This window comes from Bradyrhizobium sp. MV1.5 (genome assembly GCF_055807615.1).
The window spans coordinates 1-40,976 of the sequence record NZ_JBVVPL010000036.1 but is presented as its reverse complement, the minus strand read 5'-3'; the positions used below and the strand labels follow the sequence as shown (position 1 = coordinate 40,976).

Genomic DNA, 40,976 nt, shown 5'->3' with positions numbered 1-40,976 from the left:
TCCCACGCTGCCGCGCCCCCGCGGTGTCCTGTCCCCCCGGCCGCCCCCCCTCCCCCCCCCCCCCCCCCCCCCCCCCCCCCCCCCCCCCCCCCCCCCCCCCCCCCCCCCGACACTGTGGGTGTTGATGCGATGGCGCTGCACTGACTACGATCACCCCACCGCCTTCGGCTTCCCCTCGTTCTTCCCCTCGGCCAGGTTCCTCACCACCACGTAGAAGATCGGCGTGAACAACAGCCCGAACAGGGTGACACCGATCATGCCGAAGAACACGGCGACGCCGACGGCTTGCCGCATCTCCGAGCCGGAGCCGGACGAGATCACCAGCGGCAGCACGCCGAGGATGAAGGCGAAGGACGTCATCAGGATCGGCCGCAGGCGCAGGCGGCAGGCGTCGATCACGGCCTCCAGCCGCGGCTTCCCTTCTTTCTCGATGTCGCGGGCAAACTCGACGATCAGGATCGCGTTCTTTGCCGCCAGCCCCACCAGCACGACGAAACCGATCTGGGTGAGGATGTTGACGTCCTGCCCCATGATGCGCACGCCGATCGTGGCGGCCAACAGGCACATCGGCACGATCAGGATCACCGCGAACGGCAAGGTCCAGCTGCCATATTGCGCGGCGAGCACGAGATAGACGAACAGCACGCAGATCGGGAACACGTAGAGACCCGCATTGCCGCCAGTGATCTGCTGGTAGGACAGATCGGTCCATTCGAAGCTGAAGCCGCTTGGCAGGGTGTCATCGGCGAGCTTCTTGATCGCGTTGAGCGCGGTGGTCGAGCTGGTGCCCGGCGCCGGCTCGCCCTGGAGCTCGGATGCCGCATAGAGATTGTAGCGAGCGACGCGGTCGGGGCCGGAGATGTCCTTGAAGTCGACCACGCTGCCGAGCATCACCATGTCGCCGGAGGCGTTGCGCGTCCGCAGCCGCGCAAGATCGCTCGGCTCTTTTCGGAACGGGAAGTCGGCCTGTGCGGTGACGTGGTAGGTGCGGCCGAACAGGTTGAAGTCGTTGACATAGGTCGATCCGAAATAGGTCTGGATCGTGTCGTTGATGTTGGCGATGGGAACGCCGAGCTTCTGCGCCTTGGTGCGGTCGATATCGACGAAGAGCTGCGGCGTATTGGCCGAGAATGGCGAGAACACCGTGGGAGCGAGCAGCGAGGGCGATTTGCGCGCCGCGGCGACGAGCTCGTCGGTGGCCGAGGCGAGCAGCTCAGGCCCGCGGCCCTGGCGGTCCTGGATTCGGATGGCGAAGCCGCCGCCGGTGCCGATGCCGGGCACGGCCGGTGGCGGAATGACAATGATGAACGCGCCCTGGATTGCAGCGAGCCGCTTGCGCAGCTCGCCCGTGATGGCGTTCGCAGTCAGCCCCTTCTTGATCCGCGCCTCGGGCTCGTCGAACACCGGGAAGAGCGCCGCCGCGTTGCCGGCCTGCGTCCGCGTCGCGCCGGAGAAGCCGGCGAAAGCGGCGACGCGGATGATACCCGGCGTATCCAGCGCGATCCGCTCGATCTCGCGCACGACCTCGGTGGTGCGTGCCAGCGAAGCGGCACCCGGCAATTGCACGGAGATGATGACGTAGCCGCGGTCCTGCGCCGGAATAAAGCCTTGCGACGTGGTCCCGATCAGCCAGCCGGCGCTGCCGATCAGCACGACGTAGATCAGGATCATCACCGCGGAATGGCGGATCACGAAATTGGCGAGGCCGGCATAGCCATGCGCGAGCCGGTCGAACACGCGGTTAAACACGCCCGTGAAAGCGTTCCAGCCGCGTGCAACAAGATTCCAGCGCGCCGGCGGCCGTTTCTCCTCATGCGGGACGAGGAGAAGCGAGGCCAGCGCCGGCGATAGCGTCAACGAGCAGAAACAGGAGATTGCGGTCGCGACCGCAATGGTGACGGCGAATTGCTGAAAGAACTGCCCTGAGATGCCGCCCAGAAACGCAGTCGGGACGAACACCGCGCACAGCACCAGCGCGATCGACACCAATGCGCCGCCCACCTCCTCCATCGTCTTCAGCGCGGCATCGCGCCGGCTCATGCCATGCTCGAGATGCCGCTCGACATTCTCGACCACCACGATGGCGTCGTCGACCACGATACCGACGGCGAGAACGAGCCCGAACAGCGTGAGATTGTTGATCGAGAAGCCGAGCGCCGCCATCACCGCGAAGGTGCCGACCAGTGAAACCGGGATCGCGATGATCGGGATGATCGCGGGCCGCCATCCCTGCAGGAACACTAGCACCACGACGACCACGAGCAACATGGCCTCGTAGATGGTCTTGATCAGCTCATGGACGGACTGCGCGATGAACTCGGTCGGGTTGTAGCCGATATTGAAGTCGAGGCCCTTCGGAAAGGTCTCCTTCAGCTTCGTCATCGTGTCCGAAATGTGCTTCGCTGTCGCGAGCGCGTTCGATCCCGGCCGCTGCGTCACCAGCATCGCGACCGCCGATTTGCGCAGCAGGAAGCTGTTGGTGGAGTAGGCGAGAGCACCGAGCTCGATACGGGCGACGTCGCGCAGGCGCACCGTGCGGCCGTCGGAGCCGGCCTTGATCAGGATGTCCTCGAACTGCTTCTGGTCTTTCAATCGCCCCGTGAAGGTGAGGTTCGGCTGGAAGGCGCGGTCGGCGATCGGCGGTTCGGCGATCTGGCCGCCCGCGATCTGCACGTTCTGCGCACGGATCGCGGCGAGCACTTCGGCCGACGTCAGGCCGAGATTGGCGATCCGGTCAGGATCGAGCCATAGCCGCATCGAATAATCGCGTGCACCGAAGATCTGGATGTCGCCGACGCCGTCGATCCGGAGCAGCTGGTCGCGGACCTGGAGCAGCGCGTAGTTGGAGATGTAGAGCTGGTCGAAGGTGTCGTCCGGCGACAGCATGAACACGACCATCAGGATGTCGGGCGAGTTCTTGCGCGTGGTGACGCCGTTGCGCTGAACCTCTTCAGGCAGGCGCGGCTGCGCGATCGCGACGCGGTTCTGCACCAGCACCTGAGCCTTGTCGAGATCGGTGCCGAGCTTGAAAGTGACGGTGATGGTGAGCTGGCCGTTCGAGGTCGCCTGGCTGTAGAGATACAGCATGTCCTCGACGCCGTTGATCTCCTGCTCGATGGGAGCTGCAACCGTGTCGGACACCGTCTGCGCGGAGGCGCCCGGATATTGCGTGGTGACGACGACGGTCGGCGGCACCACTTGCGGATATTCGGAGACAGGCAGCGTGGTGTAAGCGAGCGCGCCGACGATCAGCAGCACGATCGACAGCACCATCGCGAGAATGGGCTGGTTGATGGAGAGACGGCCGAGGTTCATGACTTGTCACCGGGCTTGCCGCCGGCTGGCGCAGTCTGCGGGGCGACCTTGGCGCCGACACGGGCGCGCTGGATGCCGTTGACGATGACACGGTCCTCCGCCTTCAGCCCTTCGCGGATCACGCGCAGGCCGTCGTCGAGCGGCCCTAGAATCACGGGACGCGCCTCGACAGTGTCGTCCGGCTTCACCACGAACACGATCTTGCGGGACTGGTCGGTCGCAACCGCGACGTCGGGAATCAGAAGCGCCTCATATGGCGCGCTGCCGATCAGGCGGACGCGACCGAACTGACCCGGCAGGATCGACAGATCGGTGTTCTTGATCACGGCGCGGCTGCGCAGCGTGCCGGTGGAGACATCGAGGCGGTTGTCGAGGAAATTGATGCTGCCTTCACGGGATGGTTTCGTCTCGCCCGCGAGCGTCACCTGCACAGGGTTCGCCGTATCGCGCGAACTCGGGCGGCGGCCTTCGAACCACAGCTTGCTGTATTTGATGAAGGTCGCCTCATCCATGTCGAAATAGATATAGATCGGGTCGAGCGTCACGATCGAGGTGAGCAGCGTCGACGTTCCGGTATCGCTGCCCTGCACGAGATTGCCAGGGCTGACAAGGTGGCGGCTGACGCGACCGGTCAGCGGCGCCGTCACATGCGTGAATTCGATGTTGAGCTTGGCGACTTTGAGCGCACCCTCGGCCTGTGTTTCGGCAGCGTGCGCGGCCTGCAAGGCCTGACGGCGCTGATCGACCACCTGCTCGGAGACGGCGCTGGTCTGCACCAGGCTCAAACCGCGATCGAGCTCACGCTTTGCAAGCTCTACCTTGGCACGCGCATCGGAAAGCTGCCCCTCGGCCTGCGTGGCCACCGCCTCGAATGGACGCGGGTCGATGACGTAGAGCAGATCGCCCTGATGCACGATGGCGCCATCCTGGAATTCGACAGAGTTGACGAACCCGCCGACGCGCGGGCGGACCTGCACCTCCTCCATCGCCTCGAAGCGGCCGGTGAACTCGTCCCAATCGGTGACGGTGCGCTTGACCGGCTGGGCGACGGTCACCGGCGCGGGCGGGGGAGCGCTTGCCTGCGAGGCCGGCTGGCCGCAACCGGTGAGCACGAACGCCGCGGCGAGAAGGCCGAAAATGGCGTAAGGCCGAGGCGAAACGAAATCGTGCGTTTTGACAAATTGCTCGCTTCCGTCCGGTCCAGTCATCCCAGGTCCTCGCATAAAAACCGCGGAAATAGCAGGGTACGCCTGTACCCGCGGGCGCCACAAGATGGGTTTCAATGATGAACTCTTCAAGACCACCGCACGCGCAATGCTCGGCGAGATGCCCTAGCCGGAAGGCGGGTTGACAGGGAGAGAAGCGACGCTCCTTCGCCTCTCCCCGCTTGCGGGGAGAGGCCGACGCGCGAAGCGCGGCGGGGGGGGGGGGGGGGACGCGCCGGGAAAAAAAAAGCCCCCCCCCGGGCGGGGGGGGGGGGGGGGGGGGGGTCCCCCCCCCCCCCCCCCCCCCCCCCCCCCCCCCCCCCCCGGGGCGGCCGCCCCCCCCCCCCCCCCCCGGGGGGGGGGGGGCGGCCCCCTCTCCGCGAGTCAAACTATCGGCTCCCTCGCGGAGAGCCCCCCTCACCCCAACCCTCTCCCCGCAAGCGGGGAGAGGGAGCCGATAGAGCTCAGCGTCTTCGCGCATGACGAATGCCGCCAGCGCGGTTAGACTACCCGGCAGAAAAACAAGACGAATTGTCCGGGGAGGACAGGCGTGCACCAGGGACGTGTCGTTTACGGTGCGATCGAGGAAGTCGTGTTCGGCCACCCCGCGGCCGAGGCCGTGGTCGCGCAGATGGATCGGCTGGGGACGCGCCACGCCTTCCTGATGGTGTCGGGCACGCTCAACCGGCAGACCGACGAAATCGCGAAGATCAAACAGGCCCTGGGCACACGCTGCGCGGGCGTCTTCGACGCCATGCCGGCGCACACCCCGCGCGAGGCGGTGATCGCCGCCACCAATGCGGCGCGCGAAGCGGGCGCCGACCTGATCGTCACCGTGGGCGGCGGCTCGATCACCGACGGCGCCAAGGCGGTGCAGCTGTGCCTCGCCAACGGCATCGACGATGTCGACGGCATCGAGCGCATCCGCGTGCACAAGGGCGTCGCGCCCGAGATGACGGCGCCGACCGTGCGTCAGATCAGCGTCCCGACCACGATCGCCGGCGGCGAGTTCAGCTCGATCGCAGGCGTCACCGACCGCACCGCCCATGTGAAACAGATGCTACGGCATCCGCTCGCAGTGCCGCGCGCGACCATCCTCGATCCCGCCATCACCGTGCACACACCGGAATGGCTGTTCCTCTCGACCGGCATCCGCGCCATCGATCATTGCGTCGAGGCGATCTGCTCGCGCGAGACGCATCCCTATGCCGACGCGCAGTCGGTCAAGGGCCTCGCCATGCTCGCCGACGCGCTGCCGCGGGTGAAGGCTGACCCTGCCGACCTCGACGCGCGGATGGACGCGCAGATCGGCACCTGGCTGTCGATGGGCGCGCTCGCCGCCGGCGTGCCGATGGGGGCAAGCCACGGTATCGGCTACGTGCTGGGCGCAGCCTTCGACGTGCCGCATGGCTACACCTCCTGCATCATGCTGCCGGCCGTGATGCGCTGGAATGCGCCCGACAATGCCGAGCGCCAGATGATCGTCGCGGCCGCGATGGGCTTTCCCGGCCACAAGGCGGCCGATGTGCTCGATGCCTTCATCCGTTCGCTCGGTATGCCGCGCAGCCTCGCCGAGGTGCGCGTCACGCCGGAGCATTTCGACGCCATCGCCGAGCAGGCGATGCGCACGAACTGGATCCCGCGCAACCCGCGCAAAATCGACGGCCCCGCGCAGGTGCGCGAAATCCTGCTTCTTGCCGCATGATCTAAAGCCGGAGGACCGATGTACCCAGGTCAGCATGCCCGCCTGCGCCCGCTCCAGCCCGCCTTCATCATGGCGGCGACCGGCGAGGCCGTCACCTATCGTGAGCTCGATGCGCGCAGCAATCGCCTTGCGCATCTGTTCCGCAAGCACGGCCTGAAGCGGCTCGACCACTTTTCGATCTTCATGGAGAACAACTCCCGCTATCTCGAAGCCTGCGGCGCGGGCGAGCGCTCCGGCCTCTACTACACCTGCATCAACTCGTTCCTGACGCCGGGCGAACTCGCTTATCTCCTCGTCAACAGCCAGTCGAAAATCCTGATCACGTCGGTGGCGAAGCTCGACATCGCGCGCGAGGCGATCAAGGTCTGCCCCGATATCAGGCTGTGCATCGTCGCCGACGGCCCGGGCGAGAGTGAGCGCATCGTCGGCCTCACCGAGGTGACCGCCGAGTTGCCGACGACGCCGATCCCGGATGAATGGCTTGGCACCGCCATGCTGTATTCATCGGGCACGACGGGACGGCCGAAGGGGATTATTCGCCCGCTGCCGGAGGAGCCGCCGAAGCACAATCTGCCGCTGTTCGAGTTCCTGACAAAGCTCTGGCAATACCGCGAGGGCATGATCTACCTCTCGCCCGCGCCGCTCTATCACTCCGCGCCGCAGGCCGCGGTCAATTTGACGATCCGGATGGGCGGCACCGCGATCATCATGGAGAATTTCGATCCCGAGCGTTACCTCCAGCTCGTCGAGCATTGGGGTATCACCCACACCCAGCTCGTACCGACGATGTTCTCGCGCATGCTCAAGCTGCCGGAGGAGGTGCGCACGCGCTACGACCTCTCCTCGCTCGAAATCGCGATCCATGCCGCCGCGCCCTGCCCGGCGCTGGTGAAGGACGACATGATCAAATGGTGGGGACCGATCATCCACGAATATTACGGCGCGACCGAAGGCCTTGGCTTCACCGCCTGCAACAGCGCGGAATCGCTCGCCCATCGCGGCACCGTCGGCAAGGTGCTGCTTGGCGACCTCCATATTCTCGACGAGAGCATGAAGCCATGCCCGACCGGCACGCCAGGACAGGTCTGGTTCAAGACGGCCTCGCCTTTCGAATATTTCAACGACCCGGAGAAGACCAAGGAAGCACGCTCGGCCGACGGCAGCATGAGCACGGTCGGTGATGTCGGCTATGTCGACGAGGACCGCTTCCTCTATCTAACGGACCGCGCGACCTTCATGATCATCTCCGGCGGCGTGAACATCTATCCGCAGGAGTGCGAGAATCTGCTGATCACCCATCCGAAGGTTGCGGACGCCGCGGTGTTCGGCGTGCCCAATCCCGACCTCGGCGAAGAGGTGAAGGCGGTGGTGCAGCCGATGCCCGGCATCGTGCCGGGCGAGGCGCTCGCCGAAGAGCTGATCGCGTTCTGCGGAGCGTCGCTGTCGCGGCAAAAGGTGCCGCGCTCGGTCGATTTCGAAAAGGAGTTGCCGCGGCTGCCGACGGGGAAGCTGTACAAGCGGCTGCTGCGGGACCGGTATTGGGGGAACAAGGCGTCGAGGATTGTGTGAAGACCGCCGTCGTCCTGGCGAACGCCAGGACCCATACCGCGTGATCTCACGAGTGAAGAAGGTAGCAATACCGAACGACCATCTTCGCCAAACACCTCCTTGAGGTGATGGGTCCTGGCGTTCGCCAGGACGACGCGGGAGGGACGTCTCTCAATTTGTGAGAGAACCCCCTGCGGCCTTGCGTCATCCGAATTGCCGAGAGAGTAGCAGACCTTGCCGGTTGCCTCACCGCGCACGCGTCGCTATCGTCCACTCAAACAGGCCGCAAAAGGCCGATGTCCAGGGAGGATGAGCATGTCGAGCGTGTGGTCGCTCGCCGCAATGGCGGCGCTAACTGTGCTGACGACCTCGAACACCACGCTGGCCGGCGAACCAAAGCAGGGCGGGATCCTGCGGATGTATCACCGCGACAGCCCGGCCAATGCGTCCATCCTGGAGGGCGCGACATATTCGATCAACGTGCCCTTCATGGGAGTGTTCAACAATCTCGTCGTTTACGACCAGCACATTGCGCAGAACAGCCCTGATACCCTGAGGCCAGAGCTGGCCGAGAGCTGGTCCTGGAGCGGCGACAACAAGAAGCTGACCTTCAAACTGCACCAAGGCGTCAAGTGGCATGACGGCAAGCCGTTCACGTCGGCCGACGTCAAATGCACCTTCGATCTCCTGATGGGCAAATCGCAACAAAAGCTGCGGCAGAATCCGCGCAAGGCCTGGTACAACGAGGTTAACGACGTCACACCGAATGGTGATTTCGAGGTCTCCTTCGATCTGAAGCGGCCGCAGCCCTCGCTGCTGGCGATGCTCGCATCCGGCTATACGCCGATCTATCCCTGTCACGTCTCGCCGGCGGAGATGCGCACCCATCCGGTCGGAACCGGCCCGTTCAGATTCGTCGAGTTCAAGGCCAATGAATCGATCAAGCTGACGCGAAACCCGGACTATTGGAAGAAGGGCCTGCCCTATCTCGACGGCATCGAGTACACGATCATCACGAACCGCTCCACCGCGATCCTCGCCTTCGTCGCCGGCAAGTTCGACATGACCTTCCCGACGCACATCACGATCCCGCTCCTCAAGGACATCAAGTCGCAGACGCCCAACGCCCTCTGCGTCGTCGAGCCGACCAACGTTTCGACCAACATCATCGTTAATTCGGCGGCCCCGCCGTTCGACAACATCGACATCCGCCGGGCCATGGCGATGGCACTCGACCGCAAGGCCTTCGTCGACATCCTGTTCGAAGGCCAGGCCGATATCGGCGGCACCATGCTGCCGCCGCCGCAGGGCATCTGGGGCATGCCCAAGGACAAGCTGGAGACCATTCCAGGCTATGGCTCGAACGTGAATGCGAGCCGGGATGAGGCCAGGAAGCTGATGCAGAAGGCGGGCTACGGCCCCGACAAGCACCTGGCGGTGAAGGTCTCGACGCGCAATCTCGCGGAATATCGCGATCCCGCGGTGATCCTGATCGACCAGCTCAAGAGCATCTATATCGACGGCGAGCTCGACGTGGTCGAAACCGCAAACTGGTTCCCGAAGGTTGCGCGCAAGGATTACATGCTCGGCCTCAATCTGACCGGCAATTCCGTCGACGATCCCGACCAGTCTTTCTACGAAAACTATTCCTGCGGCTCGGAGCGGAACTACACCAATTATTGCAACAAGGAGATCGAGAAGCTGTTCGACGTGCAATCGCAGGAGATCGACATTGGCAAGCGCAAGCAACTGGTCTGGGACATCGACAAGAAGCTGCAGGAGGATGTCGCCCGCCCGATCATCTTCCATGCGCGAGCCGGCACCTGCTGGCAGCCTTATGTCAAGGGCGTGACGGTCATGTCGAACAGTTCTTATAACGGCTTTCGCTACGAGGACGTCTGGCTCGACAAGTAGAGCGCAAGGCTGACGACTAGCGGCTCGACAGGAGGGCGCGGGATGTTTGCCTATCTGGTACGGCGTCTGTTCCTGATGTTCGTGACCCTGTTCGGGATCTCGATCGTCATCTTCTTCCTGCTGCGCGTCGTGCCCGGCAACATCGTCGACATCCTGTTTGCCGCCGCCGGCTATGTCGATCCCGCCGACAAGGCCAATCTGGAGAAGGAGCTCGGCATCGATCAGCCGCTGGTGGTGCAATATTGGCACTGGATCAGCGGCTTCCTGCGCGGCGATTTCGGCTACTCCTATGTCTCGGAGAAGCCGGCGCTTCAGGAAATCCTGCCACGGATTCCGATCACCGCACGGCTCGCCGGGCTGGCGTTGTTGTTCTCGGCGTCGATCGGCATTCCCCTGGGCGTCATCAGCGCGGTGAGGCAGGGAACGAGGCTCGATTACGCGTTGCGTGTGGTGAGCCTGAGCGGATTGTCGCTGCCGTCGTTCTGGCTCGGCCTGCTCATCCTCACCGCATCGGTGGCGATGTTCAACCAGATGCCGATCTTCAACCCGAATCCGGCGACCTGGCTGGAAGCCTTCGCGACCTACGCCGTGCCCGCGGCCGCCGTCGGCTTCCGTAGCGCGGCACTGACCATGCGGATCACGCGATCCTCGATGCTGGAGGTGCTGCGGCAGGACTATATCCGCACCGCGCGTGCCAAGGGCGCATCGGACGCCGCCGTGAACTATCAGCATGCGCTCAAGAACGCGATTTTGCCCGTCATCACCGTGATCGGCATCGAGGCGGCGTTCCTGATCGGCGGCCTCATCGTGACGGAGACGGTGTTCAACATCCCCGGTGTCGCGCGCTTCCTGGTCGAGGCGATTCGCTGGCGCGATTATCCGATCGTGCAGAACCTGGTGATGCTGATTGCCATCGTCGTGGTGAGCGCGAATTTCATCGTCGACATGCTGTACGCCGTTTTCGACCCGCGCATCCGGTACACGGATTAGGAGAGCCTGTTGGCTGCGATCGACTATGACGTTGAACTGAGGCGCGCCGGGGCGCACGCGACCGTCGGCTGGCGGCGCGTGCTGTTTTTGGCGCAGCGGCACGTGCTGGGCGCGGCCGGCCTTATGATCATGACCCTGTTCGTTTTCACAGCGATATTCGCCGACTTCATCGCGCGCTACGATCCCCTGACGATCGACTCCGCCCGCGCCCTGGCGCGTCCAAGCCTGGCCCACTGGATGGGCACAGACTCCTTCGGCCGCGATGTCTTCAGCCGCATCATTCATGGCGCGCGGATCTCGCTCGCGGTCGGCATCGGCTCGACCGCACTCGGTGGCAGCATCGGCGTGATCGTGGGCCTCACCTCCGGCTATCTCTCCGGCTGGGTCGATCTCGTGTTCCAGCGCGTCTCCGACGTCCTCCAGGCGCTGCCGCTGCTGGTGTTGGCTCTGATCATGACCGCGGCGCTTGGGCCATCCTTGCCGAACGTCATCATTGCGATCGCCATTCCGCTGATCCCGACTGTGTCGCGCGTCATCCGCGCCAACACGCTGGCGCTGCGCGAGCTGCCGTTCATCGAGGCCGCCAAGTCGATCGGCATGAGCGAGGTACGCATCGCGCTCCGTCACGTGCTGCCCAACACGCTGGCGCCGCTGATCGTGCTTGCGACCGCCCAGCTCGGCTCGACCATCCTCACCGAAGCCTCGCTCTCCTTCCTCGGCCTCGGCATTCCCGAGCCGTACCCGTCATGGGGCCGCATGCTCTCTGAATCCGCCGCCGAATATGTCCGCACGGCGCCCTGGCTGGTAATCTTCCCGGGCATTGCCATCAGCCTCGCGGTGTTCGGTGCCAATCTGTTCGGCGACGCCTTGCGCGACATCCTCGATCCCCGGCAGCGCGGCTGATGGCTGACAAACCCGATCTCGTGCTCGAGGTGAAGAACCTGAAGACGGTGTTCTTCACCAACTCCGGTCTCTTCCAGGCCGTCGACGATGTTTCCTTCACGGTGAAGCGCGGCGAGACGCTGGCGATCGTCGGGGAATCCGGCTGTGGCAAGAGCGTCACCGCCTTATCCCTGATGCGGCTGGTGCCGGATCCGCCCGGCCGCATCGTCGGCGGCTCCGTCACGCTTGAAGGAACCGATCTTCTGACGCTGGACGAGGCAGAGATGCGCGCCGTCAGGGGCAACCGCATCTCGATGATCTTCCAGGAGCCGATGACCTCGCTCAATCCGGTGATGCGGATCGGCGACCAGATCGTCGAGGCCGTGCGGCTGCACCGGAACATGTCGAGTAAAGAGGCTCGGGACATTGCGATCGAGATGCTGCGCCTGGTGCGCATCCCCGAACCGGCTCGGCGCGCAAGGGAATATCCGCATCAACTGTCCGGCGGTATGCGCCAGCGCGCCATGATTGCCATGGCGCTGGCGTGCCGGCCGGCGCTGCTGATCGCGGACGAGCCCACGACCGCGCTCGATGTCACCATCCAGGCGCAGATCCTGGCGCTGATCCTGGACCTTCAGAAGGAGCTCGGCACCGGGCTCGTGCTGATCACGCATGATCTCGGTGTCGTCGCGCAGACCGCGCAGCGCGTCATCGTGATGTATGCGGGACGGAAGGTCGAGGAAGCGAGCGTCGAGGCACTGTTCGCCGCGCCAAAGCATCCGTACACGCGCGGATTGATGGCCTCGATCCCGGCGGTGCCGGCACCGGGCGTCGCGGCGCCGGCACGGCTCAACGAAATTCCCGGCACAGTGCCGTCGCTGGTGCGGCTGCCGAAGGGATGCGCGTTCGCGCCGCGCTGCAAGCTCGCGATCAAGCGCTGCGAGGCCGAATATCCGCCGCTCATCGATTGGGGCGGCGGCCATCTCGCCGCCTGCTGGCGCGCGGCCGAGGTTGCGGAGGTGGCATGACCGAGGCGCTGCTCGAAGTCACCGATCTCAAGAAGCACTATCCGGTGCGCGCCGGCGTGTTGCGCCGACAAGTCGGCACAGTGCATGCGGTCGACGGCGTCTCGTTCTCGGTTGGAGTCGGCGAGACGCTGGGCCTCGTCGGCGAATCCGGTTGCGGCAAGTCGACGGTGGCACGCAGCGTGCTGCGGCTGGTTGAGCCGACCTCGGGTCAGATCCGGCTCGAAGGTGAAGACATCACGCATCTCTCCAAGTCCGCGCTGCGTCCGCACCGACGTTCGATGCAGATCGTGTTCCAGGATCCTTTCGCCTCGCTCAACCCGCGTATGACCGCCGGGGACATCGTCGGCGAGCCGCTGTTCGTGCACGGGCTCGCGACCGGCAAAGCGCTGGAGACGCGTACCGCAAACCTGTTCGAGCAGGTCGGCTTACGGCCCGACCAGATGCGCAACTTTCCGCATCAATTCTCCGGCGGCCAGCGCCAGCGGATCTGCATCGCCCGCGCGCTGGCGCTCGGGCCGCGGCTGATTGTCTGCGACGAGCCGGTCTCCGCGCTCGACGTCTCGATCCAGGCCCAGGTGATCAACCTCCTGATCGACCTGCAGCGCGAGCACGGCTTCTCCTATCTCTTCATCGCGCACGACCTCGCGGTGGTCGCCCATATCAGTCACCGCGTCGCCGTGATGTATCTCGGCCGCATCGTCGAGATTGCCGACAAGGACGAGCTGTTCCGCAATCCGCGCCATCCCTATACGCAGGCCTTGCTCGCCTCGGTACCGGTCGCCAGCCCGCTCGCCAAGAAGCTCGTGCCGCTGGTCGACGGCGACGTGCCAAGCCCGGTCAATCCGCCATCCGGATGCGCGTTTCACACCCGCTGCCGGTTTGCGATGGAGCGATGCAGGACGGAACGGCCGGCGCTGCTGGACGCGGGCGAGGTGCACGAGGTGGCGTGCCTGCTCAATGAGGGGACGGGGCGGAGCCAATAGCTCGCTGTCGTCCCGGCGAAGGCCGGGACGACAAGTTGAGCTTGCCGCCCTACCCCGCCCCGATCTCCGCCACGATCCGGCCCGTCGTTACCTGCTCGCCCTCGGCGACGTCGATCGCGGCGACGACGCCGTCGATGCCGGCCTTGTGGACGTGCTCCATCTTCATCGCCTCCAGTGTCATCACCGGCTGCCCGGCGGTGACGCGGTCGCCCGGCTTGACGAGGACGGCAACGACGCGGCCGTTCATGGCAGCACGAACCTTGCCGTCTCCGTTGCTTGCGGCGGCCTTCGGCGCGGCGAGCGTGAGATCGGTCGCCGCGAGCGGGATGCCGCGGCGCTGGAGGTGGAGCCCGTCGCCGTCGCGCAGGAATTTGGCGCTTTCCATAACGCCGTCATGGCGGAAGCGGATCACGCCGAGATCGAGCTGGTCGATTTCGAACTTATCCTGCCGGCCGTCGCTCGCGACGGTGTAGCTGCCATCGCGCTCCCGCGTGACTTCGAGCTCATACACGTGGCCTGCGATCTCGATTTTCGCCGGCAGCGGGAACGTTGCCGCGAGGCTCCGTCCGCGCCGCCACGCCGGTGCCTGCGGGTTCGTGACGTAGAGCAGCAGGCCGGCCAAAGCGATATCGAATGCGGCGTCCGCGCGCGGCGCCAGCAATTCGTCGCGATGCGCACCAATGAACGCCGTGGTCGCCTCGCCTTTGGCGAAGTCGGGATGACGCAGGCATGACAGCAGGAAGGCCTGATTGGTGGTCACGCCGAAAGCGGTCAGTTGCTCCAGGCCGACGATCAACCGCCCCCTCGCCTCCTCGCGTGTCGCGCCTTGGCTGATCACCTTGGCGATCATGGAATCGTAGAACGGCGGAATCTCGGAGTCCGATTGCAGTGCATGTTCGACGCGGATGCCATCCGGCACCTGCCAGCGCGCCATGCGTCCGGACTGCGGCATGAAATCATGCGCGGCATCCTCCGAGCAGAGCCGCACCTCGATGGCGTGGCCCGTGAAGCGAATGTCCTGCTGCTTGACCGGCAGCGGCTCGCCGCGCGCGACCCGCAACTGCAATTCGACGAGATCGAGCCCGGTGATCGCCTCGCTCACGGGATGCTCGACCTGGAGGCGCGTATTCATCTCCATGAAGTAGAACGCGCCGCTTGGATCGAGCAGGAATTCGAGCGTGCCGGCGCCCTCGTAACGCAGCGCCTTCACCGCGGCGACCGCGACCTCGCCCATCTTCGCGCGCAGTTCCGGCGTCACGGCGGGCGAAGGCGCCTCCTCGATCAGCTTCTGGTGCCGGCGCTGCACCGAGCAGTCACGCTCGCCGAGATGGATGGCGTTGCCATGGCTGTCGCCAAACACCTGAATTTCGATGTGACGGGGATTCTGGATGGCGCGTTCGAGGATCACCGTCGCATCGCCAAACGCCGCCTGCGCCTCGGACCGCGCGCTGCGCAGTGCCTCGGGGAACGAACTGGCATCCGCCACGAGCCGCATGCCGCGTCCACCGCCGCCGGCGACCGCCTTGATCATCACGGGGAAGCCGATCTTTTTGGCCTCCGCGAGCATCACCTCATCGCCCTGATTGGCGCCCTGATAACCGGGCACGACGGGCACGCCGGCTTTTTTCATGATCTCCTTGGCACCGGCCTTGTTGCCCATCGCCGCGATCGCCTGCGCCGACGGGCCGATGAAGACGAGCCCGGCATCCTTGCAGGACTGTGCAAAATCCTCGTTCTCAGCGAGGAAGCCATAGCCGGGATGAACGGCATCCGCGCCGCTGGCCTTTGCGGCCGCCACGATCGCGGGAATGTTGAGGTAGGATTGCGCCGGCAGCGCTTCGCCGATGCGCACGGCCTGGTCGGCCTGTCGCACATGAAGCGCATCGCGATCCGCATCCGAATAGACCGCGACGACGCCGAGGCCGAGCTTCCGCGCGCTGCGCATCACCCGCAGCGCGATCTCGCCGCGATTGGCAATCAAGACCTTGAAGAACGGCCGGTGCTGCACTGATCCGTTCCTCATGGGCGGGCCACCGAAAACTGCATGCGTTGCGGTGTGCGCGCATCGCCCTCGCGGCAGATCGCGAGCACTTCCGACAGCACCGCGCGGGTGTCGCGCGGATCGATCACGCCGTCGTCGAGTACGCGCGCGCTGGTCGAGAACACGTCCATCTGGCCGTCGAACACGCCGACGATCTGCGCCTTCATGGCGTCGAGCTTTTCTTTTTCCACCGGCTTGCCGCGGCGAGCTGCTGCGGCTTCGGTGACGATCGCCATGGTCTCGGCGGCCTGCTCACCGCCCATCACGGCAGTCTTGGCATTGGGCCAGGAGAAGCAGAAGCGCGGATGGAAGCCGCGCCCGCACATGCCGTAATTGCCTGCCCCGAACGAAGCGCCGCAAGAGATGGTGATCTGCGGCACCGTCGCCGACGTCACCGCCTGGATCATCTTGGAGCCGTGCTTGATCATGCCGGCTTCTTCGTAAGCTTTGCCGACCATGTAGCCGGTGGTGTTGTTCAGATAGAGCAACGGCGTGCGGGTCTGGCAGCACGCCTGGATGAAATGCGTCGCCTTGTTGGCACCCGCCGGATCGAGCGGGCCGTTGTTGGTGACGATGCCGATCGCCTGGCCCTCGATACGGGCATGGCCGCAAACGGTCGCCGGGCCGTAGTTCGGCGCCATCTCGGTGAAATCGGAATCGTCCACGATGCGCGCGATGACCTGCTTCATGTCCACGGAGCGCTTGTGGTCCATCGGCATGATGCCGAGCAACTCGTCCTGGTCGTAGCGCGGCGGCTTGTATTGCGCAGCTCCCTGGTCCGGCCGCGCCCATTCCAGCGCCGCCATGATCTCGCGCGCGATGCGCAGGGCGTCGCGGTCGTCTTCGGCGAGGTAATCGCCGAGGCCGGAAACCTGCGTGTGCATCTCGGCGCCGCCTAGCTCCTCCTCAGTCGCGATCTCGCCCGTTGCGGCCTTCAGCAGCGGCGGCCCGGCGAGGAAGGCGCGGGTGCGGCCGCGCACCATGACGATGTAGTCGGACAGGCCGGTCTGATAGGCCCCGCCCGCGGTCGACGAGCCATGCGTCACGGTGACGACCGGTAGCCCGGCTGCCGAGAGCCGCGCGAGATTGCGAAAAATGTTGCCGCCCCGGACAAAGTCTTCGACGCGGTAACGCAGGAGATTGGCACCGGCGCTCTCCACCAGCTGGACGTAAGGCAGCTTGTTCTCCAGCGCGAGCTCCTGCACCCGCAGCGTCTTGTCGAGGCCGTAGGGTTGAAGCGCGCCGGCATCGATGCCGGAATCGTTGGCGCTGATCATGCAGCGGATGCCCGAGACGAAGCCGATGCCGGCGATGACGCCGCCGCCGGGCACGCTCTTGTCCGGATCCGATACGTCGAACATGTAGCCGGCGAGCGTGGACAGCTCGATGAAGGGCGCGCCGGGATCGAGCACGAGCGCGACGCGCTCGCGCGGCAACAGCTGGCCGCGCTTGTGGAAGCGATCTTTCGCTGCGGCCGACGCCGCACGCGTGCGCTCTTCCAGCGCACGCATGCGGTCGATCAGGCCGAGCATGCCGTCGCGGTTGGCGCGATAGGCGGCACTGCCTGGGGAGACGGTGTTTTCGAGAATGGACATGACTCAATCCTGCTCGTCATTGCGAGGAGCGAAGCGATGAAGCAATCCAGACTGCATCTATGGAGAGATTCTGGATTGGTTCGCTTCGCTCGCAATGACGGTTGAGGCGATAATTTACCGATTCGTCCCAAAAATCGTCCGCGCTTCCGCGGGGCTCGCAATCTCGCGGCCCGCACGGCGGGCGCAGGCGGCGATGGCCTCGATCAGCTGGCCGTTCGACGTCACCTTCTTGCCGTCGGCGAGATAGAAGGCATCTTCGAGGCCGGTGCGCAGATGGCCACCGAGCTCGGCGCAGCGCTGGTGCAGCGGCCAGATCTCTTCGCGACCGATCGCGGTGACCTGAAATTGCGCCTCGGGACGCTTCAGCTTGATCAAGATCGGCAGCAGATCGGGATCCGACGGCATGCCGGAGGCGACGCCCATCACGAAGTTATATTCGAGCGGGCCCTTGTACATGCCGACCTGGCGGTACATGCCGACGCAGCGCACGATGCCGACGTCAAAACATTCGAACTCGGGGATGGTCCCGACCGCGTTCATGACATCGAGATAGTCCTTCACTTTCTCGACCGCATTGTCGAACATCATCGGCGGCCAGGCCCAACTGTTGTCGGCCTTCACCTTCAGATAGTTCAGCGAGCCGGCATTGCAGGCGGCGATCTCCGGCCTGGTCTCGCGGATGCAATCCAGCGCTCCGCTGTAGTTCGGCCCGGAGACGCCCGAGGTGTGATTGATGATCACGCCAGGGCAAGCTTCGCGAATCGCCTGTTGGACCTCCTTGCTGACGCTGACCTCCCACGACGGCAGATGCCCCTTGTCCGGCGCCTGCTGGCGCAGATGGATGTGCATGATGGACGCGCCGGCGTCGAACGCAGCCTTGGCCTCGCGCGCCATCTGCTCGGGCGTCACAGGCACGTTGTGCTGCTTCGGGTCGGTGAGCACGCCGTTCAGCGCGCAGGTGATGACGGCCTTGTCGCTCATGCCACTGATGTCTCGCACGTTGAGAATTCAACGCTTGCGATCATGTGATGGGCGGCATACGGCTTCTTGCGCGGAGAAGCTGGAAAACGGAAGTCGTAGGGTGGGTTAGCCGAAGGCGTAACCCACCTCTTTGGTTTCCGCGTAGACAGAAGTGGTGGGTTACGCTAGCGGACTGCGCTTCGCGCAGCCGCGAGCTAACCCACCCTACAAGAGCGACCCTAGCTCGCCTCCGCAAGCCTCACCGTCTCGCTGCTGCGATAGATCGCGAGATCCCGCGAGCCGACGAAGATCGCGCGCGGTTTCAAACCGTAGAAGCGGCGGATCGAGTGGCTGAAATGGGTGCTGTCGGGATAGCCGATGTCCTGCGCGAGATGGGCGAGGTTGAGGTCCTGGTTGGCGAAGTGCAGCAGGTGACGCGCGCGCTTCCAGGCGCGGAAGGAGCGGAACGAGATGCCGGTCTCTTCCTTGAACAGATGCAGGAAACGCGAAGCGGAAAGTCCGGCCTCCGCCGCACAAGTGTCCGCCGTCACGGGCTCGCCCGTGAAGCGGCCGATACGGGCGACCGCACGCGTCACGCGGGCATCGAGCATGCGGCGCGGCAGCGCTTCGCCAAAACACATCTCGTCGAATTCGGCGGTGGTGATGTCGCCGTAGCGGCGCTGGCGCAGCAGCGTGTAGGCGGCGAGTATCTTGCGGGCATAGACAGCCCTGTCGGGTCCGGTGAGCCGCTCGGCCAACGCCTCGATCACGCCATCAGGCATGCTCTCCGGTTCCAGCGTGACGCTGATCGCGGTGCGGTAGTCGCTGGCAATGGAATGCCGCTGGTTCGGCAGGGTGACGAACAGCTCGCCGGTGGCGAGGACATCCTCGATCGTCAGATGCAGGCTGCCCTTCACCGCAACATAGACATGGCAGCAGCCGGGGGTCCGCTTGCGGGGCCGGCCGAGCAGGCCGGCATAGAATACCCGCTCCGGCGTGATCAGCATCAAATGGTCGGATTCGCGACCGTTATCTTCCATGGGGATCCTCCTCGCGCGGCTCTTTGGCCGCTGCGGACGGAGGTCACCTTAGCGGAAATCTGGGCGCTGTCACGGCGGGATAGCGCTATCATGGAGCGCAAAAGGTCGGCACTCCGCGAGGGGTGATGACGAGCCGGAACTCCTGCCAACATTGTCGTCCTGGCTTTCGCCAGGACGACAATTAAGCCCTCACCCTTGGCGCCACGTTCTGCTCGACGCCGGCCTGTTGCTCCGCAGCAACCGCGCGCTTGAAACCATCGCGCTGCTGCAGGCGCGCCCAATAGGCTGCGACATTTGGCCCAAAATCCTTGGCGAGCCCGATATTTTCCGCGAGGCGGAGCGCGTAGCCGATCACGATGTCGGCGGCAGTGAAGCGGCCGGCGCACAAGGTTTCAGTATTCGCAGTGGCTGCCTCGACGGCGCGCAGCCTTCCCAAGAACCATTTGGCATAGTCGCCGGCCACCTGCGGATTGCGGCGCTCTTCCGGCTCGAGTTGGGTATATCGGAGCACCAGCGTCTGCGGGAAGGTTAACGTGGCGTCGCTGAAATACATCCAGTTCAGGAACGCGCCATAGGCGGGATCTTCAGGTCCGACCATCAATGGCGTCGGTCCATGCTTGGTGCCGAGATAGTGGCAGATGCCGGACGATTCCGTCATCCTGGTCTCGCCGTCGATCAAGAAGGGGATCGTGCCCAGCGGATTGAGCGCGAGGTATTCCTTGGCGAACACCCGCGGCGGGAATGGCAGCATCTTCAATTCGTAGGGAAGCCCCATCTCCTCCAGCATCCAGAGCGGACGGAACGAGCGCGCGGCGTCGCAGTGATAAAGCGTGATCATCAGGAACTTCCTTTGCTGCCGGGCAGCGTGCCCATCATCTTGCACAGGACCATCAGCATGACCTCGTCGGCGCCACCGCCGATCGATGTCAGGCGACTATCGCGATAGGCGCGACTGACCGGCGTCTCGTTGGTAAAGCCCATTCCGCCCCAATATTGCAAGCAGGCGTCGGTAAGCTCGCGGCCGAGTCGCCCGGCCTTCAGCTTGGCCATGGTCGCAAGTTTTGTGACATCCTCGCCCGCCACCAGCGCCTCGCCAGCACGATAGATCAGCGCGCGCAGCAGCTCGACCTCGGTCTGCATCTCGGCCAGCTTGAAGTGAACGACCTGGTTGTCGAGGATCGACTTCCCAAAGGCCTTGCGATTGCGGGTGTAGTCGATGGTCTCGTTGATGATGTATTCATGCGCCTTCAGGCAGGCGGCCGCGCCCCAGAGCCGCTCCTCCTGGAACTGGATCATCTGGTAGGTAAAGCCCTTGCCCTCCTCGCCGATCCGGTTGCGCCTGGGCACGCGGACATTATCGAAGAAGATCTGCGCGGTGTCGGAGGAGCGCATGCCCATCTTGTCGAGCTTGCGCGCGACGGTGACGCCCTTGGTCTTCATCGGCACGCAGATCAGCGACTTGTTGCGGTGAACGGGTCCGTCGCCGGTATTGGCGAGCAGGCAGATCCAGTCGGCCTGAGTGCCGTTGGTGATCCACATCTTGCCGCCATCTATGACGTAATCGTCGCCGTCCGCGCGCGCATTGGTCTTGATCGAGGCGACGTCAGAACCAGCGCCGGGCTCGGAGACGCCGATGCAGGCGACGTAGTCGCCTGAGATCGAGGGGCCGAGAAACTCACGCCGCACCTCGTCCGAACCGAACCGCGCCAGCGCCGGCGTCGCCATGTCGGTCTGCACCCCGATGGCCATCGGCACGCCGCCGCAGGTGATGGCGCCAAGCTCCTCCGCCATCATCAGTGCGTAGGAGTAATCGAGCCCGGAGCCGCCGAATTCGACCGGCTTGTTCAGCCCGAGAAAGCCGAGGCTGCCCATCTTCCTGAACAACTCGTGCGCCGGGAAGATGTCGGCTTTTTCCCATTCATCGACATAGGGATTGATTTCGTTGGCAATGAATTTTTGCAAGCTTCGGCGGATCTCGTCGTGATCGGCGGTAAACAGCATTTCTTTCCCTTTGTCATTCCGGGGCGCGCGAAGCGCGAACCCGGAATCCATTCTTCTGCGACATCTGCGGCTCGATGGATTCCGGGTTCGACGCTACGCGCCGCCCCGGAATGACGGCGTCCTTCACAACCCCATCTGCCGCGACGCCAGATCCTTCATGATCTCCTCGGTGCCGCCGCCGATGGCGTTGACCTTGACCTCGCGATAGATGCGCTCGGCCTTGATGCCGCGCATGAAGCCTGCGCCGCCAAAAATCTGCACGGCTTCCGAGGCGCAGAATGCCATGGTCTGCGTCGCCTGGTTCTTCATCATGCAGATTTCGGCGACCGGGCTTTCGCCCTGTTCCAATCGCCAGGCCAGCATCTCCAGCATCGCCTGCGATGCGGCGACCTTCTGCGCCATGTCGACGATCTTGTGGCGGATCACCTGGTGCTGCGCGAGCGGCTTGCCAAAGGTCTTGCGCTCCTTGGCATAGGCAATCGCCTCGTCGAGGCAGACGCGCGCGAACGCGGTGCAGCCCGCCGCCATGCCCATGCGCTCGCTGTTGAAATTCCGCATGATGATCTTGAAGCCATGGCCTTCGTCGCCGATCAGGTGTTCCGCCGGTACGCGGCACGCGTCGAAATGCAGGGTCGCGGTGTCAGAGGCCCACCAGCCCATCTTCTTCAGCTTTGTCCGCGACAGGCCGGGCGTATCCCCCTCGATCAGGAGCAGGCTGACGCCGCCGGCGCCCTCGCCCCCGGTGCGCACCGCAACGGTCAGATAGTCGGCGCGCATCCCGGATGTGATGAAGGTCTTCTCGCCGCTCACGACGTAGTAATCGCCGTCGCGCCGCGCCTTGGTCCGGAGGCTCGCAACATCAGAACCGCCGCCCGGCTCGGTGATCGCGAGCGCTGAAATTTTCTCACCCGCGAGCACCTGAGGCAACACGCGCGCCTGAACCTCGGGGCGCGCGGCCCGCGCGACCGGCGGCGAACCGATCGTATGGCTCATCAAGCTGGCGCTGACGCCGCCGGCGCCAGCCCGCGCCAGCTCCTGGCTGGCGACGATCTTCATGAACTGGTCGGCGGCGATCCCGCCATATTCCTCGGGAAATCCGAGTCCCAAGAGCCCGATCTCGGCCGCCTTGCGATAGAGCGCGCGCGGGAATTCGCCGGCCTCGTCCCACTCGTGGGCAAAGGGTGCAATCTCCTTGTCGACGAAGCGGCGCATCACCTCGCGAAAGGCGTCATGCTCGGCGGTATAGAACGGGCTCATCATGGCACTCTCGCCTTGCTGGCGGATTCGTCTCGTCCACCATGGCCGGAACCTTGGCGGCTCACTTGCGCGGAGTGGCTGGCCGGCGGCCGCTTCCGAGCAGCGCCCGCTCTAGCAACTCAACGCAAGACGATTTTGACCGCTCGCGCGCCAACTCCGGATCAAAAAAAGGCGTGGTGCACAAACTCCGGCTGGCCCCTGGGCCATGCCGGGCATGGTGCATGGCAATACGGACGCGGGCGGCACCAGACCGCCGAGGAGGAATTCTTGGCCGTTCGTTACTACGACTGGATCGCCCACTATGGCCGCCGCACGCCGAACAAGATTGCGGTGATCGACCTCGCGAGCGAGCGCCGCTTCAGCTATGCGCAGCTCGACGCGCGCATCTCGCGTCTCGCGTCATTTCTGCGCCATACGCTGGAAGTCTCGCGCGGCGAGCGGGTCGCCGTGCTGGCGCTGAATACGACCGATACGCTGGAGGTGCAATTCGCCTGCGGGCGATTAGGTGCGATCTTCGTGCCGCTGAACACCCGCCTCACCGTTCCCGAACTCCAGTTCATCACCGCAGATTGCGCGCCGAAGGTGATGATCCACGACACCGATCTCGCCGAAACGGCGCTTGCCGTCGCAAATCTCTGCGGCATCGAGACGAGCCTGCTGCTTGGCCCCGGCGGGACTTATGAGGCCGGGATCGCCGCCGCAAAGCCGCCTGAGACAATCGAGGAGGTCACCCTCGATGACGTCTCGACCATCATGTACACCTCGGGCACGACGGGTCATCCGAAGGGCGCCACCATCACCCATGGCATGACCTTCTGGAATTGCGTCAATCTCGGCGGCCCCGCCTGCATCGGGCCGTCCTCGGTGCTGCTCACCGTGCTGCCGCTGTTCCACACCGGCGGTCTGAATTGCTACACCAATCCGGTGCTGCATGCCGGCGGCACCGTGATGATCATGCGCGCCTTCGATCCCGGCACGGCGCTTGGTCTCATCAATGATACCGCGCAGGGCATCAACGTGTTCTTCGGCGTGCCCGCGATCTACCAGTTCATGGCCCAGCATCCGGCCTTCGCAACCACCGACCTCGGCCGGCTGATCGTCGGCGGTGTCGGCGGCGCACCAATGCCGGTGCCGCTGCTCAAGGTGTGGGAGGCGCGCGGCGTCGCGCTCCAGCAGGGCTACGGCATGACCGAGACCTCGCCGGCCGTGCTGGTGCTCGACCGCGAGGATGCGGCGCGCAAAGCGGGCTCCGCCGGCAAGCCGGTGCTGCACACGGAAGTGCGGATCGTGCGTCCTGACGCCAGTGACGCCGATGTCGGCGAGCTTGGCGAACTCTGGGTCAAGGGACCGAACATCACGCCCGGTTACTGGAACAGGCCGGAGGCGAACAAGACGTCGTTCACCGACGGCTGGCTGCACACGGGCGACGCGACACGCGTCGACGAGGAAGGTTTCTACTACATCGTTGACCGCTGGAAGGACATGTACATTTCCGGAGGCGAGAACGTTTATCCGGCCGAGGTCGAAAACGTCCTGCACCAGCTCAACGCCATCGCGGAAGCCGCCGTAATCGGCATTCCCGATCCTCAATGGGGCGAGGTCGGCGTCGCCATCGTCGCGGCCAAGCCGGGGCAAAGGCTGACCGAGGCCGATGTCTTCGCGCACTGCGCGGCGAATCTCGCGCGCTTCAAATGTCCGCGACAGGTCCGCTTCGTCGAAGCGTTACCCCGCAACGCCACCGGCAAGATCCACAAGCCGACCTTGCGCAAGGAATTCTCGGTTACTTCCGAAGTCGACAACAAAGCCGCCAACGCCTGATCAAAGCACCCCTCTCGCTGGCGCCTTTCTCTTTCAATGCGCCTGCTCCAACCCAGAAGAAACCCCAAGGGGTTTTAAGGGCCGCTATTCTCTTCGGCGAGCGCGGGGGTTTCCGCGCATTCAATCGCGAGCCTGTCCTGGCCTACATCGATCGCCGCGATCGGCAGGCCGAGACGACGCGAATCGCCGCGGCCCCTGAACACGGGGCATGCCCAGGCGAGGGTGGCGATGCCTGACGGCGGCAGATCGAGGCTCAGTGTGTAGCTGTCATAGCCGGTCGCGACCGCTTCGGGGGCGACGGCCGTGCCGTCGAGATAGAATCGCGTGCCGATCGTATCCAGCGGCGCGCGAAGCGCGGGGCTTCGAACGCGGACGATGGTGCGGCCAGGCATTCCCTTGATCCGAACGGCAGCCTCCGGTTCGCTCCAGCGAAACGTATGACCGACGGAGATCTCCTCGGCATGGAAGCCGATCTGCGCGATAATCTGCTCGCCAAGAAGGCCGCCGGCAGACCGCGTGTATCGCCCGAGACGATGAATGCAATCGAGTCTCTGATGCCGGATCAGCGCGGCGATGTATCGCCGCATCCATCGCGCGATCGCATCGCGCGATCCGACGGTCGTCAGAACGACCAGCACGGCCCGCGCGTACCATGCCCCCAGCCGCGCGAAGCCGCGCGCGCCGAGACTGCCGAGCAGCGCCGGTACGGCCCAACGCCATAACGCCAGCAATTTCTCGCCAGGCCGTCCCCAGCCGCCGCCAGCGAGGCTGTAGCGCAGGAGCGCGTTCAATGCATTGCGGGCGAGCGACGCGCCGGCCTCGCTCCGCGAGCTCCACTCGACCGGAATGTCGAGCAGCTCGCTGCCGGCATCGTTGCGGGCCTCGCTCAGATAGCGAATCTCGCCTTGCACGAAGTCGAGCGTGAATTGCTTCAGCTCGTCGATCTCGCCGACGTAATAGTGATGGAAGCGCGCCTCCTCGAGATAGCCGATGGAATGGCCTCTCGCGTGATAGGCGGCTGCAAGCACCCATTCGGCGAAATGACCGAGCTCCTCGCGCAGGCCGCCGCATTCCCGGTAGACGTCGCGCCGCGTCACGAAACACTGATCCAGGACCTTGCGCCAGGGATGCTGCTTCATACCGAACTCGATGTCGGCCTGGTACATGGCGGCCTCTGCCACGGATAACCGGTTATGGCAGATCGGGATCGAACGGCAGGAAAAGCCGGCCCAGTCGGGATGAGCATCGATCGCGCGAATGCAGAGTTCGATCACGTCGGGTTCGGGCCGGCAGTGCGATTCAGTGAAGAACAGATAGCTGCCGCGCGCCTTCGTCGCGCCGAATGCGCAGAGCCCGATGTCGTGTTCGGAATCGGTGAATTCAAGGCGAGCCCTGTTGCCGGCCAGCGCCTTCAACTGCTCGCGTGCCGTGAAATCCGGCGGCACGACCAAAATGATCTCGTAGAGCGATTTGTCGGCAGTCTGCGACGTCCAGCCAAGCCAGGACATCTCCCACTGCCCGCGGTGAGATTCGAGCGGGATAATGATTGAGAACAGCGGAGATTCGCCGTCGTAGAGTGCGGGCGCGTCCTGCATGTCCCCTTATAGACGCATGCTGCGTCGTTCCGGATAATTTCTTGCGGACTATACCGACAGAAACAGCGCGAACGATTCTTCCACCGTTCGGCGCAGATGCTTTTGGTACAATTCGTGGTTAGCATCGCCGGGCGCGACCCGACCCAGCGAGGGCTTCGCGAAGTTTCGGAACGGCACATAGGCGATCGGCGCTGCGATCGGCGTCAGCTGCGAGCCGGGACCGGCGCGGAGCGTCGAGATGATCCCGTACATCTCGCCGGCGACCGTCGGCCGCGACACAGTGATCACGCGATGCTGGCCGTGCTTGATGATGACGAGATAGATGAAGCCGGACTGATGCGGCACGGCGACTTCGCCGGTGTGTTCATAGGCGGCATCAGTCCGCTCCCCCTCGCGGAACACCAGTGAAGAGACTTTCGGCTCCCAGACGATCTCGGTGCGGTAGGCGAAGATCGCGTCCTTGTCGCCGAACGACGGTCGCAACGTGATGTAGACGTCCTCGAGCCAGGTCACCGCGCGATGCGCATAGGAGCCGAGGCTGTCGGGGGCGACATCGTTTGCGGCCGGAGGCGTCACCACGGCGGCGCTTCTGCGCAGGGAGACGCCGAGCGCCTGCTCCAGCCGCACTGTGGTTGCCAGCGTGAACGGCCGTCGACCGCCGAGCACCTTCTCCAGCGTCGACAGGCTGAGCTTGGCCTGCTCGGCCAGCGCCTGCCGGGAAATCCGGCGCCTGGCGAGCTCCTCACGGATGGTCTCCGCAATCTCGCGGCTCTGCTCGTCCGACAGCTGCTTGTCGGTGAATTTGTCCTGCGTCTGCATCGTGGCCCTGCTCCAGGACGACATCCTAGCAGGGCGGACAAACCAGCACAAAACCACACTTGGCCACCCGGCGGCGGCCCACGCGGGCCGGCCGCGGCGGATCATTGCCGATCATTCTGCTCGCGAAATCGGGCCGTCCCGGCGGATGCTCGAGGCCAGCGAACAACCTCGGGAGCAGGCCAAATGGATACCTACGACACGATGGACAGTAACGAACACCCTTGGCTGGGCAGACTTATCGTGGTCGGACTGTTCCTTCTGGCGCAGGGCATCGCGGTGATGCTGGTCGCCTTCGTGGCCCTGCTGGTGAGCTTGGAGCCGGGCTGGTCGGCGACGACGGAGCAGGCCAGCCTGCTCCAGCCCGGCGATGCCAAATCCGGGTCTCTCCTCCTCAAGGAGGACGGCGCCTACACGGAAGCGATCCGCCTCGGCATCGACGTCGACATCACGGTATCAGGCCCGACGCTGCGCGCCCGCGTCACCCAGATCTTCCGCAATCCGACCAAGGACTGGGTCGAGGCGACCTATGTCTATCCGCTCCCCGCCGGCGGGGCCGTCGATTCGCTGAAGATGGTGGTCGGCAACCGCGTCATCGTCGGCGACATCAAGGAGCGGCAGCAGGCGCGCGTGATCTACGAAGAGGCGCGTCGGGCCGGCCAGAAGGCCGCGCTCACCGAGCAGGAGCGGCCGAACATCTTCACCAACTCTGTCGCCAATATCGGCCCAGGCGAAACCGTGCTGGTGCAGATCGAATATCAGGAGCCGGTGCATCAATCCGGCAACGAATATTCGCTGCGGCTGCCGCTGGTGGTCGGGCCGCGCTACAATCCGGCGCCGATCGTCCAGAGCGTCGATTTCCGCAACGACGGCTCCGGCTGGGGCGCGACGAACTCGGACCCGGTGCCGGACCGCGACCGCATCTCGCCGCCCGTGCTGGATCCCGCCAGGAATGCGCCGCTCAATCCGACCAGCATCACGGTGCGCCTGAACGCCGGCTTTGCGCTCGGCGAGGTCAAGAGCTCCCACCACACCGTCAAGGTCGAGAGCCCGGACAATACGACGCGAATCGTCACGCTTGCCGACGGTGCCGTGCCTGCCGATCGCGATTTCGAACTGACCTGGAAGCCGGCCGCCGTGAAGGCGCCGTCGGTCGGTTTGTTCCGCGAGCGCGTCGGCGACGCCGATTATCTGCTCGCCTTCGTCACCCCGCCCGCCGCCGAGCAGGCGACGCAGAAGCCACGGCCGCGGGAAGTGATATTCGTGATCGACAATTCCGGCTCGATGGGCGGCACGTCGATCGTTCAGGCCAAGGCGAGCCTCACCTACGCGCTCTCCCGTCTCCAGCCCACCGACCGTTTCAACGTCATCCGTTTCGACGACACCATGGACGTGCTGTTTCCGGCCTCCGTGGCGGCGGATGCCGAGCGTGTCGGTGAAGCCACCTCGTTCGTCAGCGCGCTGCAGGCGCGTGGCGGCACCGAAATGGTGCCGGCGATGCGGGCCGCGCTGACTGACAAGCTCGGCGACGCCAGCATGGTTCGCCAGGTCGTATTTCTGACCGATGGTGCGATCGGCAACGAGCAGCAATTGTTCGAAACGATCACGGCGATGCGCGGCCGCTCGCGCGTGTTCATGGTCGGCATCGGGTCGGCGCCCAACACCTATCTGATGACGCGCGCCGCCGAGCTCGGCCGCGGTGCCTTCACCCATATCGGCTCCGTCGAGCAGGTCGAGGAGCGCATGCGCGGCCTGTTTGCCAAGCTCGAGAACCCGGCCGTGACCGGCCTGAGCGCAAAGTTCTCCGAAGCCAAGGCCGACGTCACACCGACGATCATTCCCGACCTCTATCGCGACGAGCCCCTGGTGCTGGCGGCAAAGCTCGACACGCTCGCGGGCTCGGTCGAGATCAAGGGCCGCGTCGGCGACCGCCCATGGTCGGTGACGCTGCCGCTGCAAAATGCGGCGGAAGGCAAAGGCCTATCGAAGCTTTGGGCCAAGCGCAGGATCGCCGATGCCGAAGTGGCGCGCACCCTGCGCGAGATGACGCCCGAAGATTCCGACAAGGCAATCCTGGCACTGGCGCTCGACCATCAGATCGTCACCCGGCTCACCAGCCTCGTCGCGGTCGACAAGACGCCGAGCCGTCCCGAAGGCGAGCCGCTCAAGCCCAGCGAATTGCCGATCAACCTGCCGGCCGGTTGGGATTTCGCGAAGGTCTTTGGCGAACGACAGCAGGTCCCGGCGCAGCTCCGCGAGCGTCACGCCGATGCACGCAACCAGCCGGCCACGAGACGGCCGACGCCCGCTGCACCGGATGCGATCCGCCTGCCCAAAACCGCGACCTCGGCGGAGCTGAAAATGACCGCAGGCCTGATCCTGGTCGTGCTCGCCCTGATCCTGTTCGTGTTCAACCGGCGTCAGTCCTTGCTCACTGACGCCGCTTGAGAGAGGAGCCCCCCGAACTCCTCTGTTAGCGCGCGCGGCTGCCCGTCCCACACCAACGGCCGCGCGCGCCTTTTTGAACACGCCCTCTCAACTTCGTCATTGCGAGCGAAGCGAAGCAATCCAGAAATTCATCCACGGAAACAGTCCGGATTGCTTCGTCGCTTCGCTCCTCGCAATGACGGGAATTAGTACAATGCCCCGCCTCATCTCTCCCCTGGCTCTCGCCCTGATCGGCATCATCCTGTTCGGCGACGGCGCCTACATCCATGCCAAAGCGTGGCTCGCGCAGGTGCTGCTGGAGCGCGCGTTCGACCGGAGCGTTGCGACCGGCGAGGTGGTCAGGCCATGGTCCTGGGCCGATACCTGGCCGGTCGCACGGATCGAGGTGAGGCGGATCGGCGCCAGCGCGATCGTGCTGGAAGGCGCGAGCGGCCAGGCGCTCGCTTTCGGTCCCGGCCATATCCGCCAAACGGCTGACGCGGGCGAGCGGGGCGTTGCCGTATATGCAGCGCACCGCGACACTCATTTCCGCTTCCTGCGGAATGTCGCCATTGGTGACTTGATCGATGTCACACGCAGTGATGGCAAGCACTTTCGTTTTCGCGCGGATTCCTCCGCTGTGGTTCGCTTCGATGCCTCGGGCATCGATCCCGCGGCACGGGCTACCGAACTCGTGCTCGCGACCTGCTGGCCGTTCGACGCCGTCGCCTCCGGCCCCGAGCGCTACATCTTGCATGCCACCCTGATCGGAACCGATGAATAGCGGTTCGCAATCGATCCGCACCGCCCTCTTGAATCCGCCCGGCCTGTAGGGACAATCCCGCTTGATGGAACCGCTGAACCGGCGCCGCCGACGGGAGACTTATCAGAACGGCCCATTGAGCATTTTCGCTGCAATTTGCGAGAAGAACGGTGATGGATGAGGAGTTCAGGCAGCGTCTCGAACAGCTCGAAAACCGCGTCGCGCTCCTGGAGAGGAACCAGGATCTTATCGCCGCCGGACAAAGACGCTCCTCGCTTCGGAGCCTCTGGCGCCGCCCGCCAATGTGGACTTTCGAGCAATATCCGCCGCGCCTGCTCAACCTGACGGCTTTCCCGCCAGCACCTGCGATCCATTCGGGCGCGCCCAGAATCGCGATGGTCACTCCGAGCTACAACCATGCGCAATATCTCGGCGCCACGATCGACAGCATCGTCAGCCAGAACTATCCGGACCTGTATTATCACGTGCAGGACGGCGCCTCGATCGACGGCACGCTCGATCTCCTGAAGAGGCGCGGCGATAGCCTGAGCTGGAGCAGCGAACCGGACAAGGGGCAATCCAGCGCCATCAATCTCGGCTTCGCCGGCATCAAGAGCGAGATCATGGCCTATCTCAACAGCGACGACATGCTGCTGCCCGGGACGCTTGCCTATGTCGCAAATTACTTCATCGCACATCCGCGTGTCGACGTCGTCTACGGCCATCGCGTCTTCATCGATCGCGAGGGACTCGAGGTGGGCCGCGCCGTCCTGCCGCCCCATGACGGCAGGGCGCTGCGATATGCCGACTACATTCCGCAAGAGACGATGTTCTGGCGCAAGCGCGTCTGGGACAGGATCGGGCCGATCGACGAGAGCTTACACTACGCGATGGACTGGGACTTCATCCTTCGAGCGCAAGCCGCAGGATTCAAATTCGCACGCTTGCCGCGATTTCTCGCCTGTTTCCGAATCCATGACGCACAAAAGACGGCATCTACCTATGCGATCGGCGTCAGGGAGATGGGCGTCCTGCGGCGACGCATTCTCGGCTTCGAACCGACACAGATGCAGATCCGGCGCGCCATCGCTCCTTATCTGGCGAAGCAGTTGGCCTATCACTACGCCTACAAGCTCGGCATCCTGAGATACTGAACGACGGCGCGAGCAGTAATCCCAAGATGTCGATCACCACCGATGCGCGCTCATTCCACCGCACGGCATACCTGCCCACGTGGTTGCCAGTCCGAAGGACTCGCCATAGAACAGAGTGACACACCGCCAACAAGAACAACAGGTGAGGTCACACCATGGAAGCTCGCGTATCTGCCGCCTCCGCTTCGTCGCGCCCATGGTCTCCGTCGCCCGATGCCAGCGACATCGTCAAGGGCATCCACGCCATGCTGCATCCGCGCAACATCGTGCTGGTGGGCGCGACCGACAAGCCCGGCAACTATGCCGAGCGCATCTGGAACAATTTGGTCAAATACGGCTACGAGGGCGGGCTCTATCCGGTCAATGCCAAACGCGACACCATCTGGGGTGTCCCCTGCTACAAGGACTTTACAAGCCTCCCGGAGAAGCCCGACCACGTGCTGGTGCTGGTACCTGCGCGCTTTGCCGTGCAGGTGATCCGCGATGCCGCCGCGGCCGGCGCGCGCTCGGCCACCATCGTCACCTCGGGCTTCAGCGAGTTGCAGGACGAGGAAAGCCAGAAGCTCGCCGCCGAACTGCAAGCGGCCGTGCGCGAGACGGGATTGGCGGTCACCGGCCCGAACTGCCTCGGCAATTTGAGCGCGGGCGAGAAGCTCTTCACCAATATCGATGACCGTATCGTCACCATGGAACAGGGCGCGGTGGCGATTGCCGGACAATCCGGCGCCATCGTCATGGCGATCCGCCAGGCCCTGGAAGATCGCGGCGTCGGGGTCGGCTACATGGTGACGACTGGCAACGAGGCCGGGCTCGAGACGCCGGACCTGATGCGCTATTTCGCCGAGGATCCGAGCATCAAGGTGATCGTGGTCTACCTCGAAGGCGTGCGCAACACCAAGGCATTCCGGGACGCCTGCAAGGCGGCGCGCGCCGCGAGCAAACCGGTGATCGCGCTCAAGCTCGGAGCGTCCGAGGGTGGCCGCGCGGCGGCGATGGCACACACCGGCGCGCTTGCGGGCTCGATCGAGACATTCGACGCCATTGCAACGCGCGAAGGGGTCATCAGGGTCGGTGGGCTCGACGAACTGATCGAGACCACCGAATGCTTCGTCCATGCCGCTGTGCCCAGGGGCGACCAACTCGCCGCAGTGACACTATCTGGCGGCAAGCGCGGCATGCTGATCGATGCCTTCGATGCAGAAGGCCTGAATTTCGCACCACTCAGCTCGCATGTCGGCTCGGAGCTGGCAAAGATGCTCGGGCCGGGTTCGATCGTCGGCAATCCGCTCGACGCTGGCTTTGCCGCGGTGGTCGATCCTTCCGTCTACATGAAATCGATCGGGCTGATGATCGACGATCCCGATATCGACATCGTCATCATCGATGCCGAGCTGCCGAAAGCGCCGCACGAGCTGCGCGAGCGCAATCTGCGCATTGTCGACGAGATGGCGAGCCGGGCCGGCAAGCCGGTGATCTATATCAGCGCGATGTCGATCGGCTTCACCGAGTTCACCAAGACCTTGCGCAAGTCGCTGCCACATCTCGCGGTCATGCAAGGCATGGATCGCGCGGTGACCGCGATAAAGTCGCTGCTCGACTACGCCAAGCTACGCAAGGAAGTGCCTGATGTCGTCTCGAGCTCGAAGCCTGCCGCGCGTGCCGTGCTGGAGAAGGCGCTGAAATCGGCAACCGGCGCCGCACTCGACGAGGTCGCCTCGAAGAAGCTCCTGAAGGCCTATGGCATCCCGATCTCGAAGGAGGCAATCGCACAGACGGCAGCCGAGGCCGTGAAGATCGCCAAGCAGATCGGCTTCCCAGTCGTGGCCAAAGTCGTCAGCGCCGAGATCCTGCACAAATCAGACATCGGCGGCGTGGTGCTGAATCTCAGCAACCCGGCCGAGGTGAAAAAGGCGTTCGCCGACATCACCGCGCGCGTGAACAAGCTGAAGGGCAAGCCGAAGCTCGACGGCATCCTGATCGCGCAACACGTCAAGGCCGATCTGGAGCTCGTGGTCGGTGCCTCCCTCGATGCCGAGATGGGTCCGGTCGTGCTGTTCGGCACCGGCGGCATCGACATCGAGCTGATGAAGGACGTGGCGCTCGCCGGTGCGCCGCTGGACGAGGCCGAGGCCCGGCTCCTGATCGGTCGCACCAAGGCGGGTATCAAGCTGCGCGGCTATCGCGGCAAGCCGGCCTTGCACGAGGCCTCCGCGGTGAAGGCGCTGGTGGGTCTGTCCAACCTGATCGCGGATGCCGGTGACCGGATCGCCTCGATTGACGTCAATCCGTTCCTGATCAATGCCAGGACCGGCGTCGCCGTCGATGCCCTCATCGTGCTGAACAATGCTGCGGCAAAAGGCGCGGCCGGGCATTGATGTCGCGCAGGGCGGATTGGCGCAGCGTAATCCGCCAAATCGGTCCAAGGCCGCACGAGGCGTTGGCGGGTTACGCTTCGCTAACTAACCCGCCCTACGTACTTAGCATAGCGGGCTCCTTCCAACTTCCCTCGTTTGGCCGTAAAATCACCCAGCATGGCACGCGCGAGCAATCTGGTGATCGGAACGGCGACGCTGGCGGTGATCGCCGTGGCGTTCGGCGGCGTGCTCGGCGTGCAGAAATGGCGCACCCTCCAGAGCCGCAGCCAGTTACGCGTGGTATTCGAGGGCGGCTCGGCCAGCGGATTGCGGCGCGGCGGGCCGGTCAATTTCGACGGTGTTCCCGCTGGCCAGATCCTGTCGATCAAGCTGGACAATCCGCGCAAGGTCGTGGCCCTGGTGATGCTCGACAATACCGCGCCGATCCGCAAGGACACCGTCGCGGGCATCGAGTTCCAGGGTCTCACCGGCGTCGCCGCGGTCTCGCTGATCGGTGGCGCGCCCTCCGCGCCGCCAGTGCCGCTGGACTCGGACGGCGTCCCCGTGCTGACCGCCGATCTCAGCGACGCCGAATCTATCGTCGACACCCTGCATAGTGTCGACCGCACAATCGTCAGCAACGCACCGGCGATCAAGGAGGGCCTGCGCACGTTCGAGAACTACACCGCCGATCTCAGGAGCAAGGGCGGCGAAATCGATTCCGTCATGGCCAAGGTCGACAGCGCCTTCGCGGGCTTCGACAAGGCGGTCACAAAGATCGAAGGCGTCGTGCCCGGCTTTGCCGACGGCAAGGCGGATGAGCTGTTCGAAAAGATCCAGGGATTGCACGAGCTCGCCGACACCATGAGAAAGAAATCGGCAAACTTCCTCGAGGACATCCGTCGCTCACTGCTCGACGTCAGCGAGGCCGCCAACAAGATGAGCGGGACACCCACACCGGCTGCCGCTCCGCGACCGCCGCGCAAGCCGGCGCGGCAGAAACGGTAGACCCTCAGCACGCGTTGTGCACGACGCCCGTGCCGGCGCAGGACCGGGTGGTCGATGCAGCCATGGCTCAGTAGTTGCTCGGCGCCGCTTCATTGGGGATGCCGTCGATCGGGCATTCGGCGGTCCCGGGCGTCGCACGCGTCATCGCCTCGACCATGTCCCTTGTGCCCTCGGGATCGGCGATCCAGTTCTTGTAGAAATCATAGGGGCAGGCGGCGACGCCGCGCGGGCTTTCGCCGGAATTGATCATGCCGGTGTAGCCGCGATGGACCAGCTTGTAGAGATGGTTCTGCGACTGGCCGTTGCGGCGCGCATCGCGGATCAGATGCTTCGACAGCTGGGCATATTGGATGCCGTAGTCCTCCTCGCCGCACTCACCGAGGGTGCGGCCATCGAAACCGATGATCGCGGAGTGACCGAAATAGGAATAGACCCCGTCGAAGCCGGCGGCGTTGGCGACCGCGACATAGACGTTGTTGGCCCACGCCATCGCCTTGGAGATCATGACCTGCTGCTCCTTGGCCGGATACATGTAGCCCTGGCAGCGCACGATCAACTCGGCCCCCTTCATGGCGCAGTCGCGCCAGATCTCCGGGAAGTTGCCGTCGTCGCAGATGATCAGGCTGACCTTCATCCCTTTCGGGCCGTCGGAGACATAGGTGCAATTGCCGGGATACCAGCCCTCGATCGGCACCCACGGCATGATCTTGCGGTACTTCTGCACGATCTCACCCTGGTCGTTCATCAGGATCAGGGTGTTGTAGGGCGCCTTGTTCGGATGCTCCTCGTGGCGCTCGCCGGTCAGCGAGAATACGCCCCACACCTTGGCCTTGCGGCAGGCTTCCGCAAAAATCGCGGTCTCTTCACCGGGCACCGCGCAAGCGGTCTCATACATCTCCTTGGAATCGTACATGATGCCCTGGGTCGAGTATTCCGGGAAAATCACCAGATCCATGCCGGGAAGGCCGGTCTTCATGCCCATCACCATGTCGGCGATCTTGCGGGCGTTGTCGAGCACCTCGGCCTTGGTGTGCAGGCGGGGCATCTTGTAGTTGACCACCGCGACGCCGACGGTGTCGTTGCTGCTGGAGATGTCACCGTGAAGCATTTGAATTGCTCCTCTACTCTGTTTCTGTTTGGGAGAGCCGGGTAAATCAGTGACTGATCATCCAGGGCCGCGCGGTAGGGAAGCCCTTGGCGCCGCTTCTGGTCTTGGTCACCAGCCGCGCCGGCTTTTTCTTGTCCGATGAGTTTTTTCCCGTGGAGCAGCAGCCGCAACCGGGACCGTGCGAGGCCTTGTATTGCGCCAGCGTCTGCGGCGCGTGCGTGCTGCGCTCGTTGACGGCGTGAGCCTTGCGGGTCTCCGACGGCATGCAGAAGAAGTTCGGGGCGGTCAGGATAACGCGCGGCGCCATGATTTCACATTGTGGGCAGACCTGCGGATCGTCGCATTCGGCCATCGGGCGCATATCCTTGAACGGACCGCAACCGTCACAGAGATATTCATAGACCGGCATCGCATCATCCCTACGCTGTTGTCTGTGAGAGAACTGCCGCGGCGGATGCGGGGCGGCAGATACACCGTCCCGCACCCCGTCACGCAGGGATTATTTGTCGGGTGAGATCGGCATCTGGATATCGCCCTTGATGTGCTTGATAGGTCCTGCCGAGGACGGCATCACGTCGAAGTCGAAGATCTCCGTCGGTAGCCATAGCGTGGCGCAGGCATTGGGCACGTCGACCACGCCGGAGATGTGGCCCTGAACCGGTGCCGTGCCGAGGATCGAATAGGCCTGGGCACCGGAGTAGCCGAACTTCTTCAGATATTCGATCGCATTCAGGCAGGCCTGGCGATAGGCGATGGTGACGTCGAGATAGTGCTGCTTGCCGGCCTCGTCGACCGAAATGCCCTCGAAGATCAGATAGTCCTTGTAATTCGGCGTGATCGGCGACGGCTTGAAGATCGGATTCTTGACACCGTACTTCGCCATGCCGTCCTTGATCACCTCGACCTTCAAATGCAGCCAGCCCGCCATCTCGATCGCGCCGCAGAAGGTGATCTCGCCGTCGCCCTGGCTGAAGTGCAGATCGCCCATCGAGAGACCAGCACCGGGTACGTAGACCGGGAAGTAGATCTTCGAGCCGCGCGAAAGGTCCTTGATGTCGCAATTGCCGCCATGCTCCCGCGGCGGCACGGTCCGCGCGCCTTCGGCGCCGATCTTGTCCTTGACGTCGCCCTTGGCGCGGCCGCCATGGGCGGTCGGCGCGAACGGCGGATTGGCGAGGCCGGGCACGCGGGTCGGATTGGTCGCGATCAGCTCGGCCTCGCGCTTGTTCCAGGTATCCAGCATCTTCGGATCGGGCAGACAGCCGATCAGGCCAGGATGGATCAGGCCGGCGAAATTGACGCCCGGAATATGCCGCGACGAGGTGTAGAGGCCCTTGATGTCCCAGATCGACTTCTGCGCCAGCGGGAAATGATCCGTGAGGAAGCCGCCGCCGTTCTGCTTGGAGAAGAAGCCGTTGAAGCCCCACATGCTCTCCTTCATCGGACCGACGTCGAGCAGATCGACGACGAGGAGGTCGCCGGGCTCGGCGCCCTTGACGCCGATCGGGCCCGAGAGGAAGTGCACGATCGATAGATCGATGTCGCGCACGTCGTCGGCGGAATCGTTGTTCTTGATGAAACCGCCGGTCCAGTCATAAGTCTCGATGATGAAGTCGTCGCCTGGATTGACCCAGGCCACGATCGGAATGTCGGGGTGCCAGCGGTTATGCACCATGTCATTTTCATAGGCCGATTTGGTGAGATCGACCTTGATCAGTGTCTCTGGCATCGAGATGCTCCCCTTTTACACGGTTGGTTAGACGGACAGATATTTCGAGACCTGCGCGGCATCGACGGCGTCGCGCGGATCGTCGCGGACGATCTCGCCGTTCTCGATCACCAGCACGCGGTCGGCGATATCGAGTGCGAAGCTCAGGACCTGCTCGGACACGACGATCGAAAGCCCCTTCTCATCGCGGATGCGCTTGAGCGTGCGCGCCATCTCCTTGATGATCGACGGCTGGATTCCTTCGGTCGGCTCGTCCAGCAGCAGCACTTTTGGCTTGGTCGCCAGCGCGCGCGCGATCGCAAGTTGTTGCTGCTGGCCGCCGGAGAGATTGCCGCCGCGGCGGTCCTTCATCTCCAGCAGCACCGGAAACAGTTCGTAGATGTCACCAGGGACCTCAGTTCCGCCGGAGACCACGAGGCCGGTCTCGATGTTCTCCTTCACCGTCATGGTCGAGAAGATCATGCGGCCCTGCGGCACATAGGCGAGGCCCTTGGCCACCCGCTCGTAGCTCGGCTGGCTGCCGAGCTCGGCACCGTCCATGGTCACCGAGCCGCTCTTCGCCGGCAGGATGCCCATCAGCGATTTCATCAGCGTGGTCTTGCCCATGCCGTTGCGGCCCATGATCGCCACGATCTCGTTGGGCGCGACCTTGACGTTGAGCCCGTGCAGCACCTCGCTCTGGCCGTAGGCGACGTGAAGATCAGAAATAGCCAGCATCGTCGCGCTCCTTAGTGACCGAGATAAACTTCGACGACCTTGGGGTCGTTCTTCACCTTCTCCATGGTCCCTTCCGACAGGATCTGGCCCTGGTGAAGCACGGTGACCTTGTGCGCGATGTCCTCGACGAACTTCATGTCGTGCTCGATGACGAGCACCGAGCGGTTTTTGATGATGCGGTTGAGCAGCTCGGCGGTCTTGGCGCGCTCGGACACGCTCATGCCGGCGACCGGCTCGTCGAGCATTAGCAGGTCCGGGTCCTGGATCAGCAGCATGCCGATCTCGAGCCATTGCTTCTGGCCGTGGCTGAGCAGATCGGCATTCACGTTCAGCCGATCCTTCAGGAAGATCATCTCGGCGACCTCATGCACCCGGTCGCGTACGGCGGCGTCGCGCGTGAAGGTCAGCGCCCCGAACACCGAGCGTCCGCGCGGATAGGAGATTTCCAGATTCTCGAACACCGTGAGATCGTCGTAAATCGACGGGTTCTGGAATTTGCGACCGACCCCGGTTTTGACGATCTCGTTCTCTCTCATCCGCGTCAGCTCCTTGCCGCGGAACTGGATCGAACCGGAGGTCGCTTTGGTCTTGCCGCAGATCAGGTCGAGCACGGTGGTCTTGCCGGCGCCGTTGGGACCGATGATGACGCGGATCTCGTTCTCATCCACATAGAATGAGAGATCGTTGACCGCCTTGAACCCGTCGAACGACACGGTCAGCGCTTCGACGGCGAGCAGGAATTCCTTGGGCTGATGACCGACGAGCATGATCTATCTCCTCACCGCCAGCATGGCATCGGCATCGTGATGACCTAAGAGCATGATGATCTCCTCACTCGGCCGGGGCGCCGTCGGCGACCGAGCTGTCGGTCCAGCCTTCGGGTTTCGGTTTGCGCGACGAGATCAGGCTGTCGATGCGCGGCTGCACATAATCGCCCCAGATCCCGGCAAGGCCGTTGGGAAAGGCCAGCACGACGGCGATGAACAGCCCGCCCAGTCCGAACAGCCACAATTCGGGAAAGGTTTCCGACAGACTGGTCTTGGCGAAATTGACCAGCAGCGTGCCGTAGACCGCGCCGAGGATCGACAAGCGGCCGCCAACCGCCGTGTAGATCACCATTTCGATTGACGGCACGATGCCGACGAAGGACGGCGACATGAAGCCGACATTGAGGGCGAACATGGCGCCGCCGATTGCGGCGAACACGGCGGCGACGCAGAAGGCGAAGATCTTGAAGTTGGCGACGCTGTAGCCGGAGAAGCGGACGCGGTCCTCCTTCTCCCGCATCGCGACCAGGATGCGCCCGAGCTTGGAGTGCCGGACGAATTGCGCGATCATGATGCAGGCAAACAGGCACCCGACCTCGAAGAAATACAGCACGATTTTGGCGTGGTCGGGACGGATGTCCCATCCTTTCAGCGTCCGCAAATCGGTCATGCCGTTGATGCCGCCGGTGTAGCCCTGCTGGCCCACGATCAGGATGGTCAGGATGGCCGCGACCGCCTGCGTTATGATGGCGAAATACGTGCCGCCGACACGGCGCTTGAACATCGCAGTGCCGATGATGAGAGCAAATATGCCGGGGACGAGAATGATGGCGGCGATCGTGAAGGTCAGGCTGCTGAAAGGCTTCCAGAACAGCGGCAGCGCGGTGATCTGATTCCAGTCCATGAAATCGGGAATGCCGGGGGTCGACTGGATCTTGGTGTTCTCCACGCTCGAGGCTTCGAGCTTGAGAAACATCGCCATGCAGTAGCCGCCGAGCCCAAAGAACACGCCTTGGCCAAGGCTGAGAATGCCGCCATAACCCCAGCAGACCACCAGCCCCAGCGCGACGAAAGCGTAAGTCAGGTATTTTGCGACCAGGTTGAGCCTGAAGACATCGAGCGTGAGCGGCAGCACCACCACCAGGAAGACCGCGAGCACCAGAATTCCGATGAGCTCCGATCGATTGAAGAAGCGATTGTCGGTCATTGCATCAGCCCCAGTTTCTCACTTGCGAACCTTGAGGGCGAACAGCCCCTGCGGCCGCAGCATCAGGATTCCGACAACGGCGAGCAGCGTCAGTACCTTGGCCATCGAGCCCGACATGAAGAACTCGAGGGTGGATTGGGTCTGCGAGATCGAGAAGGCCGATGCGATGGTGCCGAGCAGGCTTGCCGCGCCGCCGAACACGACCACCAGGAACGTATCGACGATGTAGAGCTGTCCGGAGGTCGGCCCGGTCGAGCCGATCATCGTAAAGGCGCTCCCGGCGACACCGGCAATGCCGCAGCCGAGGCCGAAAGTGTAGCGATCCACCTTTTCGGTGTTGATGCCGACGGCACCGGCCATGATGCGGTTCTGCACGACGGCGCGCACCTGCCGACCCCAGCGCGATTTGTACATCACGTAGGCGACGCCGACGGTGATCAGGAGGGTGAGGCACATCACGAAGACACCGTTGATCGGCACTTCGATGCTGTCGGTCACGTGCAGCGAGCCAAGCATCCATTGCGGCAGCTCGACGCCGACCTCGCGCGCGCCGAACACGGAGCGATAGGCCTGTTGCAGGATCAGGCTGAGGCCCCAAGTCGCAAGCAGCGTGTCGAGCGGGCGCTTGTAGAGATGCCGTATCAGCACCCACTCCACCAGCATCCCCAGCGCACCGGATGCGACAAAGGCCAGGATCATCGCGAGAAAGAAGTAGCCGCTGAACAGGCTCGGCAAATTGGATTGGAAGAAACTCGAGGTCATCCAGGTGACGTAGGCCCCAAGGATCATGAACTCGCCATGGGCCATGTTGATGACGCCCATCTGGCCGAAGATGATCGCAAGACCCAGCGCCATCAGGACGTAGACGGAGAACAGGATCAGTCCTGCAAAGCCCTGCATGACGAAGATGGAGCCAAGGTCACCAAGCGAGTAGTCGCCGAACATCGATGTCCTCCGTCGGGAAAGGGTCCCGGGGGGGGGGGGGGGGGGGGGGGGGGGGGGGGGGGGGGGGGGGGGGGGGGGGGGGGGCGGGGGGGGGCGGGGGGGGG

31 protein-coding genes are annotated in these 40,976 nt (G+C 64.2%); 13 read left to right on the top strand and 18 right to left on the bottom strand.

Annotation, left to right across the window (positions count from 1 at the left end):
- Positions 1-150: 150 nt before the first annotated feature.
- The gene (locus AC0L2J_RS27110) at positions 151-3,315 is read right to left on the bottom strand and encodes an efflux RND transporter permease subunit (RefSeq protein ID WP_473395060.1); all 3,165 of its coding nucleotides are present in this window, start codon (positions 3,313-3,315) and stop codon (positions 151-153) included.
- Positions 3,312-4,523, bottom strand: a complete 1,212-nt coding sequence (locus AC0L2J_RS27105; RefSeq protein WP_473395059.1) for an efflux RND transporter periplasmic adaptor subunit — start codon at positions 4,521-4,523, stop codon at positions 3,312-3,314. Before AC0L2J_RS27105 ends, AC0L2J_RS27110 begins: the two co-directional genes overlap by 4 nt.
- Before the next feature lie 547 nt (positions 4,524-5,070).
- On the opposite strand from AC0L2J_RS27105, the gene AC0L2J_RS27100 reads away from it, so the two are divergent.
- The 7 genes from AC0L2J_RS27100 (at position 5,071) to AC0L2J_RS27070 (ending at position 13,570) form a co-directional block, all read left to right on the top strand.
- Entirely contained in the window at positions 5,071-6,225 is a 1,155-nt protein-coding gene (locus AC0L2J_RS27100) for an iron-containing alcohol dehydrogenase (protein WP_473395058.1), read from the top strand.
- 18 nt (positions 6,226-6,243) lie between these two features.
- Positions 6,244-7,794 carry an AMP-binding protein gene (locus AC0L2J_RS27095; protein ID WP_473395057.1) on the top strand — a complete coding sequence of 517 codons (1,551 nt, stop codon included), beginning with the start codon at positions 6,244-6,246 and terminating at the stop codon, positions 7,792-7,794.
- Positions 7,795-8,088: 294 nt separating this feature from the next.
- Positions 8,089-9,687, top strand: coding sequence for an ABC transporter substrate-binding protein (locus AC0L2J_RS27090; protein ID WP_007615879.1), 1,599 nt, complete (start codon positions 8,089-8,091; stop codon positions 9,685-9,687).
- Between the two features lie 42 nt (positions 9,688-9,729).
- Positions 9,730-10,677, top strand: a complete 948-nt coding sequence (locus tag AC0L2J_RS27085) for an ABC transporter permease (protein WP_473395056.1) — start codon at positions 9,730-9,732, stop codon at positions 10,675-10,677.
- 9 nt (positions 10,678-10,686) lie between these two features.
- Positions 10,687-11,580, top strand: a complete 894-nt coding sequence (locus AC0L2J_RS27080; protein ID WP_063996437.1) for an ABC transporter permease — start codon at positions 10,687-10,689, stop codon at positions 11,578-11,580.
- On the top strand, positions 11,580-12,587 hold the full coding sequence (locus AC0L2J_RS27075; RefSeq protein WP_473249900.1) for an ABC transporter ATP-binding protein: 1,008 nt from the start codon (positions 11,580-11,582) through the stop codon (positions 12,585-12,587). The genes AC0L2J_RS27080 and AC0L2J_RS27075 overlap by 1 nt, the downstream gene beginning before the upstream one ends.
- Entirely contained in the window at positions 12,584-13,570 is a 987-nt protein-coding gene (locus tag AC0L2J_RS27070; protein WP_473395055.1) for an ABC transporter ATP-binding protein, read from the top strand. The genes AC0L2J_RS27075 and AC0L2J_RS27070 overlap by 4 nt, the downstream gene beginning before the upstream one ends.
- Before the next feature lie 49 nt (positions 13,571-13,619).
- On the opposite strand, the gene AC0L2J_RS27065 is transcribed toward AC0L2J_RS27070, so the two are convergent.
- The 7 genes from AC0L2J_RS27065 to AC0L2J_RS27035 form a co-directional block, all read right to left on the bottom strand.
- The gene (locus AC0L2J_RS27065) at positions 13,620-15,593 is read right to left on the bottom strand and encodes an acetyl/propionyl/methylcrotonyl-CoA carboxylase subunit alpha (RefSeq protein WP_473395054.1); all 1,974 of its coding nucleotides are present in this window, start codon (positions 15,591-15,593) and stop codon (positions 13,620-13,622) included.
- Positions 15,590-17,206: an acyl-CoA carboxylase subunit beta gene (locus AC0L2J_RS27060; RefSeq protein ID WP_473395053.1), complete on the bottom strand. Its 1,617-nt coding sequence runs from the start codon at positions 17,204-17,206 to the stop codon at positions 15,590-15,592. The genes AC0L2J_RS27065 and AC0L2J_RS27060 overlap by 4 nt, the downstream gene beginning before the upstream one ends.
- 114 nt (positions 17,207-17,320) lie before the next feature.
- Complete coding sequence (locus AC0L2J_RS27055; RefSeq protein WP_473395052.1) at positions 17,321-18,187, bottom strand: beta-keto acid cleavage family enzyme; 867 nt, start codon at positions 18,185-18,187, stop codon at positions 17,321-17,323.
- A 218-nt stretch (positions 18,188-18,405) separates the two neighbouring features.
- Positions 18,406-19,206 (bottom strand): AraC family transcriptional regulator, encoded by an 801-nt coding sequence (locus AC0L2J_RS27050; protein WP_473395050.1) that lies wholly within the window; start codon positions 19,204-19,206, stop codon positions 18,406-18,408.
- Positions 19,207-19,387: 181 nt separating this feature from the next.
- On the bottom strand, positions 19,388-20,044 hold the full coding sequence (locus tag AC0L2J_RS27045) for a glutathione S-transferase family protein (protein ID WP_007615899.1): 657 nt from the start codon (positions 20,042-20,044) through the stop codon (positions 19,388-19,390).
- The gene (locus AC0L2J_RS27040; RefSeq protein WP_473395048.1) at positions 20,044-21,207 is read right to left on the bottom strand and encodes an acyl-CoA dehydrogenase family protein; all 1,164 of its coding nucleotides are present in this window, start codon (positions 21,205-21,207) and stop codon (positions 20,044-20,046) included. The genes AC0L2J_RS27045 and AC0L2J_RS27040 overlap by 1 nt, the downstream gene beginning before the upstream one ends.
- A gap of 123 nt (positions 21,208-21,330) precedes the next feature.
- Entirely contained in the window at positions 21,331-22,467 is a 1,137-nt protein-coding gene (locus AC0L2J_RS27035) for an acyl-CoA dehydrogenase family protein (RefSeq protein ID WP_473395047.1), read from the bottom strand.
- 264 nt (positions 22,468-22,731) lie between these two features.
- Between AC0L2J_RS27035 and AC0L2J_RS27030 the strand changes: the two genes are divergently transcribed.
- The gene (locus tag AC0L2J_RS27030) at positions 22,732-24,282 is read left to right on the top strand and encodes an acyl-CoA synthetase (protein WP_473395046.1); all 1,551 of its coding nucleotides are present in this window, start codon (positions 22,732-22,734) and stop codon (positions 24,280-24,282) included.
- Between the two features lie 74 nt (positions 24,283-24,356).
- Here AC0L2J_RS27030 and AC0L2J_RS27025 read toward each other — a convergent pair whose 3' ends face one another.
- Both AC0L2J_RS27025 and AC0L2J_RS27020 read right to left on the bottom strand, forming a co-directional pair.
- Complete coding sequence (locus AC0L2J_RS27025; protein ID WP_473395045.1) at positions 24,357-25,877, bottom strand: glycosyltransferase family 2 protein; 1,521 nt, start codon at positions 25,875-25,877, stop codon at positions 24,357-24,359.
- A gap of 48 nt (positions 25,878-25,925) precedes the next feature.
- The gene (locus AC0L2J_RS27020; protein WP_473249891.1) at positions 25,926-26,696 is read right to left on the bottom strand and encodes a helix-turn-helix transcriptional regulator; all 771 of its coding nucleotides are present in this window, start codon (positions 26,694-26,696) and stop codon (positions 25,926-25,928) included.
- A gap of 183 nt (positions 26,697-26,879) precedes the next feature.
- On the opposite strand from AC0L2J_RS27020, the gene AC0L2J_RS27015 reads away from it, so the two are divergent.
- From AC0L2J_RS27015 to AC0L2J_RS26995, 5 genes are all read left to right on the top strand, one after another.
- A complete protein-coding gene (locus AC0L2J_RS27015) occupies positions 26,880-29,141 on the top strand; it encodes a marine proteobacterial sortase target protein (protein ID WP_473395044.1) in 2,262 nt (753 codons plus the stop codon).
- 193 nt (positions 29,142-29,334) lie between these two features.
- Positions 29,335-29,904: a class GN sortase gene (locus tag AC0L2J_RS27010; RefSeq protein WP_473395043.1), complete on the top strand. Its 570-nt coding sequence runs from the start codon at positions 29,335-29,337 to the stop codon at positions 29,902-29,904.
- A 152-nt stretch (positions 29,905-30,056) separates the two neighbouring features.
- Entirely contained in the window at positions 30,057-31,037 is a 981-nt protein-coding gene (locus AC0L2J_RS27005; RefSeq protein WP_007615907.1) for a glycosyltransferase family 2 protein, read from the top strand.
- Between the two features lie 155 nt (positions 31,038-31,192).
- Positions 31,193-33,412, top strand: a complete 2,220-nt coding sequence (locus AC0L2J_RS27000; RefSeq protein ID WP_473395042.1) for an acetate--CoA ligase family protein — start codon at positions 31,193-31,195, stop codon at positions 33,410-33,412.
- Between the two features lie 156 nt (positions 33,413-33,568).
- Positions 33,569-34,399 (top strand): MlaD family protein, encoded by an 831-nt coding sequence (locus AC0L2J_RS26995; protein ID WP_063996450.1) that lies wholly within the window; start codon positions 33,569-33,571, stop codon positions 34,397-34,399.
- Positions 34,400-34,466: 67 nt separating this feature from the next.
- Here AC0L2J_RS26995 and AC0L2J_RS26990 read toward each other — a convergent pair whose 3' ends face one another.
- The 7 genes from AC0L2J_RS26990 to urtB form a co-directional block, all read right to left on the bottom strand.
- A complete protein-coding gene (locus tag AC0L2J_RS26990; RefSeq protein WP_473249886.1) occupies positions 34,467-35,507 on the bottom strand; it encodes an aliphatic amidase in 1,041 nt (346 codons plus the stop codon).
- A gap of 46 nt (positions 35,508-35,553) precedes the next feature.
- Positions 35,554-35,916 (bottom strand): FmdB family zinc ribbon protein, encoded by a 363-nt coding sequence (locus AC0L2J_RS26985; protein WP_473395040.1) that lies wholly within the window; start codon positions 35,914-35,916, stop codon positions 35,554-35,556.
- A gap of 90 nt (positions 35,917-36,006) precedes the next feature.
- Positions 36,007-37,236 (bottom strand): formamidase, encoded by a 1,230-nt coding sequence (gene fmdA, locus AC0L2J_RS26980; protein ID WP_007615916.1) that lies wholly within the window; start codon positions 37,234-37,236, stop codon positions 36,007-36,009.
- 27 nt (positions 37,237-37,263) lie between these two features.
- A complete protein-coding gene (urtE, locus tag AC0L2J_RS26975) occupies positions 37,264-37,953 on the bottom strand; it encodes an urea ABC transporter ATP-binding subunit UrtE (protein ID WP_473395039.1) in 690 nt (229 codons plus the stop codon).
- 11 nt (positions 37,954-37,964) lie between these two features.
- Positions 37,965-38,720, bottom strand: a complete 756-nt coding sequence (gene urtD / locus AC0L2J_RS26970; RefSeq protein WP_007615920.1) for an urea ABC transporter ATP-binding protein UrtD — start codon at positions 38,718-38,720, stop codon at positions 37,965-37,967.
- 64 nt (positions 38,721-38,784) lie between these two features.
- Positions 38,785-39,927: an urea ABC transporter permease subunit UrtC gene (urtC, locus tag AC0L2J_RS26965; protein ID WP_007615922.1), complete on the bottom strand. Its 1,143-nt coding sequence runs from the start codon at positions 39,925-39,927 to the stop codon at positions 38,785-38,787.
- An 18-nt stretch (positions 39,928-39,945) separates the two neighbouring features.
- Complete coding sequence (gene urtB, locus AC0L2J_RS26960; RefSeq protein ID WP_007615924.1) at positions 39,946-40,872, bottom strand: urea ABC transporter permease subunit UrtB; 927 nt, start codon at positions 40,870-40,872, stop codon at positions 39,946-39,948.
- Between the last annotated feature and the right edge of the window lie 104 nt (positions 40,873-40,976).

What these genes read in the sequence shown, in the direction of transcription:
- AC0L2J_RS27110 (WP_473395060.1), bottom strand. Translation starts at nt 3,315, where the DNA reads ATGAACCTCGGCCGTCTCTCCATCAACCAGCCCATTCTCGCGATGGTG.
- AC0L2J_RS27105 (WP_473395059.1), bottom strand. Translation starts at nt 4,523, where the DNA reads ATGACTGGACCGGACGGAAGCGAGCAATTTGTCAAAACGCACGATTTC.
- AC0L2J_RS27095 (WP_473395057.1), top strand. Translation starts at nt 6,244, where the DNA reads ATGTACCCAGGTCAGCATGCCCGCCTGCGCCCGCTCCAGCCCGCCTTC.
- AC0L2J_RS27090 (WP_007615879.1), top strand. Translation starts at nt 8,089, where the DNA reads ATGTCGAGCGTGTGGTCGCTCGCCGCAATGGCGGCGCTAACTGTGCTG.
- AC0L2J_RS27085 (WP_473395056.1), top strand. Translation starts at nt 9,730, where the DNA reads ATGTTTGCCTATCTGGTACGGCGTCTGTTCCTGATGTTCGTGACCCTG.
- AC0L2J_RS27075 (WP_473249900.1), top strand. Translation starts at nt 11,580, where the DNA reads ATGGCTGACAAACCCGATCTCGTGCTCGAGGTGAAGAACCTGAAGACG.
- AC0L2J_RS27070 (WP_473395055.1), top strand. Translation starts at nt 12,584, where the DNA reads ATGACCGAGGCGCTGCTCGAAGTCACCGATCTCAAGAAGCACTATCCG.
- AC0L2J_RS27065 (WP_473395054.1), bottom strand. Translation starts at nt 15,593, where the DNA reads ATGAGGAACGGATCAGTGCAGCACCGGCCGTTCTTCAAGGTCTTGATT.
- AC0L2J_RS27060 (WP_473395053.1), bottom strand. Translation starts at nt 17,206, where the DNA reads ATGTCCATTCTCGAAAACACCGTCTCCCCAGGCAGTGCCGCCTATCGC.
- AC0L2J_RS27055 (WP_473395052.1), bottom strand. Translation starts at nt 18,187, where the DNA reads ATGAGCGACAAGGCCGTCATCACCTGCGCGCTGAACGGCGTGCTCACC.
- AC0L2J_RS27050 (WP_473395050.1), bottom strand. Translation starts at nt 19,206, where the DNA reads ATGGAAGATAACGGTCGCGAATCCGACCATTTGATGCTGATCACGCCG.
- AC0L2J_RS27045 (WP_007615899.1), bottom strand. Translation starts at nt 20,044, where the DNA reads ATGATCACGCTTTATCACTGCGACGCCGCGCGCTCGTTCCGTCCGCTC.
- AC0L2J_RS27040 (WP_473395048.1), bottom strand. Translation starts at nt 21,207, where the DNA reads ATGCTGTTTACCGCCGATCACGACGAGATCCGCCGAAGCTTGCAAAAA.
- AC0L2J_RS27035 (WP_473395047.1), bottom strand. Translation starts at nt 22,467, where the DNA reads ATGATGAGCCCGTTCTATACCGCCGAGCATGACGCCTTTCGCGAGGTG.
- AC0L2J_RS27025 (WP_473395045.1), bottom strand. Translation starts at nt 25,877, where the DNA reads ATGCAGGACGCGCCCGCACTCTACGACGGCGAATCTCCGCTGTTCTCA.
- AC0L2J_RS27020 (WP_473249891.1), bottom strand. Translation starts at nt 26,696, where the DNA reads ATGCAGACGCAGGACAAATTCACCGACAAGCAGCTGTCGGACGAGCAG.
- AC0L2J_RS27015 (WP_473395044.1), top strand. Translation starts at nt 26,880, where the DNA reads ATGGATACCTACGACACGATGGACAGTAACGAACACCCTTGGCTGGGC.
- AC0L2J_RS27010 (WP_473395043.1), top strand. Translation starts at nt 29,335, where the DNA reads ATGCCCCGCCTCATCTCTCCCCTGGCTCTCGCCCTGATCGGCATCATC.
- AC0L2J_RS27005 (WP_007615907.1), top strand. Translation starts at nt 30,057, where the DNA reads ATGGATGAGGAGTTCAGGCAGCGTCTCGAACAGCTCGAAAACCGCGTC.
- AC0L2J_RS27000 (WP_473395042.1), top strand. Translation starts at nt 31,193, where the DNA reads ATGGAAGCTCGCGTATCTGCCGCCTCCGCTTCGTCGCGCCCATGGTCT.
- AC0L2J_RS26995 (WP_063996450.1), top strand. Translation starts at nt 33,569, where the DNA reads ATGGCACGCGCGAGCAATCTGGTGATCGGAACGGCGACGCTGGCGGTG.
- AC0L2J_RS26990 (WP_473249886.1), bottom strand. Translation starts at nt 35,507, where the DNA reads ATGCTTCACGGTGACATCTCCAGCAGCAACGACACCGTCGGCGTCGCG.
- AC0L2J_RS26985 (WP_473395040.1), bottom strand. Translation starts at nt 35,916, where the DNA reads ATGCCGGTCTATGAATATCTCTGTGACGGTTGCGGTCCGTTCAAGGAT.
- fmdA (WP_007615916.1), bottom strand. Translation starts at nt 37,236, where the DNA reads ATGCCAGAGACACTGATCAAGGTCGATCTCACCAAATCGGCCTATGAA.
- urtE (WP_473395039.1), bottom strand. Translation starts at nt 37,953, where the DNA reads ATGCTGGCTATTTCTGATCTTCACGTCGCCTACGGCCAGAGCGAGGTG.
- urtD (WP_007615920.1), bottom strand. Translation starts at nt 38,720, where the DNA reads ATGCTCGTCGGTCATCAGCCCAAGGAATTCCTGCTCGCCGTCGAAGCG.
- urtC (WP_007615922.1), bottom strand. Translation starts at nt 39,927, where the DNA reads ATGACCGACAATCGCTTCTTCAATCGATCGGAGCTCATCGGAATTCTG.
- urtB (WP_007615924.1), bottom strand. Translation starts at nt 40,872, where the DNA reads ATGTTCGGCGACTACTCGCTTGGTGACCTTGGCTCCATCTTCGTCATG.